Source organism: Thermogemmata fonticola (assembly GCF_013694095.1).
In the GTDB taxonomy this organism is placed as follows: domain Bacteria; phylum Planctomycetota; class Planctomycetia; order Gemmatales; family Gemmataceae; genus Thermogemmata; species Thermogemmata fonticola.
In genome coordinates this window covers 115343-162881 of sequence record NZ_JACEFB010000010.1, presented here as the reverse complement: position 1 = coordinate 162881, position 47539 = coordinate 115343, and the positions used below count along the sequence as shown (strand labels likewise).

The window sequence follows — 47539 nt, the reverse complement described above, 5'->3', positions numbered from 1 at the left end:
ACCCTTGCCGAGGACATAGAACGGGTGCTCCGCCCTCGTACCGATGGTCTGACCGCCCACCTCCAACTCATAAACCAGTCGCACCCGCTCAAATGTCTCCGCGACTTGCTTCCACACCAGCGGCTCGCTCGGATCATGCTCATCCCGTGACAATTTTTTGTCACCGGTCGTGATCTCGTCTATCCGCTGCCACCTCCCACCCCATGATCCTCATGCCGAACGAAATATCTAAAAACCAGTGCCTGGCACCCCAAGCAAGGTCGCTCTGACTAACAAGGAAGAAAAAGGATCGATACTATGCCATACCTCAGGCTGAATTAGTTGTCCCCAGGCACCACAACCGGTGGACCAGCAGATACACCGATGGGCCGGTGTTGTGGTTTTCCTCAGTATGATGGTGCACGTTAGTGACTGTTTACTTGTGGAATGCAGCGACTACTCGCTCCAGAATTTCCCTCGAAGGCGACGTTACCAAAGCATGCTCATGAGGGTGCGGCAAATAGAACCGCAGAACAATACCAACCTCACGATAGACACGGGCCTTAGACTTTGGCTTAAGTGCGTCAAGGAACAAACTAGGAGGTAACGGTCTGTCTGCTTGCACCAAGTCCACACCTTGATCTAGGAACAAATGCAAGAGATGAAGGAACTCGGCTGTGGGTAGACTCACGTCCATCTCTAGGTACTTGACGGTCACGGACTCTACTCGACGGCTTGGGTCAAACAACGGCGGCAGGTGCCGTTCAATCCAGCGACAAGCTTCGGGAGATCGAAACCCGACCAGCGTAATCCAGGGCACGCTCGGGTCGAGTATCTTCGTTAGAATGGAGGCCGTACATACCGGAAGTAAAACCCCGAAGAAATGGTCGGAAACTTCCTTGATGACCAAGGTACCATCGGTCTGAATATTGATAGGATTGTGCATGGTTTTCTCCACCGCGCGACCATGCGGACGGCAGCGAAACTATCTCCAATAATAGCTAACAAGTCCCGGCCAGCCGCCATGCTCGTAGAACAAATGGAATTCGACATTAGTGCTATAGTCCCAAACATTCACATGGGGCCGCGGATCAAATGGATGGCCGAACTAGTCGTCTCTCCAACCTCGGCTTCCATCGGCAGACCACCTTCCAATTGTCCGGTTTGAGTTACTTAACCGCCTGGGCAATCCATGGAACTCCTGTTGAGAGATCCGCTGTGCTCGTGGGCCTAGATCGCCGGCGATTTCCGATGCAGCTTGACGTGCGGCTCTTCGCGTTGGGAAAAGAAATCGGCCTTCTCCGATCTCCACACCTCCGTGTCTTGCAGCGGCAGCCCTGGCCTGCTCAATGGTGCACGCATTATGCGCCCAGACGCTGAAGCCCCATGCCGCATCGCCGACGAAGTAGGTGTGGAACTCCGCGACGCGGCAGTTGTAGACCACCTCCTCCCGGCCGGTGTTACGCACCCCCGCAACCGCCAGCCACTGCCCATCATGCGAACGCAACCGATCGCCGGCTTGCAGATCCCTCGCCGCTGCCCAGCCCTTACCTCTTGCATCTGCTCCATCGTTACGGCTTGGCCTCCAGCCGGCTCACACCGGGCGGGTAGTTGCCCCGAGCTGTGTGCTTGATTGCGAGTCCGACGGCTGAAGAACTGGGGTGTGAGCTGTAGAGATGAGGTACTTTCGCAGCTGACACTTAGGCTACAACTTCTTCACCAACAGCACGCAGTACTGCAGCAAGCCAAACTAGGCCATATGCTAGAGGTTCCGTATCTCCCCTCAACAAACGCCGTAACTCATTCATGTCCTCCGTAAGCTGCCCGAGGGTAAGTGAAGTTGGCTGTTGGTACGGGTCGAATGCCGCCTCTTTAGGCACGCTCCAATAGTAGTCATGTGACAAGGAAACTTGTTGGTAACCTTCCCGAACCAGATAGTCAAGCAACAGATTTGCTGCTGCTCGAAGTTCTTCGATGCTGATGTCCATATTCTCTCACCCCCCACCAAGAATCCGGTCGATCTGCCTCTGGAAAGCATCAATTTCGTTTTGTAAATGCCGGATACGTCCATCGATGATACGCTGCCTAATCTCAGGAGTGGGAGCATTCCTCAACAACCCTTGATTGTCAAATGCGTCAGGGTTCCTGATATAATCAGCGAGTTTTTGCTGATGTTCAGCGATGCGACGATGGATTGATCGCACAGCCCGTTCTTGCGACGCAGTGAGCGGGGGCGTCCACCGTTTGGAGCATTGTACGAATTATGCGCCCAGACGCTGAAGTCTCAATGCGCATCGCCGACGAAGTAGGTGTGGTAGTCCGCAACACGGAGATTGTAGTGCTTCTCCTGCCGACCGGTCAGTCGCAGCGCTGTGACCGCCACGCTCTCATGGAGGTCTAAGCCTACGATTCGGTCGCCCGGCTTCAGCTCCCCCGCCGCTCCGGCAGCCGCTTTCAGCCATCGGTATCCCGGTGTGTCAGCTTGTCCTTAGAAAAATCCTCGGCCACCGGTCACTTCCCGTCCGGACTGAACGCCAGTTGGGCGGAGCCTTATTTGTGTTTGATTTCCATTCCGGTGAGAATTACCGAAGTGTTGAAACGCGAGGCTGGAAAGGGATCCAAGTGCGAGTCATGGGATCATAGATTTCGTTTGGTTGGAAGCGGGCCTTGTATTCGAGAGAAGGGCAGCCCGCGACATAGTAGCCAAGGTAGACGTAGGGGAGTTGGACTTTTTGGGCCTCGGCAATGAGAGAGAGAATGTGGAAAGTGCCTAGGGAATGAGAGCGGTAAGCGGGATCGTAGAAGAAGTAGATGGCGGAAAGGCCGGAGGGAAGTCGATCGACGTAGCCGACTCCCACCAAATTCTGCTGGTGGTAGTAGCACCACTCTTCGGTGGGAAAAGGATTGCGTAGGAAAGAAGTCATGTAGTCTTCCGGGTCGATTTGGCCATCGTTGGGCCAGTGTTTGTGGCGATGTTGAAAGTCGTGATACCGGCGGTAGAGCAGAAGCTTGTCCAAGGAGAGTTGGAGATGGGTAGTGACATGGCGAGTCATTTGGCTGACGTTAGCTTTCCAGCAGCGGCGTTGGCTTCGGTTGGGCCGGAAGGCGGCCACGGGAATGCGCAGGGACAAACAAGCCTGGCAATGGGGGCAGCGAGGCCGAAATAGGGCGTGGCCGAAGCGACGCCAGCCGCGATCGAGTCGCCCTTGGTATTCCTCTGGCGTCATGGATTGAACGATTTGGTACAGAAGCGACCATTGGCGGTCGGGCAAATAGCTACAAGGTGCAGGTTCCGTCTGGAAGGTCGTCAAAGAGATCATAGTTGGATGAACTGAAGGAGTTATCCTCAGGTGACAAACTCCACAGGGGGCGGTGCAGGGAAAATCCGGGCCTTCGCAGCTTCATCGAGGAGGCGTTGGATGGCAGCTCGTCCCTGGGGACCGTAGTCCAGCGTCCAGTCGTTGACATACATGGCCACGAAGCGATCGGCGAGGCTCACGTCCATATCCCGTGCATAGTGCAGGGCGTAGGCCAGGGCTTCCTCACGGTGGGTGAGTCCATAACGGATACTTTCCTGAACTAGATGATTGATCTGGCGCATAAGGTCCAGTCCTAGGTCTTTGCGGACCACGTTGCCACCGAGGGGCAAAGGCAGGCCGGTCCGCTCCTGCCACCAGACACCTAAGTCGATGATGAGGTTCAGGCCCAAGTTACGGAAGGTCAGTTGTCCCTCGTGGATGATCAGGCCGGCGTCACATCGTCCTTTAGCCACGGCTTCGAGAATTTGGTCGAAGGGCATCACCTGATAACGTAGCCGCGAGCGTGCGTGCAAGGATTCGAAAAGCAACTGAAGAACAAGGAAGGCGGTGGTGAGCGTACCGGGTACAGCGATGGAAGCATTCGGCAGATCGCGCAGACTCCAACGGCGGCGGGATACGAGGATCGGACCGTATTTGTCGCCCATACTACAGCCGCAGGAGAGCAGGGCGTAACGGTCAGCTAGATAGGCATAGGCATGGATGCTCACGGCGGAGACTTCCAGTTCCCCCTGCAAGGCCCGGCGGTTGAGTGTCTCGATGTCCTGCAACTCATGGACGAAGCGCAAGGAGCCGGTCGGGATTTTGTCTTGTGCCAGCGCGTAGAACATGAAGGCGTCGTCGGGATCCGGACTATGACCGACGCGGATCACTCGAGGTGCCTCCTCTGTTGCGGCGATCATCGGAGCAGTCATTCGTCGTCAACCTCCGCCATGAGCCGTTTCCGCCCCTGGCTGTCTATCTACTCCTCCACGCTCTGCTCTCCGAAGTCCAAAATGAAGAGGGATAAGGCCAGGGGATAGCATCAGGATACCAACCGCAGCGGCGGGAGAAAGATCACTTACAGGAGAACAACGAACAACGTTGCAGGGCTGACCCTGGGATTTCCGTCATGTGGTGGTGATGCCGAGAAAGGAAGCCGCGGGACCGTGAGGGTCTAAAGCCTCAGCGGTCGGTCCAGAGTAGATGATCCGTCCTTTGTCCAGAACGTGAATGCGGTCGGCGATGCGGCGCAGGGCGGCTACATCGTGACTGACGATCACCATGGCCACTTGCAGGTCGGGATCGTCGGCTAGATCGTCGATGACTTGCATGACTTCGGCGGCCATCCGGGGATCCAAGGCGCTGGTCGGTTCGTCAAAGAGCAAAGCCTGGGGTTGGACCGCCAGAGCGCGAGCGATGGCCACCCGTTGCTGCTGCCCGCCGGATAACTGGGCGGGATAAGCCCGGAGTTTGTCCTTCAAACCGACGCGTTCTAGCCAGCAGCAGGCCACCGCCTCGGCTTGATCCCGTTTGTGACCCAGGACATGAACCGGCCCCGCCATGACGTTTTCTAACGCGTTCATATGCGGAAACAGATGGAATTGCTGAAACACCATGCCCACCGCACGCCGTAACTGCAGGAGCGTCTCCCGCGAGGCAGGCACTCCACCGCACAACTTCCAGGTCGACTGAACACAGACTTCCCCTTCCTGAAAGACTTCCAGACCGTTGATGCACCGCAGCAGAGTGCTCTTCCCGCTTCCGGAGGGGCCGACAATTCCCGCCACTTCCCCCTTCGTAAACGTGACGCTGATACCATCGAGAATGCGCTGCTTGCCGTGATACTTGACCAGTTGCTGAACCTGAATGATGCTCATGGGAATACCTGTACACACGGATAGAGCCGATGGATGGGCCTCAGGGGGTGGAGATCATGCGGTGTGCCATTCCTTGGAAATACCAAGAGCTTGGCTCTACAGTGCTTCTCCATATGGCACGCATTCTCAAAGCTGCCGTAGCCAAGGGGGCCTCGCGATCCCCTCGCAGGGGTTCCAAAACGGATCGCTGGCGTCCTAACGGGTAGTGTGGGCCGTTCCCCAACGTTTTTCCAGCCTCCGAGCCAGCAGAGCCAAGGGGTAGCTCATCATCAGGTATAAACCCGCCGTTACGATAGCCAATTCCACGACCAAGTCGCGATTGAAATTGTACAGCTCATTATAACGGCGTGTCAGTTCTGTGATGAGGATCACCGAACAGACCGAGGTATCCTTGAACAAAGCGATGAAGTCGTTCGTTACAGGCGGGATCACGAGGCGTAAAGCCTGGGGGACAACGACAGTCCGAATTGCGGTCAGCGGAGTCATCCCTAAAGCCAGAGCGGCTTCCATCTGGCCTTTGGGAATGGCCAGCAGACCCGCTCGATAGTTTTCGGCCTCATAGGCCGCATAGTTGAGAGCCAAGCCGAGAATGCCCGTGTAGATGGGGTCCAAGGCAAAGAGGGGGTGGATTTTGGGGAACATGAAGAAGAGGAAGTAAAGCTGAAGGAGCAAGGGGGTTCCCCGAATGACTTCGACGTAAACAGTTAGGGGGGCCGCGAGCCAGTGGGGACCGTAGACCCGGCCCAAAGCGATGAGCAATCCCAGGATCATGGCGAGGGGAAAGGAGGCGACGGAGAGGAAGACAGTCATACCGGCGGCTTGAAGCAGTTTGGGGATCAGGGGCCAAAGAGAGCCGCCGCTGCTACTTCCCAGAGCTTCGACGGGAGTATCGTCATCGGCGGGAAACTGGCCGGTCAGTTCCTTAGCTAGCCATTCTTGATCCGCATTCCACAGGCCATATTTGCTGTAGATGCGGCGAAAGGTGCCATCCCGGAAACCCTCGCGGATGGCCTCGTCCAACCGCTCCTTGAGTTGGCGATCTTCCTTGCGTAGATAGATGACATAGTAACTGGGCTGGCGGGCCGGTTCGATCATTTTGAATTGGCCGCGATAGGTCGGATCAAAGTGAACGAACCAGATAGCGGCGGGATTGTCCTGGACTGTCGCATCGACTCGTCCTCGCCGTTTGACTTCCTCGAACATCACCGCCACGTCCTTGTTGGGTAGGACCTGCCCCGGATACCGCTGCTGGCAGTAGTCAAAGGCAACGGACCCCTCCAGCACACCGATCCGCTTCCCGGCCCGCAGGTCCGACCACTGCTGGATGGAATCATCCTGAGCATGGACCACCAAGGCCAGGCGATAGACGTAGTAAGGCACGGTGGCGGCATACTGCTGCTGAAGGTCCTCCCGCAATTCGTAGCCGTTCAATACGATATCGATCCCTTTTTCTCCTCCGCGGGGCTTGTCCAATAGTTCCGGCAGGGTACTCCATTCCCCCTCCACAGCGACGGGGAGCCGTCCTAGCTTTTGGGCCATATATGCGGCCAATTCGACCTCGAAGCCAATGTAGGGACCATTCGGATCCACCTTGAAGATGTAGGGAGCGCCGCCGGTCGGATCGGTCCCGAAACGCAACTCGCGTTCGGCGTTTGGAGTCTGAGCGTAGGAAACCGCCGCCCACGCCCAAGTGCAGGACAGAACAAGCAGCATGAGGTGGTGGATGCGCCGGGAATACATGAGAGTAACCCTGACAAAACGAACATAGGAACACGGCAGTCTCCCACCATCCTAGAAGGCGGGCAGCCGCCGGGTGAGAGGGAAGATACTGGGCAAGTCCGGCCAAGGGGGGAGCGGGAGGAATGAGCTAGCGCGAAGCCTCCTGCTGCTGGCGGAGGAGTTGTTGCATTTGCCGGAGGATGTCAGCGTAGGCGGGGTCCTTAGCGAAGTTTTTGCTTTCCGCTGGGTCTTTTTCGTAGTCGAGGAGTTGCATACCCCGTTGGCCGCGGTCCCACTCGGTATAGCGATAGCGTTCGGTACGGATGGAGTAGCCGAAGAATTGCTGGTCCTTTGTCCCGCGGGTAACTTGAGTCAGAGCGGGGCGATCCCAGGCAGCCGCGGGGTTATCGAGGAGAGGGCGGAGACTGCGCCCGTCGGTTTTCGGAGCAGGCAGGCCCGCCAGGTCCGCCAGAGTGGCGTGGAGGTCCGTCAACTCCACCGTTCGGGGGCAGGCTTGGCCGTTCCCTTTAGCTCGCGGGTCATAGATGATCAGGGGAACCCGCGCCGAGTTTTCAAAGAGGCTCATTTTCTGCCATAAGCCGTGTTCTCCCAAGTGGTAACCGTGGTCGCTCAGGAAGACCACAATGGTTTTCTTGTGGAGCTGAAGGCGCTCCAGAGCCTCCAAAACTCGTCCGGCTTGAGCGTCCATGAAAGTCGTAGCGGCGAAGTAGGCTTGCAAGGCTTCCCGGCGCTGGGCATCGGTCATCGCGTCTTGGATTTTTTGAGCACTGGCAAAAGCCGGGGCGGGGTGCACCATCCGCAGGTCAGGGGGAATGACAGGCAGGGTAAATTTGTCGGGCGGAAAGAGAGTGAAGTACTTTTTCGGCGCAACATAGGGTGTGTGGGGCCGGAAAAAACCGCAGGCGAGGAAGAAGGGGCGGTCCTTGTTCGCCTCCAGCAGGCGGATGATTTCCGTAGCGATTTTGCCGTCGGTTTGCTCTTCATCGGAGCCATCCGAAGCATGCCAACTCAGGATGCCTCCATAACGGGCAGAACCTTTGAGCTTGGGATTGAGAGTGAATATGAGGTTGTTGTCCTCATCATCCTTGTCTCGTCCGCGGGGATTGATCACCTTTTCCCAACTGGGGGGATCATCCAAACCGTCAGTGCCGATCTGTCCCGGCACGCCATAGTGGTAGATTTTGCCCACACGAGCCACGAAATAGCCCGCCTTGCGGAAGGTTTGCGGCAAGGTCTGCACATCGGGAATGTTCTTGCGGAAGTGAACGGCATTATCGTGGACCCGAGTATGGTCTGGTCGCAGGCCCGTCATGAAACTGGCCCGGCTGGGATTGCACAACGGGAATTGACAGTAGGCGCGGTCAAAGCGGACGCCGCGCGAGGCCAAACGGTCAATGTGGGGAGTGCGTCCCAAACGGCTGCCATAGCACCCCAAAGCGTTGTTGGTCAGGTCGTCTGAAACGATCAACAGGACATTCATTTTCTCATCGGCAGCGGTCGCAATTCCTCCTCCGCCCAGCAGCAGACCGCTAGCCATTAGCCACAACAAGCAGGAGCGACGCATGACCTATCCTCCAGAGAAACGATGAGGAATTGCTATTTCTTCACCTTCACTATGAGGTTTCCATACAGGGGTTTCCCTTGCATGAGCAGGGACGGTAAGTGACAGAGGGGCCAACCGAAGTCGACTTTCCCTTTGTCGGGTTGATCCTTCAGGCAATGGGGATGACCAACCCTGGTCTATAACCTGCGGATGGCATCAATCTTTGGGAACAATCCAGATGTTGCGATAGACGACAGGGTCGCCGTGGTCTTGCAGGTGAAGCGGACCTGGGGTAGGCCCTTCCTTCTGGCCGCCGGGAGTCTCGCGCGGAAACTCTATGTTTTCGTGGATGATCACGCCATTGTGGCGGATGGTGGCACGAGCATTCTTGACCTTCTTGCCCGTGTCATCAAACACCGCGGGGGTGAAGTCGATATCGTAAGTTTGCCAGACCATGGGCGGAAAACACATGTTGACGCGTGGTTTATGCTGGGTATAGATGCCACCGCATTCGTTGTTTTCCCCTTTCAAGCCGAAACTGTCCAGCACCTGGCACTCGTAACGATCTTGGAGATACACGCCACTGTTGCTCCGGGCCTGACCCGTGCTATTGGGCATCCAGGCGAGGCGGAACTCCAGATGGAGGGTGAAGGCGTTAAACTTCTGCTTGCTGCGAATATTCCCTGTCTTGGAGACCGTCAGGAATTTACCGTCCGACAATTCCAAAAGTTTTCCCTTGTCCCAGTGGTTTTTCTCGTCGCCTTCCTGTGCAAAGAGGATGACAGCTTGAGCCGGAGGTCGCGCACCGAGGGTCGGCGATTGGCGCTCGATTTTCTCCAGAGTGGTCTGCTGAAACTGGAACTTGCCGCCTTGCAGGGTGCCCGATGCCTTCGGACTTTGCAATGTCACACTGCCATTTTCTTGCCGGGCCGCCTTGAAACGACGGGCGGTGGTCATATCCGCTCCAGCACCCGGCAATCCGCCTTGATAAACCACCACCTCGAACTCTCCTAAGCCTCGGGCGATGACTTGAGCGCCCAGTTTTTGTTCGCCACTACCACCGACATACTCCCCTTGTACGGCGAAGTCCGGGTCTTTAGCAGCTTCCGCCGGGTCGGCCACCGCGATGCGAACTCGCTTCTTGGGAGTCTTCTCCTGAATAGCAGCAGGTGCGCTCAGGGCGGCTGTTGCAGATACCACCACCAACCACAACCAAGGCAGCCAGCGTCTCATGGATAGCACCTCAACACACGGAGGAAAGGGAGCAGGGGGAGATACCTACCTTCGGGCCTATCCTAATTTTTTCCCAGGACAGGCGGAATCGCCAGCATGCCTATTTTGTCTCCTGGGATGATCGCGTCAATGGGGTAACGAAAAAAACACAACTCCCCCTTCTTGCGAAACCAGACCAGAACGAACCCAAAACTGTGAGGGCTTGAGTTTTTTCCTGACTCACCTCTCGAAATGCAGCGGAATACTCCACTGTCAGTTCCCCGTCGCTGACAATCGACGATCCTTTTGCAATGATGAACACTCTTCTCTTATCCTCATCACCACTTCGAGTGCGACGTAGTTCCCCGCCCTTCTCCCTCACCCCTCCGACAGGCCGCGGCGCAGACGGCGGGCCAGCCAGCGGAAGACGACCGCCAAGGTCAGCAACACCCCCGCGGCCACCAACAACCACACATACACCGGCGTCCGCCTCTCCCACACCACCCCCACCGGCTCCGGCAAACCAAACGCCGATAAGCTAAACTCCCGCTCCGGCGGATCTATGCTCGGATCAACCTGAAATTCGTATGCAATGTTGCTTTCCACGCTCCTATCATCCACTCGGTATACCCGTCGTATCATCGATCGTAGAGGAACCGGCAACCCATTCACAACCTGATACTCATTCGTAATAGTCAACGTTACGTCAATCTTATTATCGATTCGAACCTCTGCGGTTGCCGAACGAACCGTATGATGCTCGTCCGCGTTCAAATGCAGAGTCAAAGATCGAAAAGCTCAGGGTCTCCGGTGCAGAGTCGTCCGATATTCCTTGGCCAAAGATACAACAGTTCTGTCATGCCCTGGTATTGAAGATGGTCGGCCATATGCACTAGAGATTCCCCCTCGATTGCCGCTCGGATGTACACATCCGCCAGAGAACTTGATAACCGATCCCGAATTGTTGGGATTCTTTCCTCCACAGGAGCATCATTCGCCAGAATCAGCTCGTGCAATATCCAGTTGTTGTTCGACCGATTGAGTTGAAAAGCGTATTGACTATTTTCACAAAACACCCGATGGGGAAGTTGGTATTCTTTGTTGCGGCTAGCCAGTCTTTCGGTCGCGAACTCTTCTACTCGTCGGCCGTGACTCCCAAAGGGAAAGACACAGTAGCTGTCACCGTGGAGATTTCCTTTCCATCCCGCTTGGTCCTGACGGATCGGATGGTTCCGGTGGCATGACGGAGTCGTTGCGTGTATGCCTGCCAGCCCTGTAGCACATCGGGAGGGACCGCTGGCAGAACCGGAGTAACGGACGCCAGGAAAACCCCCAAAGATACCAGCCCTGTCATTCGCATCGCCCGCGGCATAGGTCAGCTCTCTCCTCATTCCCGAAGGGCGATAGACTGTCAATCATTGTAGGGGTTACATTCGCATGCTGGGACAGCAGGAATAAACTTGCAACAGTACACTTCACAAGCGGGAATAGGGGCATCGCAGGAGCCGGTGCCGCATTGAGGACGTGAACAGGAACCCAGAGGCTAATGTATGGCGCCGGCGATTCATAGAGCCAATAGCCGATATCAGCGATTCGTGGAGCGGCTGACAAGGAACGGTGATGGCTCATGAGTGACTGATCGATAACAATGACGGTAATGGTGAACAGAGACTGGTCTTGACAATCCATTGTGCTACCTGTCCTGCCTGTCCACCCTGAGCATCCCGGATAGTAACGGTAATAGCCCAGCCGGTAATGTCGTTGTGGGATGTAGCGCGACGAGCAGGTCGGGACGGCCAATCAGGCGGGTAGTGTGCCGGACGTAACGATGCAAGTGGCTTGTGGAGATTGCTATAACAAGCGGCATACTGAAGCGGGAGAAACTATGTTGTCAGCCAGTGCTTGATCAGGATCGTGGGGAACCTGCGATCGGGTCAAGCATGTGTCATGAGAATGCGGTCTATGGGTTGAAGTAGAAGTCAGGGTCGCAGGAACTGACTTTAGGACTCGTGAGAGGGGTGTGTTATGGAGATATTCGCTGGGCTGATCGTGGGACTGGTGCTGGGGGCATTTCTAGCGGTGGTCATGTTCTCCCTCCGCGCCGGTGGGCCGGCTCGCCTGCTGGAGGCACTGCAACTGGCGGCTCGGATGCATCGTGATCCTGCCCTGGCGGAACGCATCCACCGGGCATTGGAGTCGCCTGAGCCTGTATCCCCATCAGGGGTTTCTCCTATTGCCTTGCGGATGCTGGCATTGTTGCAGGAAAATGCCCGATTGGTGGATTTCCTTTTGGAGGACATCAGCGCCGCTACAGATGCTCAGATCGGCCAGGCTGTACGGGAGATACACCGGCAGGCCCAGCAAGTGCTCAAGGAACACGTGGTACTGGAGCCGATTTTGTCTGCCCAAGAGGGAGAGACTGTGACGGTGGAAGCGGGATATGACCCTTCCGCGATTCGCGTGATTGGTCATGTGGCAGGGGCGCCGCCGTATAGGGGTCAAGTGGAGCATCCGGGTTGGCGGGCGCGTGAAGTCAAGCTGCCGGATGTTCCTCAGGGGGCCGATCCCCGCGTGGTCCAACCCGCTGTCGTTCATATCCCCGAACCCAAGGCATAAGGGTCGCCGGGCACCGACCTCGGAGCGGAGGTGTCCTTTTCAGTTCTGCAATTTCTGGCGGGCTTGTGTCGCCGCTTGAAGGACTGCCTTCGCCTGTTCGGGTGGCAAGGGGCAATTGTTGGAGGCCAAGCGGATAGCCGCGTCGTAATTTTCGATGGCCTTGGAGCGCTCACCGAGGGCGGCTTGCGCGTGGGCCAAGTACAGGTACATCCGCGGATCGGTGGGATAACGACGAATAGCGGCCTCGAAAATGGAGCGCATCTCCGGGTAAAGATCACTGCGTTGCAGCTTACTGTAGATGACACCGATAGTATCCAAAAACTCGGCGGGCAGACGTTCGGGGGCAACAGGGGGCAGACCGGACCGGCCCTTCCAGATGTCCTGGACAATTGCTAGAGCCTGGGCTGGCTGTTGCATTTTTTCTGCGAGAATCCAGGCCAGGTTATTACCGGCAACGAAGTGGCGCGGACGCAGCTTGAGGATCGTGTTGTAGGTGCTGAGAGCTTCATCCCATTGCTGCCGGGCGAGGGCGATTTCCCCGAGAAGCAACAGGGCGCCGAGGTGATTCGAATCGAGAGAAAGAACCTCTCGCGCACGGCGTGCTGCCTCCTCGAAATCCTGCGCTTTGTGGAAGGCGCTGGCAGTAGCCAGCAAAATCGCTATCCGGACGGCCTGGAGCCGCTGTTCTCGCTCTTGAGGTGAAGGAGGCGGTTGTTGCCCTTCGATCTGTTTTTGCAATGCTGCCAATTGGCGCTTGAGGAATTCATCCGCTGTGGTCAGAGCCTCCGGCTTGGCTCCTTGTAGGACAAGCAAGCGGAGAAGGGTGGTCAGAGCGTTCACGTTATCTGGCATGCGAGTAAACCATTGTCGGGCCTCGGTTAGGGCTTGATCTTTCTGGCCGGCATCTTCCAAGGTCTTGACTAGCAGGGAGCGCGGCAGGGCTTCATCCGGTTGCTCTTGGATGAGTCGGCGATATATGGCGATGGCTGCGTTGCGGTCGCCCGTAGCTTCCGCAACACGGGCTTGGATGTAGGGGAGTCGCGGGTCATTGGAGGCATGTTTCTGAGCTGCCGCTAGGTATTCCTGGGCGCGAGTCAGATCGGCAGGGGAGAGCAAGGCGAGTTCCGTCAGGAGAAGCAAGGTAGGACCGTGCGTGGGGTTTTGCGCCAGACTATTGAGAGCCTCTCGGCGGGCACGATCCGGATAGCCAGCCAGCAGATGGGCCCGCGCCTTGGTCAGTAGGATGTCAGCACGGGGAGTGCCTTGCTGGAGGGCGACCTCTTCCCATTTGTTCAAGGCAGCGTACATGGTCTTGTTAGCTTCCCAGCGGTCGGAGGGGTCGCCGACATCCTCCGCAAGCAAGGCCGCATCGGCCACCACCAGGTACAAAGTGGGGAAGTTGCCTATTTCGTTCAGGTATTGCAAGGCCAAGTCGCGGGCTTTGTCTGGCTGAGCTTGCAAGTAGGCGACGAAGGCTATGAGCATACCATTGCGAGCCGCCGAGCGCACATCGCTAAATTCGATGGCGCTGGCAAAGCCGCGGATGGCTTCGGGAAACTTACCTTCTTGCAAGCGGAGCATCGCCTCGTACACCCGGAAGCGCCCCTGGTTTTCGTAACGCTTCATGGCTTCCTGCAACTGTTTTTCCCCGGCTTCACGGGTGGCCGCCGTCTGAATCAAGAGCAAATCCAAATTCGGGTCATTGGGGAGAGCACTGAGGATATTCTGAGCCTGTTCGCGCTGGCCGGCCCGCAGATAGGCGATGCCGAGGAGACGTTGAGCGAGCGGATCGCTGGGCGGGAACTGGGCAGTATCCTTGAGATACTCGATGGCCCGGTCAGTCCGCTGGGTTTGCAGAAGCCATTCGGCGTAGAAGAGCTTTGCGGTCCGGTCGGTCGGATAATCCTTGAGAAAACGGCGGATCAAAGTATCGGCAGCGGCGACACCATTGGGGTCCAGAGTGCGGCTATCCGGCTCTTTCGGCAAGGCAAGGAAACGGCAACGGGCACGCAGCACATCCACGCTGTCCGGGTAATCCGCGGCAAGAGCAGACAGTAGCTTTTCTGCTTGTTCCCTCTGGTTGACGCGAAGATAGAATTCGGCGAGCAACAGGCGGGCGGTGCGATCGGCAGGGGAGGGCGGTTTTAACTTTTTTTGATAGTCCTGAGCAGCTTGGAGGTAGCCTTCGATAAGGCTGGCCGGGACGGGTTGTTTAGGGTTGTCCCGTTGATGCTTCTGAGCGGCTTGCAAAGCGGCGGCCAGGTTGGCTTGCACAAGGGCGGCCAGGATCATGTCCCGGCCCCCGGTCAACTCTTCGAGCCAGGCACGATCCAGCGCCGGTAGCTCATCGAGCGTTTGGAACACCGGTTCGATTTCCCGCAAATAGGCCACGGCGGCCAATGGCTCGTTTAAGGCCAGGCTCAGGTTGGCGAGCAGCATTTTCGCACGCAGAGCCAAATGGGGATCCGTTTTGTTACTGGCGATCGGTTCCAGGTTTTGGCGGGCACGCTCCAGTTTCCCTTCCCGTTCTGCCAGCACGGCTTCGAGGAACTGGCCGCGCTGTTTGAGGCGGGGGTTATTGGAGGCTTGCAGGCGACTCAGGTGAGTGGCTAGCTCCTCGCGTTTTGCTCCGCTCTTGAGTTTCAGGTCCGCCAAATCGTAGTGAAATTCATCAAGCTGCACATCCGGTAATTTGGCAGCTTCGGCGTCGCGCAGGCCTTCTTCGAGCAGTTTCTGGGCTTGCTGAAGAAGTTCGCGGAAGCGGGCCATGTCTTGATTGCGCAGAGCGATGACAGCGTCGTTGACGCGCAACTGGGCGAGCTGACGCTTCGCTTGAGGGGGTGAAACCGTTCCCGCTGGAGCTTGGGCGAGCATCTGCTCAACCGCCGAGCTAAATTGCTTCCAGGTCGCCGGGTCCGTGCGGCTGAGCACCGGTTGGGTTAGGACAGCCAGTTCAGCCAGCAGTGACAGAGCGTTGGGGAGGAAGGGGCGCAGATTGGCTTCCGCCTGCATCTTCTCGGCGACTTTTTGGGCCGCACGAGCGACCGCCGACACCCGGCGGGCATCGCCCATAGGACGGCGTGCCTCCTCCAGGGCATATTCCATCGCGATCCGCAACGTGCGCAGCACTCCCTGGCCGTCAGCATTGCCGAAGTACTCAAACTTTTGGCCGCGCTCTGCCAAGGCGATTGCCCCCTCCGGCTCAGCAAAGAGCAACTCCTCCAGTTGCCGGCGGGCTGCTGCTTGGGCTTCGGGTTTGAGGCGGCGTGCTTCAGCGGTGCGGATCGTCCAGTTCAGAATCTCCGCTTCCAGGCCGAGGATACGCCAGTATTGCACCGGTTTTTTCTTGGCTTGTGCCAGGTGTTCGCGGGCCAGTTGGACACGTTCCCCCGACTTGCGCCGATCCTCGGTGGGAGTGACCCCATCTTCCAGCGGCTGGTCAAACTCGTAACGGGCCAAGAAGTAGTGAGCGCGGTAATCGTTTGGGTCGCGTTTGAGGGCTTCCCGCAACAAAGGTTCCGCATGTTTCCACAGAATCGGGGTAAGGGTGATTTCCAAGCGGATCCCTTCCTTGAGCACTTCAGGCTCCTCACTTTTGAGCATGGCCCCAGCAATCCGCACTGCCGCGATAGCTTCCGCTCGGTCCTCAGGTTCGGGAATCAGAGGGAAGGGGCGGAAGGTTTCTTGAAGCGGGGCGTCGAAAGGCTCGAGCAGGGGTTTGTCTTCAGCCGCGGCACGAGCGTAGTGGTAGTCCCGGATCGCACGGGCCTTGATCCAATTCAATTGTCCTAACAAGGTCTTGTATTCACTTTCGCCGATTTTGCGATCTTCTGCCAGTTTTTGGAGGGCATCGAGACCTTTCTGAGCCAGGAGGCGGGCTTCATCGTAGCGCTGCTGGGCCAGGTCCCAGTTTTTGTCCGCCTCGGCGGCCTGACCGCGTTGATAGGCCAGTTCTGCCGCACGGGCCAACCGTGCTGGGGAGCTACCGCCCCAGAAAGTCAGATAGGCGATGTACCCTGCTGCTCCCATGCACAGCAAGGTGAGTATCCAGAGGGCGACTCGATAAGCTGTTGAGTTGCGCAGGCTCATGGCAATTTTCCTTCCGAAAGTGAAGCGTGATCAGAGCGTGACTGCCGGCCTCTCCCATCCTGCTTTTGCTTCCCGGTGGATGTTCGGGACGATCCTGCCAAAACAAATTCTAATCCATCCCCTGAGTATCTTCCGTCTGCGGTTTCTATGCCTGGTTCTGGTATGATGCTGCTGGCGACTCGTGGCGTGCCAACCTCAGCGGGCCAAGCCGATCGGGATGCGATCGCAACCGCAGCGGCTGCCGGCCGGTAATATCTGGTGTTCCATGACAGCGTGCAGGGCAGGCAGGAGCGTTTTCTCCACCGCCGCTAGATGGTTAGGATTTTCTCCACTCGTACTGACCTGAACGGTGACACTCGGCGGAGATATACCCACCCGCTGATGCAATCGTTGTAAACGGGACTGACCCTCCAGTGCCACAGGTTCGAGCGTATAGTGCCAATAATAAACGACCAGCGAGCGATTGGCACCGGTCCAGAAGCGGAAGCGTTGGGCTTCGGCTGAACCAGCAGCGTTAAGTGGGACTCGCTGGCGGAAGGCCACATCCTCCGGGGCGCCGCTCACATCGCGGATGCAGATTTCCGGATGATGCTTGCGGTCTTCCCCCGCGCGGGAGTGGACCATGTACACGCGGACCCAGTCTCCCTCTTCTGTCCGGTAGATGCGCATCAGCAGGTCGTCGGCAAAAGACAGTCGCTGCCGCAGATGGGCTTCCTGGTCCGTTAGGACCTGTCCCTTCCAGAGAGCCTGGTCTGCGTTCCCGTTGGGAATACTCAGCGGAACCTCCGCGAGCGAGGCTTGCAGGTTGGGATAACTCCACTCTCCCGCCTCTTGCAAATGGGCTTGCAGCAGCCAGAGTCCGGCTCCTCCTACGAGCAGCCAAGCGATCACCCATTGCAAGCCCCGCTGCGGGGGAATCGAGCCGGGAGAAGGAGCAAGGACCGGCTCTGATGAGGCAGTTGGCGAGGGCCATGTGCTCAGCCAGTGGTCGAGCAGTAAAAACAGGAGTATGCCCACCGGCAGGCTGAACAGCGCCGGCATGTCGTGGAGCGTGCCGCTAAGCCAACTCGTCCCAAACCAGATGGCCCCCGCATGCATGAGCAGTACCCGCAGCGTGTTCGCCACAATCGCCGTAGGAACTGCCAGCAGCACCAGCAGGAGACGGTGCCACCAGCTCCGTTGCAGCAGATGACCCAACAGGACCGCAAAGGCGGCAAAGGCGATGATCTGCCCCAGCCCGCTGCACTCTTCCGCGATGACCAGTGAGCGATCCACCCCCGCAATCCGCAGGGAATGCCCCACCCGGTGGCACACGACAAACAGGGACAGCACCGTCTCGCTGACACGAGCCACAATGTCTTGCAGCCAGAGGGACAGGTAACTGGTCCAGGTCACCGGCAAGGGGAACATGAAAAACAGAAAGAGGAGGGGGAAGTTGAAGGCATCCGCCCAGCGTCGGCCCCCAGCGGCCACTAGCGTCCCCCGCAGGATACAAATCAGGGCGAGATAGCTCAGCGGCGGCCAGCGTACTACCACCGCTGCACCCTGCAACACCAACCCAATCAGCAGATTGAGCGAAGCGAACAGCCACTCTCCGCCTTGGGGGGGACCCACCCGCCGGGAAATCCGCCACCCCAGCCACAAGCTGATGGGAACGACCGCGTAGCCGTGCGAGTAGTTATCATCCCGCTCCCAGAGTTGCACGAGCAGGCGGAGGGTGGGATAAAACAGGGCCGCGGTTAGCAACCACGTTCCTGCCAGCCAATACAAGGTCTGGCGGCTCCATCCGATCGAGGGTGGGGGCGAGGCCACACTCATGATGCTCTTTCAGGCTTACGAGGGAGGGAAACTCACAACGGGCAGGAAGGCCTCCTGCCCGTTGCTTGGGATTACACCTGAGGGAAGTGTAGAAGACAATTCCCTGTCACGCAACTTCGCCCTTTCGCAATCGGCGCCGCAAAGCCAGGCCGCCGACCACGCCGATCAGCCCCAGCGTCGCCAACGTCCCCGGCTCGGGAACATCCTGGAATATCCGCACCGGTTGATCGCCGCCGGCCAGAATAATGTCGTATCCGTTGCGATTGGGATTCGATCCAGAATAGTTGAATGAGAAAGAGATATCCGTGATATTATTTATTCCTGAAGTTAGAACAAAGTTTGCAAAGTGAATTGGATCGCCAACGTTGATTGTTGGTACTGTCTGTACTATTGTTTGTGTGCTACTTCCAACGATTGTAAGCTTTATGTCAGCCTTACGATCATGGAACTGAACAGGGAGCTGTATGTTTGCGCCACTCGGAAGGGAGAATGGAGTAAAACCAGTGTATGCTAATGTCATCTCTACTATGTGCGAGCTATTCGAGTTTAGATCCAAATTCCCCGTAGTACCACCTCCTATAGAGAAGACTGAAAGGCCACTTGATGCTGATATCACATTTAGAGTAACTGTACGTGTCGCATTTAGATCCCCAACACCACTATTTGTCACCGTTTGACTTGAATTGAAATTGAAGGTGTTTGCGGGATTGGGGACCGAAAAATCGTCCAAGGTAATCGGGGCGGCGGTGACGGTGGAGGACCAGCCCAAGCTCAAGCAGGTAGTGGCGAGCACGGCGAGGAACATCATGCGGCATTTCATGGCACACCTCCGGACGGGTGAGGCGGGGCGACTTTGGGGCGACGATTCGGTGCAAGGGCCGTCCTTGTACCTTTGGTGATCCAACAAGGGGTAAACTCTGCCTGTTGGATTGCCCGCAAGGCCTACTCCCGCAATCGCGGTTTCGAGATTTCTTGCCACAATGCCAAGTTTACCGCCTCGCGGAAACTTCACAAGGGGAAAATGCCGAAAATTTTCCATTTTTTGGGAATTACGCTGATGCATGAATTGCATGCAATTTACGCTAGCAACAAAATTTTCTCTAAATGCGATTCCGTAGGGATGTTAGATGGCGGCGAGACGAATCGCCGGAGGAAGTGCAGCAGGGAGGGAGACCCCCAAAGCGCTGACAGTTCAGGGCGCGGAAGCTGGACTCTCGGCCTGGGGAGGGGACAAGCGAGCCAGAGCGGCTTGGGCGAGACGGAGGCTGGGATCGAGCTGCAATGCCGTGCGGTAGTGCTGCAACGCCTGCTCTCGGTGCCCCTGAGCCGCTAGAACAAAGGCCAGGTTGCAATGGGCTTGCGCGGGCGAAACGGCCTGCTGGAAGGCCTGGAGGCTTTCCTCCACCTTGCCCTGTTGAGCGCGGGCCAAACCGAGGTTAATCCAGGCTTTTTTGTGCTGCGGCTGGAGTTGCACCGCTTGAGTGAGATAGTGTTCAGAAGTGGACCACTGTCCACGACAGTAATGGCTGTAGCCGAGGTCGTTGAGGAGATCGGCATCCTTGGGATGGGCCTGAAGCAGTAGGGCATATTCGGCGTCCGCCTTGGGGAAGTCGCCGGTGAGGTCGTAGAGGACGGCGAGGCGGCGGGCGGCATGGAGACGCATAGCGGGATCATGGCTACGGGCTTTTTCGTAGAACTGGATGGCTTCCGGGATGCGGCCGTTTTTCTCGAATTCCTGAGCCGTGCGGAAGGCTAAGCGGGCGGCTTCGGGTGCGGGCAATTCCGGCGGTGGGGGGGCTTGGGCTGCCGCTTCGGGACCGATGAGCAGCGCAGGCGGGTCGCTCTGCCACAGGCGGGCACTGCTGAGGAGGCCGCTGCCGGAGTGGATCGTCCCCGTTGTCCCTTGGCAGCCCGCGACCAGAGGGAGCAGGAAACTTGCCAGACCAACGGCAGGGAAGAAGCGGGTCATGTTCGGTTCCTCTGGCGGAAAAGGCGGAAGCGGTGCAGAAGGAGGACTTTCTGGCGGAATCAACGGAAGCCGAAGAAGCCTCCAAATCCTCCAAATCCTCCAAAGCCGCCAAATCCTCCGAAGCCGTAGAAGCCGCCGAAGCCCCCGAAGGCGTTGAAGCCCAGACCGCCGAAGCCCAAAAACCCCAAACCGCCGCCGTAGAAGGCGAAGGGGTTGAGCGCCCCAATGATCAGGCGCGGGTAGAGGAAGTCTGCCTCATCCCCCAGGAGCGGTTCCGCCGGCGAACCCGCGAGCACGACGCGCCGGGCAGCATCCGGCACCCCCGCAGCCGTAAGGGCCTCGATCATGGCCTTGTGCCGCCGAGCATTCAAGGCCGGTTTGTCCGGCTCCGGCTGAATGATGATCTGGAAGGGGACATATGGCAGGCGGGGGATGACGCGATCCAAATGTTCGCCGCCGTAGGGTCCAAGCACGGCCTGATCATCGAGCCACTCATTGTAGTAGAAGACAAAGTCGTCCGCTTCGGCTTTGCCCGCCTGGCGTGCTTGCCATTCCGTGGTGAAGGTGCCGATGGGTGCCGGGATCGCCCCCTTGGGAATATCCGCGCAGTTGTCGATATGGGCGTTGTACCAGCACTGGTGGCATTTTTCCTTCTTGCTGAGGGCGGCTTCCTCCTTGACGGCGTGATGACAGCCGAGCACCACGACCGCCACTCCCAGCACCGCGATGGCTCGCACGAGCAGCCATTGGGCGTAGCGCATTGCCCGTTCCATATCCTGGTCCCTCTCCTTGGGTCAGGGGTAGCGGACGGTGGCCCGCTCACCTGCGCCATCCCTGACGATGGCTTCGATCACGTATTCTTAAGTTCACAATTACAATTTCGTACACATATATGATGAAGTTCACTATGAGGATTCCTACTTCCGCTGCTGTCGTCATGGGGCGCTCACCGTCGGTGGGGATCAGTCCGCACAGGCAGCGTCGCCGGTTGGGCAGTGAGCGGCGGTGGAGAACTGGGAGCTGCCCGGCTGCCGCTGTTGTTGTTCGGCGGGGTTGATGGACTTTGCGGGGTAGTAGAACCCGCGGGGGGTGCTGTGCCGTTGGCATCGCCGGAAGCGGGCGGCTGGTAGATGAGCAGGGCGGCTTCCGGTTCCTCCGTATGGCCGCTCGGTCCGAGAATGTACTGCCGCTCGCAGCGACGATAGCTGAGCATGCGGTGGATGTCTGTCATGACCGGGCTGCGATAGTCATACGCCCGACGGCTTTCCAGACGCCCCAGGAGATAGAACTCCAGGTCCCCCGGCTCGAAGACATCCGCTCCTGGCAGCTTGGGTAGCTCATGCGGTTCCAGCGGATGGACCAATTCTGGGGTGACGAGAATAACCAACTCCTGTTCCCCGGCGCTGGCTCGCTGGAAGGAAGCCAGGCGGCCTACGAAGGGCAGATCGCCGAAGAACGGCACCCGTTCAGCCTGAGCACCGCTGTTGGTTTGGATCAAACCGGCCACAGCCATGGTTTGTCCCTCGCGCAACTCCACCGTGGTCGAAAAGGTGCGGGTGTTCAGTCCCGGTACCAAGGCGCCGGCGATAGTGGTCGCAGCGGCGTTGTCTCGCGTGCTGACCGTCGCTGTTACGGTTAGGCGGATGCGATCCCGATCGGTGATCACCGGGGTGAAGAATAGTTGCACGCCGAAGGGGACGAATTGCACGCCCTGCAAGCCGCCGCCGAACTGGCCGAAGGCGCCCAGACCCGTGATCACAGGGACTGGGAATTGCCCGCCGGCCAAAAAGAACGCGGTGGCGCCGTTCCGGGCCGTCAACGTCGGTTCCGCCAGCGACTTGGCATAGTTGAGTGTGCGCAGCGCCTGGATGGCGATCGGAATCTGACCGTTGTCCAAGTTGACCGGCAGGTTGACCAGTCCGGCGGCGTTTCCCGCACCGGGCTGGGTTAGGCCGGAGATCAGATTTCCCGTGTGCTGCCCGAAGACCAGCGTGCCTTGATTATTGATGATGCTGAAGTTGACTCCGATGCTTCGGGCGGCGGCACGATTGACCTCCGCTACCATGACCCGCAGCATGACTTGCTGCTCCCCCGGTACTCGCAGGTTATTGATGACGTTGGGGCCGCCTGCGGTCAGGAACTCTTCCAGGCCCGGAGTCTGGCCGGGGCGGAGCGGATCGAAAGGGTTGCCGGTCGGGGTCAGGGCAGAGGTCGGCACGTTCGGCCGCTGTTGCTGCCCTTGTTGCTGCTGCTGTTGCCCCGGTGCATTCGCGCCGACGATCCGAATGATCTGGAACGCCTCGATGATGTCGTGCGCCTGGCCAGAGACCATGATCTTGTCACCGATCAGGGTCAACCGGACGCGGCTGCGGGGATAAGCCCGATTGATCTCCTGCTCCAAAGCCTTGTAGACCGCTTCGAGCCGCTCCTTGGCCTCCGGATCGGGAAAGACGCGGACGAGATAGCTCAGAATCACGTCCTTGTCCTTCTGCTTGGGATCGGTGAACCAGAGGTTGAGTACGGTAATGCCGGCCTTGAGGCCGATGATGGTCATTTGCTTGCCATCCGGTTCCAGGATGCGGAAATTGGCCACCGACTCATCGACGATTTGGGTTCGTTTGGGCGTCTCTTTGAGGAGGATGACGCGGGCGCGACCTTCGATGAGGTCCAGGGTATTGCGGGGATCTATTACACCCTCGATAAATTGGCGGAACTGTTCCAGGTCCTTCTCGGTGGGAACCGGTGTGGTTCCGAGGATGCCACTCCCAGCGAGGCGGGGAAGGCGTAGCTTCTCTTCGCCAAACGGCAATTGCGGGAAGGGCCGCGGTTGTGGGAGCGTTCCTGGCGGCGGGCCCATTCCTCCTCCGCCCGGTTGACCGGCGGGCGGCTGCGCCGCTCCGGGTGCCCCTCCTCCTGGAGGTTGAGCGCCTTGGGGGAGAACCACCGGGGTCAGCTTACCATCGGGACTGAGAAGCAGCGGCGGGAGTGTGGCCAGCGCCGGCCCAGGCATCTGCCCTGCCGGTAGCACACTTTCGCCGGGAGGTAAAGTGCCACTGATTACCCTCGGCATGGCGCCGGTGTTCAGAGTCGGGCCGCCACCACTTCCTGGCCCCCCGCTCGGATTCTGAGCCGAGGCACTCACCACTCCCAGGCACAGCAGACATCCCACCGCAAACCCCAGAGTCCGGCAAGAACCATTCGGCGATCGGGACTCGAATTGGCTCGGTGATCTGGACTCGGACTGACTTGGCCGCTCCCTCTGCATGGTCTGCACCTCCCCTGACGGGATTTGATGCCGCTGTCCCCGAAAGGTCCGCTCCCTCTATCCGCCCAAAAGCCTCCGCTTCGCGTACCTCGCCAAGGGAAGCGGTGAGCTAGCGCCGCCCATGTGTACCTCCCCCGCATGGGCAGAATGGATCGGACCTTGTGCCCTTAGCATCGGCAGATACATCACTCAGCATAAAACAATTCCATTTTGCTCAACCGGAATATCCGGTGTTGCCAAACCAAGTGTCCAAAACGTCAAGACAAGATAATTAGCTAAAATCGACAAATTGCACAGGACTGCCCAGATGAGCCATCCGCACTATAGAGCCTGAGGTGATCTCAGGTGATTTCCATTGCTCCGAAGGAAGGCGAGAAACTGGCGGTGGAGGCAGTGTACATATTGCCAAAAAACGATGTTCCTGAAGGGACGGATACTGACAATAGGTTGTCACAAACCGAAAAAATTAGGAGGACAGGGGCGCTGGCTGCCTGGACGTTCTGATTATACTTATAGCAAAAACACGACGCAACCTGTTGCTACAAGGGATGTTGCACCAGGGCCATTAATCAAACAACAATCAGAATCATCTCCCGAAATTCAGGCGAGACAAAAAATTCCATTTTTTGGCATTTTTCCTCTTGCGGAGATTTTGCGACCCGTTTACACTACGGGTGTCGGTTGGGCAAAATTCGGCGTCGGGAACGAAAACAACGGTCAGTCCAACGAGGGTAGTGGGAGGACTGACGAAGCATCGAACCCGATGAAGTATCCACCGACAGGGTTGGCGCGGCTAATCCTCCCAAGATGGACAAGGATAGCAGGCCAAACCCGCCATCGCCCAGGTCACCTCACGATGGGGTGACGGGCACACGACACGGACGAGCAACACGGAGCCGCTGCGAGTTCGGAGTAGCCCGGATGCACCCTCCACTCGCCTAAACCCCGAAGGATACCCAAGACTAGATCACGAACGGCCCGCTGTCAAACAAAAAAATGGAATTTTTTCCGCGGGCCGCCCGAATACTCACGGTTCCCGATGGTCGCCCGATCGGTTGAGCCGTGCCCAAAACACTCCCGGTTCTGCTGCATGGGAACGGGAGGAAGATCGGGGCGGGCGGGGTCTTCGCCCATCGGTCCAGACCGGCGTGTGGCCGGTCAGGGCGGAATGATCCCAACCCCCCACTGCATGGGAGGTTCATGCATGTTCGCCAAACTGTGGAAGGACGAGGCTGGTGTCATCTCCGTCGAGTACCTGTTCCTCGTCACGATCGTCGGTCTGGGCTTGGTGGTCGGCTTCGCCAATCTGGAAGGGGCGATCAACGTCGAGTACACCGAGCTGTCCAATGCCATCCTCGCCTTGAGCCAGGATTATCATGTTGTCACGCAGAGCGGCTGCAAGGCCAGCAAGCAGGGTTCGGATGCGGATGACACTGCTGGTCGTGCTGCATTCGGACAAACCAGTGTGGAAACCACTCCTCCGGGTAACAATGACATCAACCAGGCCTTCTGCGGCGTGTGATCGTAGCTTGAGCTGACACCGAACGGAATCGGGCTTCGGGAGCCGCCCCTCCCGAGGCCCATTCTGCTTAGAGGGACCAGCAGTTGCGACTGCGGCATGAATTTCGATCCTAACGGATATGCCGAGAAAAGAAGTCTAGGAGGCGCCCCGTGGAGAGAACCTTTTTCCCGAACGTATGGTTTGCCTGGGTCTTTCTCGGGGTGCTGTTTGGACTGACCGGCATCGCTGCGTGGACAGACACCAAGCGGGCCAAGATTCCGAATGTGCTGACCGTGGCGATGCTGGTGCTGGGGCTGATCGCCAATGCCGTGCGCGGGGGATGGCAGGGTGCTATGGGCCGGCCGTTGTGGGTGTGGGAAACGGGGACGGTCTGGCTCGGTATCCTGGATGGTCTGACGCTGGCGTTGGTGGGGGCAACCGTGGCCTTCGTGCTGATGTTCATCCTTTGGGTGATGGGCACCTGCGGCGGAGGTGACGTGAAACTCATGACGGCGATTGGTGCCTGGCTGGGACTGAGCGGCTTTCTGTTCGTCTGGCTGGCGACGGCGATCGTGCTTTTGGTTTGGGTCTTCTTCCGCGTCGTGGGAAGCGGTTTATCCCCCCGGCGGATCAAGGCCACAATGGCGAAACTCGATGCCGATCGCCGGGCCATGAATGAAGGGAAAGCCCTTCCGGCGTCCCGGCCGATGCGGATGACCTACTCGCTGCCGCTTTTGATCAGTCTCGTGGCCGTTTTGCTGTACGTCTATCGTTGGGAATTGCAGATAGTGAATCCCCGCGGGGTCTCACCCGCCACTCCTCAAACCGGATGGGTCGCCCATGACGAGATCGAGCGCAAGGTGGGATGAGTTTGGAGCGCGGCGTCAGGTTCGGCGGGGTTCCACAGCCGTGGAAACTTTGCTGGTCCTGCCGCTGCTGTTGGCTGTGGCCGCGGGCCTGGTGGGTCTGGCCGATCTCCTGGTGGCCGAGCAGCTAGTCGGGGAAGCCAGCGTGCGAGCGGCGCGAGTCGCGGCCTTAGGCGGGGATGAAACTGAGGTGCGGCAAGTGGTCGCTGCTGTGCTGGGTCCTACCCGTGCCGCCCGCGCTCAGGTGATCATCGGCCGCCCCGATGGGCAACCCAGCCCCATCGCACCGGGAGAGCCGCTGGAAGTGCGGGTCGAAATCAGCGTGCGCGATGCCACGATGACCTGGCTGGTGCCGGCCCCCCCCAGTGAGCTACTCATCGGCCGGTCCATCATGCTGAAAGAGTGAGACCAGGAAAACCTCGGATAAGACGAACCTTGCCAGGAGATCAAGGAGGCAGGAGCCGGAGCCGTACAGGGAAGATTCCTCAACCCCGTTGAACACCCCATGAGGGAGCGCCCATGAGAGCAAGCACCGTATTCGCCTTGGCCTTAGCGTTACTGATCGGCTTAGGGGCCGTCGCGGTCGCCAAGTATGCCGGTCTATTTGACCGCAAGGTGGCTCAGGAACCGCCGCCACCCCCGCCGCTCAAGGTGCTGGTGGCCAAGCAGAACATGTTCGAGGGAACGACCGTCATGGCCGATCAGGTCATGGTCCGGGAACTGGATCCGAGCGAGGCGGAGGTACTCAAAGCTCGATTGGGGGAAAACTGGCGGTCGAAGCTACTGCCGCCGATGCCTGCTGCTGCCGCCTTGCGTGTGCTCAAGCGGAACGTTCTGGCTGATCAGGTCTTGCTGCAAGATTACTTTGAGGAACTCGCCCTGCCGGAGGAGATCAGCCGGCGCTTGGAACCCGGCACCCGGGCCGTCAACGTGCAGGTTCCTAAGAGCCGAGCGGTAGGCGGGCAGTTGCGCGTCGGTGAATATGTGGACGTGTTCCTGACCACCGAGGTCACCATCGGGGATCAGCAGGAGTTGCGGACGGCCTGCATCGCTCGCAGTTGCAAGATCGTCATGAAGCGGAACACTCCCTGGACAGTGCTGATGATGGACCCGGACGACAAGCCGCTGAACTTCACGCTGCAGACAAACCCCTATCGCGCAGCTTTGATCGAATACGCCAGCACACGGGGCCAGTTGAGCTTGCTGCCCGCTTCTCCTCCGCCGAAGCTGCCGCCCGGAGTCTTCTCCGATCCTTCCAGTCCGGAATATGCCCAGGAGGACCAGCGGGTCGAGAAGATCGTCAAGGGAACAATGGCGGTCAGCGACGCTGATCTGATGCGGATATTCAACATCCAGCCGCCGCCCCCTCGCGGGCTGCCCCCAGGAGCGACGGTGATCCACCATCTGACGGGTGTCAAGGACGCGGGTTACACCATCATTCCTCACGGTGGGGCTTACCACCCCGCGACTCTGCCCGGTGCCGTGCCGCCCAATCCGAACGGCAACTACAATCGCGATGCCGTTCCTCCGCCCTACACTCCGGTCTATCCAGCGGGCGGCAGCCGCGATAGCATGGGCCGGGTTAGCAGCCTCCCCGCCGCGGCGGCCTCTGCACCGATCTCCTTCCGTTTGCCCAGTGCCACTGGCGAAAAGTGCAAGACGTGCGAGGAGGCTCGGCGCGCTGCCCAAGCTCGGCAATGATCTAGAGGAGCAAAGGGTCGTCAGCCTCCGGTTTCCTCTGTTCCCCCCCGGTGGTAATCCCTGGGGAGCAGAGAACACCGGCAGACGCGGGGAAAGCCCGTGTCGTGATCCTCCGAGTTACCGCCAGGAAAGCTAGCGTGTCCCCATGCCAGGAGGTGCGTGAAGCTCGTGTGCATAGCAGCTCGCCCGGCCTGAATCTTTCCGAAGGGAGACTCGCATGTTCGCCCAGCCTCGGTGTCGGTGTTGGCGTGGCCGTGCCGGTGCCTCCGGCGTTAGCGTGCTCATCGCCCTGCCTGTTCTCCTCCTGTTAATCGGCTTTGTGGTGTATGTCGGCCTGCTACGCGATGTGCGCTACGAGGCGCAAGGGGGAGCCGATGCGGCGGCTTTAGCCGGTGCCCGCTTGCTGGCGGACGACAGTCTCCTGCTGCGGAGTCATTATCAAACCCCGATGCAAAACCGGGTCCGCCAAGCCCGCCAGATGGCTCAGACTATCGGCCAGCTCAACTTGGCCGGCGATGAACGCCTGACGTTGGACCTCAACGAGAGTAACGACCCGGATGGCGACATTGTCATCGGCCATTTGGACCGCCCCCTGGGAGGAACATTAACCCCCTTGCCAGCGGATGCGAACAGTTGGGACAATGCGTCGATCAATGCGGTGCGTGTCGCGGTACGGCGCTCGGCGCTGCCGGGATTGTGGGGCGGCCGGCCTCCCCAGCAGGCGATTATGGCACGGGCCACCGCCTTCCTGGATTGGCGCGTTGTCGGTTATCGCCCTAGCCATGATCGTCCCATCCCTCTGATCCCGATCGCCTTATATTCGGACCCCAGCAGGACCGACATGCGGAGCTGGGAAGCCCAATGGCACGAGGGTTTGGTCGATTCCTGGAGTTACGACGGTGTCAATCGGCGCTGGCAAGTCGGTGCGGATGGCTTGCCGGAAATCCTTCAGCCGTTGGGGGGGAGTACTCCGGCAGCCGGCTCGGCGCTGTTTCTTCAGATCGGGGTGGAAGATTTCGCCGGGACCATTCAGCAGATCCAGGAGGGAATCCGCCGACCGGAACTGGAACGGCAATTTGGAGCTGGCGGTTTTGTGCTCCGAGGGGATAATAAGGTGAATGTACCGGGTGCGGCGGGCTTGCCGCCCGTTGGCAGTCCGGCGCGTGGGATGCTGCTGGAAGCTTTACAGAATGTGGCCAGTACGGGAGCAGCGCGGCTCTGGCCACTCTATAGTGAATATGATACGCTCCAGGGACAGGTTCGCGTCAGCGGTTGGACGGCAGCCCGGATTGTGGAAATCCAGACGCAAGGGTCGAATCTGGTGCTAATCCTGCAACCTTGCGTTCTGCCTCACGCCGCTGTGGTGACTGAGCCGCGGGAACCGCCCCCTGCGTTTTGGGAAAATAATCGCATGGTCTGTCGCGTCCGACTTGCCGAGTAAACCGCATGCCACTCTGGTGAGGGGACGCCGCCATGCTTGAATCCCGCTTCGAGGAATCCTCTGGCGTTATGCGCGTACTGCTAGCAGCAGAGCGACAGCACGAACGGGAACACGGTCGCCGGGCCGCTTTGCACTTAGGATTGGACTGCGCCGCTAGCGATTGCGTGCCGCTCAGTGACCTGCGGGTCCGTTTGGTACGCCAACCCCCCGGCGATCTGGTCTTGGTTTTCCTGGATGGAGACACGGCAACCGCCTTGCGAGCGGTGCGCCAAGCGGCTGAGCAAACGCAACAGCCGGTGTATGCTATCACGCGGTATCAGCAGGATGCGGAAGTGGTGGAAGCCGCCCGTGCAGCCGGAGCTGCGGATGTTTGGCCTTACGATGCCGTCCGCGATCGGTTGCTGGAGGCCATCGAGGAGCTGCGCCGGAGTGGGCGGGTTCCCGAAATCCGCGGGCGCATCGTCAGTGTAACCGCGGCTGTAGGCGGAGCCGGTTGCACAACCGTGGCGACGGGCCTGGCCTTTACTCTGGCAGAACGGGAGCAGAATGTGGTCTTGGCCGAGTTGGGTACTCGCGTCCCCCAATTGGCCCTGAACTTGGACCTCCAGCCCAAGCACTCCCTGGCCGAGTTGATCCAGGCCGGCGAGCGCATGGACGGCAGTATGGTCCGCAGCACGGCCGTACAACATCCGGACAAGGTTGATGTGCTCGCGTATTTTCCGGAAACCCTGGCGGCGGAAGAGTTGACACCCGACAACGTCCGCGACTTCCAGGTCATCCTGCGCAATCTTTACCGCTGGATTGTCTTGGATGCCGGACCACAACATGGCCTGGAGGCAGAGGCAATCCTGCGTGCTGCCGATTTGGTCGTGGTGCTAACGCGGCTGGACCCGCCGGGTCTGCGCCTCACTCGGAAATATGTCCGTACTCTGGTCGATAACGGGGTTTCCGCCCAGGACATCGTCATCGTGGCGAACCGTTACGGTCAATCCGGACAAGTTCCCTGGCAGAAGGCGGAAGAGGCTTTGCAGCGGAAGATCGAAGCCTGGTTGCCGGACGACCCGCGGGCGGTGAACAATGCTCTGATCCTCGGACGGTCCGTAACCCAGACGGCCCGCTGGTCGCGTTTGAGCCGGGAATTACGCCGCCTGGCCTCTGCTTTGCTGGCGCGCCTGACATCGGCAAACAGTTAGCCCAATCCGCAAGGGCAAGCCGAGATCGGTTCCGCCAAACGTGCGCTTTGTGGACTCGCATCCACCTCCAAAAGGGTGGAACATCAGGACTGGGTCTGCCAAGGAGGCACAGGCCCTCCAGGCCGGAGCGGCAAAAACGAGTATGTTTCACAGACCGCCTGCCGGGCGGTCATGATCAGGATCGACATCATGGGTCAAACACGTCCTACCAGCGATACGTTCCATACCCGCTACCACCGTTTGAAGACGGAAATCCATAAGCGGATCGTGGAAACGATCGACCTGTCGAAGCTCAATCGGTGGGAACCCCAGCGCCTCCGGCGGGAGGTGCGGCATTTGGCCACCCAGCTTTGTGCCAACGCCCCGGAACTGCTCAACGAGCTGGAACGGGAGCAACTGGTCGAGGAGGTCATGTCCGAGGTGTTCGGCTTGGGACCCCTCGACCCGCTCATGAGCGATCCTGCAATCACGGATATTCTGGTGAACGGCCCCCATACAGTGTATGTGGAGCGTCACGGCCGCTTGGAGCTGACGGATGTCCGTTTTTACGACAACGCTCATCTGCTTCAGATCATTCAGCGGGTAGCGGCCCGCGTAGGCCGGCGCGCAGATGAAATGTCTCCCATGCTGGATGCCCGCTTGGAAGACGGTTCCCGCGTAAACGCTATCTTGCCGCCGTTGGCACTAAACGGACCAGTGCTTTCGATCCGCCGTTTCGGTGTCCGCCTCAGTGGAGAGGACCTGATTGACAACCGCACCATGCCGGAGGAGTTCCTCCGGCTGCTTCAGGCCGCCGTAGAAGCCCGCGTGAGCATCCTGATCTCCGGCGGGACGGGCAGCGGGAAAACCACGTTGCTCAATGCCTTGTCCCAATTCATTCCTCCGGAAGAACGTTTGATCACAATCGAAGATGCGGCGGAGTTGAAGTTGCGCCAACCGCACGTGGTCAGCCTGGAAACCAAAACTGCCAACGTGGAAGGAACGGGGGAAATCCGCCAGCGCGAACTCGTCCGCAACGCCTTGCGCATGCGTCCGGATCGGATCATCGTGGGCGAAGTCCGCGGCGGCGAAGCCCTGGACATGCTCCAAGCCATGAATACCGGCCATGAAGGTTCCCTCACCACCATCCACGCCAACGATACCGACGACGCACTAACCCGTTTAGAAATGATGGTGATGCTCGCGGGTTTTGAGTTGCCTGTGCCGGTGATCCGTCATTACATCGCTACCGCCATTACCCTTGTGGTACAACTGGCGCGACTCAAAGGGGGAATGCGGAAAGTGGTGCGGATTTCCGAACTTTTGGGGACAGACCCGCCGCCGTATCATGTAAAGGACATTTACGGCTATCGCCAACTTGGGGTCCGCGATGGCCGGGCCTTCGGAGAGTTTTACGCCACGGGCTATCGGCCCCGCGTCCTGGAAAAGTTCCAGGCCATGGGGATCGAATTACCCGATGACATGTTCCGCGAGCGGGTTTGGAAGGACGAGTAGTCATCCCTGTCAGGTTACGACGGGCCATTCCCTTCAAGGATGAAGTGTACCTTCGCGGTAACTCATTATCCCGCCTACGGCTGGCTAGGTTGAGCCACGTAAGGCAGGGCGAGGACGCAGGCGTATGCAGGAAGCGGGACTTTGCGTTTTGCGGCACCACTTGCTGGGGAGGACCGACACGTGGAATCGCTGGGACCGCTGGGACTGTTCGGCATCGGCATTACCGTGCTCTGCCTCCTGGCTGCCATATTGGTGGTTTCTCGTTCGTTGGCCGAACGGCGTCGCCTCGCGGAACGCCGCCTGACTAGCCCTCCCGATAGCGGCGTGGGTTTGACCAAAATCGCTCCTGAGCCAGAACCGGACCTGCGAACCCGCTTCGACACCTGGTTCGAGACCGCTGTGCGGCACTCCGGTCTGGATGCCTCTCCCCTGGGAGTGTTAGCTGTCATGATCTTTCTGGCCACACTCTTTGGAGGCGGCGTGTGGCTCTGGAAAGAAAACCTGGGGTTGACCGTGCTGGGGATCCTCTTGGGGTTGGGAATTCCTTTGGGAGTGGTAGCCATAGCCAGCCGGCGGTACCGCCGTCAGTTGCAGGATCAATTGCCGGATGCCTTCCGCATGATCGCCGGTTCCGTGCGTGCAGGCTTGCCGATTGAAGAAGCCATCCGCTTTTACGCGGAACAGGGCACCCCCCCGCTCGCGGATGAGTTGAAGCACACCGTCGGTCTGATGAAACTGGGTCTGAGTCCCACTGCCGCCCTGCAATCCACGGCTCGCCGGATTCGTCTCATGGATTTTGATCTGCTCGTTTCTACCGTCGGCCTCTACACCCAAACTGGCGGCAATCTGGTGCTGCTCCTGGAACGGCTAGCCGATAGCGTTCGCGATCGCAATCAGTACCGTGGTCAATTCCTTGCCGCCACAGCCCAAGGACGGATCGTGGCCATTGCCATCGGACTAGCTGCACCACTGCTCCTACTCGCTTACGTCCTGGCCGAACCGGAATATGTCCAGAGTTTCATGCAAAGCCCCGGCGGCTGGAGTATCATACTCATGTGCGCGATTATGCAAGCCATAGGAATCGTCTGGCTCCTCCAGATTCTCAAAGTCGATTATTGACAGCCTCAGAAAACAACTGAAAGGAATAAAATATATTTATTTTAGAAAATGTGTAAAAAAGCTAACATTGTGATATAGCAACCTCAGAGCTTCCTTGTTTGCACTAGACGGGTGAGGAAACTTTGATTCGACGAGACAGGAACAGTTCGTGTAACAGAAATAGGGTGTAAATACAAAAGATTGCCGCTACTACTACTGAGCCTGGGGAACCAAATTATTCCATATACCTGCTTGTAGTAATTGAGGTGATGCCATGACGATAGAGTGGATATGGTATCTAGTAGTCGGCGGTAGTGTGACACTGGCCTTCTTTTTGCTCTTTTTGCTTCTCTTTCGCCGCTCGACGGTGACGGCCGTCCGCATGCCGTTGGAGACCAGTAGTGGTGATTCCCAAGCGGAATTGATCCTCGGCGATATGACCGAGGTCTTGGCTAGCGGTGTGCCTGGCGAAGCCCGCGACCGGGAAGAGATTCTTCCGGAGCTAATCCGAGCGGGATACTACAGCCCCCGTGCTCTCGCTGAGTATCGAGCTATCCGAACGGTGCTTGTCTTTGCGCCGTTGTTCGCCGCGGTGGGAGCAGCCCTGCTGGTAGAACCACCCTACATCCCTTACGTCGCCTTGGGTGGGGTGGTCCTGGCGGCACTCGGCTTCTCCCTGCCGCGCCTGTATGTGTTCCTCAAGGCTCGTGCCCGCAGCCGAGAGATTGAGCGGGGACTGCCGGTCTTTGCGGATATGCTCTCCATCGCCTTGCTGGCGGGTCAAGGACTGCTCGGCGCCTTACGACGCGTCACCGACCAACTCCGTCTCCCCTTCCCGAACATGGCCCAGGAACTGGACATTGTTGTGCGGCAGGCGGAATTGCTCAACCTCAACGTCGCCTTTGAACAATGGGCGAATCGTTCCCAGATGGAAGAGGTGCGCAACCTATCTCTGATGCTCAACCAATGCCAGAAACTGGGGAACGATGTGACCGATGCTTTGATGGAGTATGCCACCCACCTGCGGCAGACTTCCCGGCAGCGGGCCGATGCTCGCGCTCAGCGGGCCAGCTTCTGGATGCTCTTCCCGACCATTCTGTTCCTGTGGATCCCCGCCGCCATCCTCATCGTCGCTCCGATTGGTTTCGAGTTTCAGGCGCGACGGCAGAAAGCCCGCGAAGTGATGCCTAAACTCAATACGGATGATCCGAACATCCAACGCCACTTCCAGAATGGTGAGTTGAAGAATCTGGTGAAATAGAAGGGGCATAGTGGGGGGAAACTTTCGGCGTAGGAAAGCATGAATTCACCCCGGCGAAAGCGAAATGCGGAATGCTCTCCGCCCCTGGCTTCACTTCTTACTCGGATGGATGATCTTGGGCCAATAAGTTAGCAAGTCGAAGTGCGGGTCGTTATCAGCATCGTGGCAATTCATACACATATTGGAGACGGCGGCTAAAGCACGCTGGTGGGCGGTGGAGAGTGGGACCTTGCTCCTTTCTTGGGGAGTCAAGGAGGCGAGCCGTTGTATCACGGCGAGATCAGGGAGCCGGTCGGCAGGATCGGTTCGCCAAGGTGATTGCAAACTCAGGTAAAGAGAATTCTTTGGATCCGCAACGTGGGCGCTCCCCGGCCCGTGACAGCTTTCGCACCCCACGTGCTTGAGATGAGGTGTGGATTGCTCATTGCGAAAACCTGTCCTGTAACCTAGACCGACTGTGTGGCAGACGGCACATTCCCCATCATATTGGCGTCCGGCAGGCCGGCGGGCGTGGTGCTCCAGCGTCTCGTAAGCATGGCTGTGGCGGGATTGTTTCCAGACTTCATATTCCGCAGCATGACAGGAGCGGCAGGCCTCGGAACCGGTGAAAGCTGGCTTTTGCTTAGGGTCTTTGGCTGTCACAGGATGCACATGTTCCGGGAACTGAGCCAAGTAGTTGCGCCGCCGCACCTGCTCCGAGTAAGTGTCCAACAGGCGGAGGATGGGATTGGCTTGCCGGGCCGCTTCCTCGGAACCCGGTGTGTTCCAGCGCTCCGTGAGCGGAACGCGTTGGTAACGAAAATCCCACCCGCCTGTTTTCCGAGCGAAAGCTGCCAGGACGCCGACATATTGTCCTTTCCAACCGGTATGGATGATGAAAGTCCTGCTGCCATCGGGGTGAGTGATTTCTCGCGGTTTTTCCGGCGGAAGCACGTCGGTGGAGCGGCACAGAATGATTGGGAATTGCGGCCACTGCCGGGCGACAGCCTGGGCTTCTTCTTCTGTCCCTTGGTACAACAGGACATTGAAGGCTGGCGGTGTCTGCTGCTTTTTCAGCTCCACAACGGCTTCGGCCAAAGCCTCCTTTTCCGGAGCGAAGCCAATCAAGGTCCGAGCATTCGAGGAGGTGATCTCTTTTTGCACCGAAGGTCCGACGACTCCAGCAATCCCGATTGTCAGTGAACCGACGCGGGGCAATTCCAGCAAGCCCACCATCGGGCGAGAGCCAGGACCCGGAAACGCCTCCGTGCGCGGAGTGAGTTGTGCTCCTAGCTTACCCAGAACATTGCCGGCTAACAGAAAAGGCGGGCGTTCCTGGATGGCTGCGTACTGGTCGAGCAGAGCATACAAACCTTGCGTGAACTCAGCCTTTCCCGCTCCGATGGCGACATATCCCATCTCTCGGAGGGCTTGCATGGCAATGGCGTACTTCCACAACTGTTGTTCGCGGACGACTCCCGCCACAGGGGGCAGGTCTCCCACATCCACCCCAATGACCGGCCAGCCTTTATTTCGCAAATAGGCCACAAATTGTGCCCGCCGTTCCAACCCCCCTAGCTGCGGGCGACTGCAACCACAGGGTTGCAAGTACCCATACATCTGACCGCTCAAGACCAGAACGGCAGCAGGTGGGGTTTCCGGCCAGCCCGTGAACAGAGGAGGGTCTCCTGCATCCGGAGCGCCCTTGTGCGAAGACTGAGGAGGGGCTGCTTCAGCCGGGGTGTAATTTCCAAAAGGGAGGTTGATGCCCCCTCCTATCAGCAGGGCAATACCACAAATCCCCCCGCACCATCGCTGGCCAGTCCGATCCATAGCAGAGGCACCTTTCACTTGGCAGGAACGAGTCATTCGGGTTCCTTGTTTCCCTCAAACTTCTGCCGCATTATAGCTCAGACTGGCCCTTTTCGCTCCCCAACTTGGAAATTGGACCGGGGTTTCACAAAGGACTGTCTGAAGTGGTCCAGTTTTGAATGGACGTAAATGGCTGCCTCTGGGATACGATCGGTGCACACTTCATGCACCCGTAGCAACTTCAGGGATCGAGTGTTGGCGGAAAAAGTGCCAGATCATGTCTGTGGCGTTGAGATGGGTATGATGAGGACCGGCGATCCGGGCTGACCAGCCGCCGCGACCCCCTGGCCAGTGGTGGCCCAGCCCTTTGACAATGAGCACCTCAAACGTCACCGTTCCAGGGTAGATTTCCCGACGGTAGAGGGGTGTGTCCTCAATCAGTCGGGGGATGGGTGAACATCCAAGCCAGGTAGCCCAGCGTTCCAGGGATTCGGCGACAGGGGGCCGACGGACAAGTCGGCCTTCCCACGGACTGGGAACTTGACCGCCATGCAGGGGCACAAGGGGGTCGGCATCCCCTATCAGGTAGAGAGTGGGCACGGGATGGGTCGAGGGTGGTAGTGTGCCGCGGCAATACCCTGCTACAGGGGCGATGGCTGCCAGGCGGTGGCTCCGGCGAGCTGCGTACTGGAAAGTCATGGCAGCACCGTTGGAAAAACCGGTCACATAAACGCGACGGCGGTCGACCAATCCCTGCTGTAACATTTGGTCCATAACGGTGTCCAGAAATGCGACATCGTTGATTTCCTGGCTACCTTCCTGGCTATCTTCCTGTTCTGCTTTGGAGGTTGGTAGAGAGGGTGAAACTGTCGAGTGTAGCACCTTTCCTCTTCCAGTAGGGGGAGAAAGAGAAGGGAACCGTGGATCGGCTTCATCTCTCCAGCGCTGAGGATTATCCCGGAAATGGGGAGGCAGCAGGGGGTTTTGGGGCAAAGCCTCAGGTAGAGCCAAAGCGAACCGATGGTTTTGGGCGGCCTGAGACCAGCCCGTCTCCGTATCGGCCCAGGGAGCGGAGGCTCCTGTTCCGTGAAGGAACATCACGAGCGGCACATCCCTTGCATTCGATGGAACCCACCGCCAATAGCAGCGCTCAACGCCGTCAATAACCAACGGGATCCGATCAAGCATGTTATAACCGTTGCGGGGATTTTACACGGGCAGAAATCGGCAAGAAATTGGAGGAAACAGACACCTTGGGACCTCGGAGCGGGTATAATGGAGCGTCAGCCGTGCGGTCGCGGGGGGATGACCGTTCGGTCGTCTGTCCGCTTCCGGTGGTGTTTGCGTATGGTTCAGTAGTGAACGTTCTACAGCTTGAAGGAGTGAACGGCCTCCGGATACCCTCGACATTTTTCTTCGGGTTGTTCCTGAGCTGAGTGATGGATCGCCCGGTATCTTGAAGCCGGCATCTTAGGAGCACAGGTGTCGAGATGAGGCTATCCTCCCAGCAAGCTAAGGACGGATTCGCCTACTGAACCTTCCGGATTTCGCCCAAGCCGGAGACGCAAATGATGAGTCGCCCAAGCTCCAATGATACCGTCTCACAGGCCGAGTGTGCGGCCACCCCAACTCCAAGTGGGAATGGCGGCAAAAATACGGAGCTTACCAAAGCACCACTGCCCCTTCCTCAAGAGTGTGAACTGGATTGGAACGACACCGTGGAACCAGACATCGACGAACTCCGGGACGAGGAACTGGAAGATACCATCCTCGACGAGGATAATGCCCAAGAAGTCGAGGAAGAAAGCGGTGCCGATGATACGCTCGGCGTCTATCTGCGGCAGATGGGGTCTATCCCCCTCTTGACCCGCGAGGAAGAGTTAGAACTGGCTCAGCGTCTGGAGTATTACCGCAATCGATTCCGCAACGCAGCTTTACTTTGCCCTCTGATGTTACTCCGCGTGCGCGAAATGTTCGAGCGCATCGCGGCGGGGAGCCTGCCGATCGACCCTCACATCGATGTTTACTCGTCGGAAGAATTGCGACTATCCCGCAGTCAGATTCTGAGCCGTCTGAAACCCAATCTTTCCACCTTGTGTCATCTTTTGGACCAGGAACATGCGGTTTTCGCCGCCGGAATTCGCGACGAGTTCCGGGGAGACCAGGAACAATGGCGGCGTGATCGCTGGTACCGCTTACGCAAGTGCCGGCGCTTGGCCCAGGAGCTGTCTCCGCGGACCGAAATCCTAGAACGGTGGATGGATGAACTGGCCGACGTAGCCGATGAAGTCAGCCACCTTCTGTTAGCCCGCGCTATTGCCACGTCTCCTACTGAACGTGCCCAACACGAAAAAACGTTGCGGGAGGTGATGCTGCGTGCTCTGATGACCCCCGCCGAATTGTTCGCCAGTCTGAAAATCCTCCGCAAACGGCGCCACCAGTACCAAGCGGTGCGCCAAAAGTTGGCTGAAGCTAATCTGCGCCTAGTCGTATCGATCGCCAAAAAGTACCGCAATCGTGGGCTGCTCTTCTCCGACCTGATTCAAGAGGGAAATCGAGGACTGATGCGGGCAGTCGATAAGTATGAATGGCGGTTGAAATTCAAGTTTGGAACCTACGCGACCTGGTGGATTCGCCAAGGGATCACTCGTGCTCTGCACGACCATGCCCGCACCGTGCGAGTCCCATGCCATCAAATCTCGGTACTCGCTCGCCTGGAGCGTAAGCGGAGTGAATTGTCCGCAGCCACCGGACGGGATCCAAGTAATGAAGAACTCGCCGCCGCGACTGGTTTGAAAATGGATGAGATGCGCTCCCTGCGGATTGTGGGTCGCCAACCGGTCAGCCTGAACGATTCCCTTGGGGGGGACGGAGATCATGCCTTGGAAGATTTTCTCCGGGATGATCATGATCCTTTTCCGGGAGAAAATGCTGACCGCCGTCTGTTACAGGAGCGGGTCCGGGAAGTGTTGCGGAGCTTGCCTCCCCGGGAACGCGAGGTCATCGAGTTACGCTACGGCTTGAAGGATGGCAAGTGCCGGACCCTGGATGTGGTCGCTCGGCAGTTCGGTATCACGCGCGAACGCATCCGTCAAATCGAAGCGCGTGCCTTGCTCAAGTTGCGTCGGCCTCCTCGTGTCCTGCGCCTTGCGGAATTTGTCGAAAAAGGTTGACTCCAGCCTCCGAATTGACTCAGACTCTAACCGTCCCTTTCTATTCCTTTCCCGAAACTATTCCCGACGGCGTGAGCATTGCGGTAGGACTTCGTGACCCCGGAAACTTTGGGCCTTTTCCCTCCGCCGGCACGGGCAGTTTATGGAAGAGGCTGATTGTCGATAGTCAGAGAGGAGCCAGTTCTTAGGTCAACGGAGGGGACCACGGATGCGGGATATTTCCGCTGTGCGTGGAGGGTCCGGCAGGTGGCGGCGATCGGCTTCCAGTTCGCTTTTCAGCTTGGCGACGGCGGCGTAAGGATTATCTGGCAAGACATCGTCGGCAGCCACTAGATTCATCGGTGGGGTGGGGCGTGGAGCCGGCACAGTGACAGGGGATGGCGGTGACGAGGCCTGGGATGACGGGATAGACCAGCGGGCGGCGAATGGACCCACAGGGCGGACGTGAGTACATCCCGCGCCTAACCAGATGATCGCTAGCATCAATAGTAAATGCCATCGCCAAACTGACATCATGGTTTCACCTCCCGGACACGGACCTCGGCAGTGGCCGGCATGGAGGGAGATGGTGGGGACAGACGCCGAGCTGCTGCGCGTATTTGTTCCTCTTGGTCCAGTCGTGGGGTGTTATTGTGAGCCAACTTGTCTTGGGAACGGGGAAGTTGAATGCCCAGGCGTCCGACACGGAGACGGTATAAGGCTTCTGCCTCGCGCTCCAGCTCGTCGGCCTGGCGGTAGAGGGTCTCATCACCGCGTTCCACCGCGACCCTGCGGAGTTCGGTACACACAGCCACCCGCCGCAAGTAGGCTTCCTGCTCAGCCCGCAAAGCCTCGGCCTGGACTTCGGGAGGCAGCGGAGAAATGACGATCGGTCCCCGCGCTCCTGCCGTTCTGCGGTCCGTGGGACTCCACGTGTTGCTGGGGCGACTACTCCAAAGTTTGTCCCAGAGCGACATGCGAGGCGGCCGTGGAGATTCGGCCCACGCCGTGGGCACCCAACTGCACAGGACTAAACCCACGAGCCATGCTTTCCCGGTGCGCCGATGTAGAACCATTTCCCCCTCCCTCTGAGATCCCATTGCCGAGAGGACGAACGCCCTGTCCGCTCCCCCCAGCTTTTGGCGTCACAGTCGGCTCTTGGATTTGCAACCCCCTTACGTTCTCCACTCCCGCGGACAACGGAGGACGGGATGCTCAGAGCCTCATAGGTGGAGCTTCCCTGTACGTTCTGCCACCTGTTTTGTTATCGTCTCGCCTGTTTGACCCCCGGTCGTTTCTTTCCCCAAGGCGATCTGCTATATGCCAGGCTCCGATTGTCAGGTAAAGAGCGCTTTGCACCGGTTGCTCCCCTCAGACGCACCAGATTGGCATCAGAACGAATGGGGAAGAAAAGCTGTGGTAAAGCTAGACGATGATCACGGTGGGCCTCTATCTCGGTTTTTGAACCAATGGGATGATCCAGATCCCGAAGAAGAATGACCAAAATATCCCGACCGAATGTCAAAATAGAGAAGAAGATTCCGGAAGGGCGGCGAGAAGGAGCGATGTCTTGTCCGTTGAAAGAAGGATTCCTAGATTGATTATTCCGTACCCGCGGGAGAAAGGACGAGGGAGATTTTGCCGCCTGCTATGGCGTCCTGCTGGGGATCGGTTGGGTGTCCCGGTGGGGGAATCAGGTGACTGGGAATTCGGTGTTCCCTAGCCAAGGTGGATTGGAAAGCGACAATGGGTGTTAGCCCATCCAACGATTCCGGCGATTTTGACGGTGGGATGGGGTGATCGGTGGCACCAGAGTGAAACAATGATCATCGCAAGCCTATTGATGCTGTTCGCGCAGGAAGGAGAGGAAGCGGCAGCCGGTGCGCCGGGGGGGAATGCTCTGACCCCCCTATTCATCGTAGCTCTGTTCATGCTCTTTCTGATGCTGGTGGTGTTTCCCGCGCAAAGCCGGCGGCAACGACGGGAACAGGAAAAGCTGATGGCCTCGCTCAAGCGTGGCAGCAAGGTATTGACCAACGCGGGGATTGTCGGCATCGTGGTGTCAATCCGGGACGGAGATGATGAAATCGTCATCCGCTCGGAGGACTCTCGGTTGCGAATCAAGAAAAGTGTAGTTGTGCAGATTCTGGGATCGGACGAAGCAGAAGCGAGTAAGAAAGACTGAAACCCGTGTGATCTTTGCGAGCACCGACCTACTGGTCCTTGGGGATGGGGTAACCACCCCGGAAGCGAGCGTGCAACGGATACTGCTATGCAACGGAACTTTCTACGTGGCTTTCTGATCTGCCTGGTTCCCTGTTTGTTGGCCGCGTTCTACGCCTTCCGCTTTGATAAGTACAAACTGGGTATTGATTTGGCAGGAGGAACCATCTTAGTCTACGAGATCAACTTGGAGCGGACCAAGCTCCGCAAGGAGGCATTGGGGGAGCAACAGTCGGGAACGAGCGGTGCCAGCGAAGGGTTGACCCAGGAAGAGGTTAATCAACTGGCGGCTCAGATCAAGCGGCGGATCGACCCTACGGATATCAAAAATGTCACTGTTCGGCCTATAGGGACGACACGGATCGAGATCATTTTGCCCGTGGGAGGAGGTTCGGCTCGTGGGAGGGAAAATCTGACGGCGGAAGAGATCGAAGAGATCAAACGCCTCATCTCGCAGATGGGAGTCCTGGAATTTCGCATCCTAGCCAATGGCCACGATGACGCCGAAGGGATTGCAGCTGCACGGGATACCCTCGAACGGAAAGACGCCGCAGAGCTGGAGGCTCGTGCTCGCAAGGGTTTGCCGCCGGAAGGACCTGAGGGTGAGTTTGAAGTCGTCATTGGTGAAACGCGGGCCTCTGTGCGTTACCAATGGGCCGAGCTAGCTCCGGAGGAGCGCGAGACGCTCGGTTTGTCCAATCGTTTCGAGGGGAGCGGCGGCTTGTGGGCTGAGGCAGCACGGGCACGGCAAGAACGCAAAGTCCTCTTCGTCGGCCGTGATCGCAACCCTGTCTTTGATATCTCCCAAGCGGCGATGGTGCTGTATAGCCGGGAATGTCTCGACGAAGACCAACTTGCTCGCGAAGAGGCCGAGAAACAGCGGTTGATCCGGGAAGGGAAATCCGAAGCCGAGGCGGAGAAACTGGTCGATCGCAAGAAGTACGAGTACTTCCTGCTGACACGGGTCTCACCCGAAGATGCCCTCCGAGTTGGAGGCGACATCACGCTGACAGCAAACGTCGGTGTGGACCGGGCTTACAACCCCGCGGTGGACTTCATCTTCAACAGTGCGGGTGCTCGCCAGTTCGGACGGATCACTCGGCGGAACAAGCCAAGCTCCGGCATCGAACGTCACCTGGCCATTCTCCTGGATGGGCGGATTGTCTCCGCACCGACCTTGCAACAGGAGATTACCAGTCACGGTCAGATTCACGGGCGATTCGACCGCAAGACTGTGGAACGCCTGGTGCACATCCTGCGCAGCGGAGCTTTGTCTGCCGAATTACGAGAAAAGCCGGTGAGTGAAAATACCATCGGTCCCACCTTGGGGGCTGACACGATTCGCCGGGGAACGTTTTCCATCGCTGCGGCCTTCGTGACAATTCTCCTGTTCATGCTCATTTACTACCGTTTTGCGGGTTTGGTCGCGTGTATAGCGCTTCTGGCCAATCTGTTGCTCACAGTGGGCTTTATGGTGGCGGTCAATGCTGCCTTTACTCTGCCCGGCTTGGCGGGATTGGTTCTGACGCTTGGCATGGCCGTTGATGCCAACATCCTTATTTACGAACGGATCCGCGAGGAACGGAACAAGGGGGCCAGTCTGGCCTTGGCCCTCCGCAATGGCTACTCCCGCGTCTTGCCCACCATCCTGGACACACACCTGACGAGTATCTTCACGGCTATCGTACTCTATGTCTTTGGCAACGATCAGCTCAAAGGGTTCGCCATTGCCTTGACTTTAGGCCTGGTGATCAGCCTTTTCACGGCGCTGTACATGACGCGGCTCATTTTTGACTACGGCATGGTCCGTCGCTGGATCACCCAGCTCCGCATGCTCCGCTTGTTTGATCGCCCCAACTTCAATCCTATGAAGTATCGCCTCTACTTTTTCACAGTGACGACCATCCTGACGTTGCTAGGCTTGGGGTTATTCCTCTATCGTGGTGAGGATGGCTTGAACGTGGACTTCCGCGGCGGAACGGTGTTTGCCGGCCGCCTCAAGGAGGGAGAGGAACGGGCCTTAACCCGTACCCCCGATGGCAAAGCGGGATTCCGCGATCTTCTCGGTGAAGAGAATCAGCAACGCTGGCTCAATGCTATCGATGCCCGCTGGATCAATCAGACCGAGGGAGGAACCGCGGCGGCCAACGTCTTTATCTATCAGATCACCTATCAGAATCCGGATGGCAGCACGTCCCAGGCTTTGGTCACACTGAGCCAGAAGCCAGGACGGGCAGGAGAGATAGACATCGAAGAGATGAAGCAGAACGTCCTGGCCCGCGCGCGGACCTTGCCCGATGTGTCTGTCGAACAGATGTATCTTTCGGGGGAAAGTTACCCCGATGGAAAGAGCCGTTACTTCACAATTCGCACCACAGAACGCGAAGACGACCTGGTACGCGTTAGCTTGCAGCGTCTCCTGCGTGATGACAACGGCCGGTCCATCCTCGATGGAGCCACTCTGGATTACACCGTCGAGGGTGGCGTTGTCCATCTGACATTTTCCCGCCCCACCTCACGTTCCTACGTCGAAAAGCTCTTGGAGCGGGAATTTTACGTAGTTCTCCAGCATGATCCGCGGGGTGTATTTACCCTGACGGGGGCAGGAGATGCTGTCGAAGGGCGCTATACCCAGATGCGCCTGGACGTTAGCCGTTCGCCAGAGTTTTCCCAACTCGCGGCAGCTAAACCTGATCCAGAACAGCAGAAGCTTCAACGGGAGACCCTGGACCGCGTGCTGCGTTCAGCCCAGCAAACTTTCAATAACGCTCCGGAACCGGAACGGTTAGAAGTCTTCGATAGCCAATTGGCAGCGGACACCCGCCAGCAAGCGCTCTTCGCCATCCTTGCGAGCTGGGTAGCGATGCTCCTGTACCTGTGGTTCCGCTTCGGGAACTGGACCTTCGGTCTGGCAGCAGTGCTCTGCCTGATTCACGACCTCTGCTTTACCTTGGGAGCGATCGCCGTCTGCCATTATTTGCATGTCATTCCGGGCATGAACATGCTGGGCATCCAGGATTTCAAGATCGACCTGGCGGCGGTGGCGGCCCTCCTAACCTTGGTGGGCTACTCCGTCAATGACACCATCGTCGTGTTCGATCGCATCCGTGAAGTCCGTGGTAAAGATCCGCGATTGACGCCGCAAATGATCAACGACAGCGTCAATCAGACCCTGGGGCGCACCGTGTTAGCCAGTTTGACCGTTTTCCTCGTCGCATTCGTACTCTACGCCTTTGGCGGGGAAGGAGTCCACCTCTTCTCGTTCATCATGCTCATCGGTGTGATCGTGGGTACTTACAGCTCCATCTTTGTGGCTAGTCCCTTGCTCCTGTTCTTTGGGGAGGGTCAGCAGGAACGAGTGGAAGTCACTGCACTGGAAGCTGCGGCCACTGTGGCCTCGGAGGAGGTGGTCGAAGGCTAATTGCTGGGCCCCTTGCCCACCGTCTCATCTATTCTGGCTCGCCCACCTTTCCGATCCCCCTTTGCGGCTGGCCGGACCAGACCAAGGAAATGTTACAGGACTGGCAGAAGGGGTTATTCCTCTATCCTCCCCTTTTGTGGCTGAGGGTGGGAAGAGGATTATTGTTGCTAATCCTGGAGTGATGCTCATAATGACTGCCACACCAGGGTGGGAATATACCTTTTACACCCTTGGACTCCGGCAAATGTTGGCAACCACGTGGATAAAGAGGGGGAATAACAGATGGCCAGCTACAAGAGAGCCTTTGGATTGGTGGGATGTTTGGCGGTCGTGGTCGGTATGGGAGTGCCATCAGGCGATGGGAGAGGAATACAAGCGGGTGGCGCATCAGAAGGCTTGAAGGTTTCGCGGGGTCAGCCGTCCTCGTCAAGTCATTCTCCTGGAGGGGAACCCACCACGCACTTGCTCTTTCGCCAAGTGACCATATACGACGGTAGCGGACGGCCTGCGGAGGTCGGTTCGGTTTACATTCGGGGGTCTAGAATCATCGCTGTGGGTGATATCCAGCCCGAATCGGGGGCGGAGGTAATTGATGGAAAGGGATTGTGGCTCTGTCCCGGTTTCATCGATTTGCACACCCATTGCGATTCTGGATTACTCAATAAAGGCGGGCGAGCAAACAAAAATTATGTGATGCAGGGTTGTACCACGGTCGTGACAGGCAATTGCGGTTCCGGCCCCACCGATGTGGCGAAGTACTTCCGAACACTCCAGGAACAAGGAATCGGAACCAACGTGATTCATTTAGCTCCCCATAACAGCATTCGTGCCGCCGTGATGGGGAATGCCAATCGTCCTCCTACGGCGGAGGAATTGCAGAAGATGCAGCAGATGGTGCAGCGAGCGATGGAAGATGGAGCGTGGGGGCTTTCCACCGGTTTGATCTACAATCCTGGAACCTACGCGGCGACCGAGGAGATTGTGGCTTTAGCCCAAGTGGCAGGTCGCTATGGCGGCCTTTATGCCAGCCACATCCGCAACGAAGGAACCGGCCTGCTCGCGGCATTGGAGGAGGCATTCCGAATTGGCCGGGAGAGCGGTTGCCGCGTGCATATCTCGCATATCAAGGCTTCCGGTAAAGAAGCATGGGGTTTATCAGCCCAAGCGGTCCGCCTGATCGAAGCTCAGCGGAAAGAGGGTTTAGTTGTGACAGCGGACCAATATCCTTACACGGCGAGCAGTACCTCGTTACGAGCAACCGTAGTGCCGCCGCGCTACCGTGAGGGGACGCCCCAAGACTTTCTGAAACGCCTGGACGATCCGAAAATCGGCCCGCAGTTGCGAGCCGATGTGGTCCGGCTCTTAGGGGGTTGGGAGGGTGCCCGCCGCCTACAAATTGCTCATTTCGCCGCTCGCCCTCAATGGAACGGCAAAACAATCGCTGCGATTGCTGAGGCAGAAAAACGGGAGCCTCTGGATATTGTGCTGGAAATCGAGCGGCGGGGCGGAGCGCAAATTGTCCACTTCGGGATGAATGAAGAAGACGTGCGGGTATACATGCGTCAGCCTTGGGTGGCTACAGCCAGCGATGGAGGCGTCCAGAACCCCGGCCCGACAGTGCCGCATCCCCGCAGTTATGGCACATTCCCGCGGAAAATTGGTTACTATGCGATACAGGAAAAATTGCTTCCGGTACCCGCAGCCATCCGGAGTGCCACGGGGCTGCCGGCCGACATCTTGCAACTCCGGGATCGCGGCTACATCAAGGCAGGCTATTACGCTGATCTGGTCGTATTCGATCCCAACACCTTCCGAGATACCGCCACCTTCGATCAACCTCATCAATACCCCACCGGTGTACGCTGGGTTCTGATCAACGGCCATGTCGCTGTGCGGGATGGAAAATATCAAGATGGGGTTCTCGGCGGCCAAGTTCTCCGGTGGCGCAAGCCATGAAAACTCATGAGCCTCGGCTTCCTCCAACATGTTCTCCAAGAAAACCACACCTCCACCTCGCTCGCCGAACATTAAGTCAGCAGGAGATGCTCGTGTTCCGGAGTTTCCTGCCCATCAGAGAAACTTCCTTCTCCCGCGGCGAAAGTTGGGTGTAACTAGATTCTCTGGGGGTGGGGGCTGAACCCGCGAGATGTTTCCCCAGACTAGCAGAGCTGCCCGGCAGGGAACCCCCAGAAAATCTGGTTGCACCCCCCGAAAGTTCCCGGCACTAAACCTCTCTTGCGGGAAATGTCGATAAGAGTGATATGGCGGATTCTCGGAAACGTGCCGGAGTGAGGGGTGGCGCGGCCATGGTGCGGGGATGTTATGCTGCGATGTGGATGCTATTCGGAGCCGTGTCGGTTTACGGACAGGTAGCATCCGGTAGTGCAGACGGCGCAGCTCTCTCTGGAGTGGGAAAAAATGCGAACCGCAGCGTTCTAGGAGAAATAGAGGGCAATACTGCAAAACCGTCGACTTCGCAGGAGAAAGGAGCGGCGCTAGCTCCCGATTATGCTCTAGGTCCGGGCGGAGCGTGGCGTGTCCCTACAGATGCCAGTTTTTCTGGCAGTCTCTTTGCAACTCCCCTTCCGCCAGCGCCCCAGCAAGTGGCTCTTCCTGCTGGTCCGTTGGCTGCTCCTCTAGTTCTTCCCGCAGCTACACCTCAAGCGCAGCCGTTGGGTCAGCAGTTTGTGATGGACATCCCTGGGGGGCGAGGCAGTCCCTTTGACCCTGCGGCGTATCCAGCACCGGAACAGTTTATGCTAGCGGAATCCACGGGTCCGCGACGAATGTGGAGCTGGGGCAATGTGGAATTGCTGCTGGGAGCGACGAGCGGCGTGGATGTGCCGCCTCTCATCACGAGTGGACCGATAACGGCCGGTTCCCAGGCCGGTGCCATCGGCGTTCCTACGACCACCTTCGTCTTCGGTGAACGCAAAATGCTGGACAATTGGCGTCCTGGACTGCGAGCCGAAGTAGGGGTGTGGTTCGGC

Annotated in this window: 35 protein-coding genes and 1 pseudogene (1 of these 36 only partly in view); 15 read left to right on the top strand and 21 right to left on the bottom strand. The window is 58.3% G+C overall.

Features of this window, described 5'->3' with window-relative positions; all coding sequences use genetic code 11:
• Positions 1-415 precede the first annotated feature (415 nt).
• The 11 genes and pseudogenes from H0921_RS13275 to H0921_RS13225 form a co-directional block, all read right to left on the bottom strand.
• Complete coding sequence (locus H0921_RS13275) at positions 416-925, bottom strand: hypothetical protein (RefSeq protein WP_194538912.1); 510 nt, start codon at positions 923-925, stop codon at positions 416-418.
• A 162-nt stretch (positions 926-1087) separates the two neighbouring features.
• Positions 1088-1513, bottom strand: a pseudogene (locus H0921_RS18550) (polymorphic toxin-type HINT domain-containing protein); the annotation flags it as partial.
• A 166-nt stretch (positions 1514-1679) separates the two neighbouring features.
• Positions 1680-1967, bottom strand: a complete 288-nt coding sequence (locus H0921_RS13265) for a hypothetical protein (protein WP_194538910.1) — start codon at positions 1965-1967, stop codon at positions 1680-1682.
• Between the two features lie 296 nt (positions 1968-2263).
• Positions 2264-2407, bottom strand: a complete 144-nt coding sequence (locus H0921_RS13260; protein ID WP_228499667.1) for an HINT domain-containing protein — start codon at positions 2405-2407, stop codon at positions 2264-2266.
• A gap of 154 nt (positions 2408-2561) precedes the next feature.
• Positions 2562-3299: an arginyltransferase gene (locus H0921_RS13255; RefSeq protein WP_194538909.1), complete on the bottom strand. Its 738-nt coding sequence runs from the start codon at positions 3297-3299 to the stop codon at positions 2562-2564.
• 26 nt (positions 3300-3325) lie between these two features.
• A complete protein-coding gene (locus H0921_RS13250) occupies positions 3326-4210 on the bottom strand; it encodes a menaquinone biosynthesis family protein (RefSeq protein ID WP_194538908.1) in 885 nt (294 codons plus the stop codon).
• 195 nt (positions 4211-4405) lie between these two features.
• Entirely contained in the window at positions 4406-5155 is a 750-nt protein-coding gene (locus tag H0921_RS13245) for an amino acid ABC transporter ATP-binding protein (RefSeq protein ID WP_194538907.1), read from the bottom strand.
• 195 nt (positions 5156-5350) lie between these two features.
• Complete coding sequence (locus H0921_RS13240) at positions 5351-6895, bottom strand: ABC transporter substrate-binding protein/permease (protein ID WP_228499635.1); 1545 nt, start codon at positions 6893-6895, stop codon at positions 5351-5353.
• A 127-nt stretch (positions 6896-7022) separates the two neighbouring features.
• Positions 7023-8459 carry a sulfatase gene (locus H0921_RS13235; protein WP_228499632.1) on the bottom strand — a complete coding sequence of 479 codons (1437 nt, stop codon included), beginning with the start codon at positions 8457-8459 and terminating at the stop codon, positions 7023-7025.
• A gap of 195 nt (positions 8460-8654) precedes the next feature.
• Complete coding sequence (locus tag H0921_RS13230) at positions 8655-9671, bottom strand: 3-keto-disaccharide hydrolase (RefSeq protein ID WP_194538906.1); 1017 nt, start codon at positions 9669-9671, stop codon at positions 8655-8657.
• 357 nt (positions 9672-10028) lie between these two features.
• Positions 10029-10256: a hypothetical protein gene (locus H0921_RS13225; protein WP_194538904.1), complete on the bottom strand. Its 228-nt coding sequence runs from the start codon at positions 10254-10256 to the stop codon at positions 10029-10031.
• A 1419-nt stretch (positions 10257-11675) separates the two neighbouring features.
• On the opposite strand from H0921_RS13225, the gene H0921_RS13220 reads away from it, so the two are divergent.
• Positions 11676-12266, top strand: coding sequence for a DUF2760 domain-containing protein (locus H0921_RS13220; RefSeq protein ID WP_194538902.1), 591 nt, complete (start codon positions 11676-11678; stop codon positions 12264-12266).
• 39 nt (positions 12267-12305) lie between these two features.
• Here the strand turns inward: H0921_RS13220 and H0921_RS13215 are convergent, their stop codons facing one another.
• The 6 genes from H0921_RS13215 to H0921_RS13190 all read right to left on the bottom strand — a co-directional run bounded on the left by H0921_RS13215 (position 12306) and on the right by H0921_RS13190 (position 23311).
• Complete coding sequence (locus H0921_RS13215; protein WP_194538900.1) at positions 12306-16355, bottom strand: tetratricopeptide repeat protein; 4050 nt, start codon at positions 16353-16355, stop codon at positions 12306-12308.
• Positions 16356-16550: 195 nt separating this feature from the next.
• Positions 16551-18173, bottom strand: a complete 1623-nt coding sequence (locus tag H0921_RS13210) for an exosortase/archaeosortase family protein (protein WP_194538898.1) — start codon at positions 18171-18173, stop codon at positions 16551-16553.
• Positions 18174-18279: 106 nt separating this feature from the next.
• The gene (locus H0921_RS13205) at positions 18280-18993 is read right to left on the bottom strand and encodes a PEP-CTERM sorting domain-containing protein (RefSeq protein ID WP_194538896.1); all 714 of its coding nucleotides are present in this window, start codon (positions 18991-18993) and stop codon (positions 18280-18282) included.
• Between the two features lie 372 nt (positions 18994-19365).
• On the bottom strand, positions 19366-20142 hold the full coding sequence (locus tag H0921_RS13200; RefSeq protein WP_194538895.1) for a tetratricopeptide repeat protein: 777 nt from the start codon (positions 20140-20142) through the stop codon (positions 19366-19368).
• 59 nt (positions 20143-20201) lie between these two features.
• On the bottom strand, positions 20202-20915 hold the full coding sequence (locus H0921_RS13195) for a hypothetical protein (protein ID WP_194538893.1): 714 nt from the start codon (positions 20913-20915) through the stop codon (positions 20202-20204).
• A gap of 173 nt (positions 20916-21088) precedes the next feature.
• Positions 21089-23311, bottom strand: a complete 2223-nt coding sequence (locus H0921_RS13190; RefSeq protein ID WP_194538891.1) for a type II and III secretion system protein family protein — start codon at positions 23309-23311, stop codon at positions 21089-21091.
• A 1300-nt stretch (positions 23312-24611) separates the two neighbouring features.
• Here H0921_RS13190 and H0921_RS13185 point away from each other — a divergent pair.
• The 9 genes from H0921_RS13185 (at position 24612) to H0921_RS13145 (ending at position 33962) form a co-directional block, all read left to right on the top strand.
• Positions 24612-24929, top strand: a complete 318-nt coding sequence (locus H0921_RS13185) for a Flp family type IVb pilin (protein ID WP_194538889.1) — start codon at positions 24612-24614, stop codon at positions 24927-24929.
• A 149-nt stretch (positions 24930-25078) separates the two neighbouring features.
• Positions 25079-25777, top strand: a complete 699-nt coding sequence (locus H0921_RS13180) for an A24 family peptidase (RefSeq protein ID WP_194538887.1) — start codon at positions 25079-25081, stop codon at positions 25775-25777.
• On the top strand, positions 25749-26180 hold the full coding sequence (locus tag H0921_RS13175; protein ID WP_194538885.1) for a TadE/TadG family type IV pilus assembly protein: 432 nt from the start codon (positions 25749-25751) through the stop codon (positions 26178-26180). Before H0921_RS13180 ends, H0921_RS13175 begins: the two co-directional genes overlap by 29 nt.
• A gap of 113 nt (positions 26181-26293) precedes the next feature.
• Positions 26294-27475, top strand: a complete 1182-nt coding sequence (locus H0921_RS13170) for an RcpC/CpaB family pilus assembly protein (RefSeq protein WP_194538884.1) — start codon at positions 26294-26296, stop codon at positions 27473-27475.
• 217 nt (positions 27476-27692) lie between these two features.
• A complete protein-coding gene (locus tag H0921_RS13165; protein ID WP_194538882.1) occupies positions 27693-28916 on the top strand; it encodes a pilus assembly protein TadG-related protein in 1224 nt (407 codons plus the stop codon).
• Positions 28917-28948: 32 nt separating this feature from the next.
• The gene (locus H0921_RS13160; RefSeq protein WP_194538880.1) at positions 28949-30109 is read left to right on the top strand and encodes an AAA family ATPase; all 1161 of its coding nucleotides are present in this window, start codon (positions 28949-28951) and stop codon (positions 30107-30109) included.
• Between the two features lie 189 nt (positions 30110-30298).
• Positions 30299-31603, top strand: coding sequence for a CpaF family protein (locus H0921_RS13155; protein ID WP_194538878.1), 1305 nt, complete (start codon positions 30299-30301; stop codon positions 31601-31603).
• A gap of 180 nt (positions 31604-31783) precedes the next feature.
• Entirely contained in the window at positions 31784-32722 is a 939-nt protein-coding gene (locus tag H0921_RS13150) for a type II secretion system F family protein (RefSeq protein WP_194538874.1), read from the top strand.
• Positions 32723-32975: 253 nt separating this feature from the next.
• On the top strand, positions 32976-33962 hold the full coding sequence (locus tag H0921_RS13145) for a type II secretion system F family protein (protein ID WP_194538862.1): 987 nt from the start codon (positions 32976-32978) through the stop codon (positions 33960-33962).
• A gap of 90 nt (positions 33963-34052) precedes the next feature.
• Here H0921_RS13145 and H0921_RS13140 read toward each other — a convergent pair whose 3' ends face one another.
• Complete coding sequence (locus H0921_RS13140; RefSeq protein ID WP_194538861.1) at positions 34053-35774, bottom strand: multiheme c-type cytochrome; 1722 nt, start codon at positions 35772-35774, stop codon at positions 34053-34055.
• 201 nt (positions 35775-35975) lie between these two features.
• Entirely contained in the window at positions 35976-36635 is a 660-nt protein-coding gene (locus tag H0921_RS13135) for an alpha/beta hydrolase family esterase (RefSeq protein WP_194538860.1), read from the bottom strand.
• 686 nt (positions 36636-37321) lie between these two features.
• Here H0921_RS13135 and H0921_RS13130 point away from each other — a divergent pair.
• Positions 37322-38926, top strand: coding sequence for a sigma-70 family RNA polymerase sigma factor (locus H0921_RS13130; protein ID WP_228499629.1), 1605 nt, complete (start codon positions 37322-37324; stop codon positions 38924-38926).
• Positions 38927-39115: 189 nt separating this feature from the next.
• Here the strand turns inward: H0921_RS13130 and H0921_RS13125 are convergent, their stop codons facing one another.
• Together H0921_RS13125 and H0921_RS13120 are read right to left on the bottom strand one after the other, a co-directional pair.
• Positions 39116-39442 carry a hypothetical protein gene (locus H0921_RS13125; protein WP_194538858.1) on the bottom strand — a complete coding sequence of 109 codons (327 nt, stop codon included), beginning with the start codon at positions 39440-39442 and terminating at the stop codon, positions 39116-39118.
• Entirely contained in the window at positions 39439-39981 is a 543-nt protein-coding gene (locus H0921_RS13120) for a hypothetical protein (protein WP_194538856.1), read from the bottom strand. Before H0921_RS13120 ends, H0921_RS13125 begins: the two co-directional genes overlap by 4 nt.
• A gap of 746 nt (positions 39982-40727) precedes the next feature.
• On the opposite strand from H0921_RS13120, the gene yajC reads away from it, so the two are divergent.
• The 4 genes from yajC to H0921_RS13100 all read left to right on the top strand — a co-directional run.
• Positions 40728-41090: a preprotein translocase subunit YajC gene (yajC, locus tag H0921_RS13115; RefSeq protein ID WP_194538854.1), complete on the top strand. Its 363-nt coding sequence runs from the start codon at positions 40728-40730 to the stop codon at positions 41088-41090.
• A gap of 87 nt (positions 41091-41177) precedes the next feature.
• Positions 41178-44549, top strand: coding sequence for a protein translocase subunit SecD (gene secD, locus H0921_RS13110; RefSeq protein WP_194538853.1), 3372 nt, complete (start codon positions 41178-41180; stop codon positions 44547-44549).
• 282 nt (positions 44550-44831) lie between these two features.
• On the top strand, positions 44832-46505 hold the full coding sequence (locus H0921_RS13105; RefSeq protein ID WP_194538852.1) for an N-acyl-D-amino-acid deacylase family protein: 1674 nt from the start codon (positions 44832-44834) through the stop codon (positions 46503-46505).
• A 734-nt stretch (positions 46506-47239) separates the two neighbouring features.
• Positions 47240-47539, top strand: partial view of a BBP7 family outer membrane beta-barrel protein gene (locus H0921_RS13100; protein WP_194538851.1) — the beginning only. 855 nt of this gene lie beyond the right edge of the window; only the first 300 of its 1155 coding nucleotides appear in the window; it begins with the start codon at positions 47240-47242; its stop codon lies off the right edge, out of view.

Coding starts and splice junctions, on each gene's coding strand:
- H0921_RS13275 (WP_194538912.1), bottom strand. CDS start 925: ATGCACAATCCTATCAATATTCAGACCGATGGTACCTTGGTCATCAAG.
- H0921_RS13105 (WP_194538852.1), top strand. CDS start 44,832: ATGGCCAGCTACAAGAGAGCCTTTGGATTGGTGGGATGTTTGGCGGTC.
- H0921_RS13205 (WP_194538896.1), bottom strand. CDS start 18,993: ATGAAATGCCGCATGATGTTCCTCGCCGTGCTCGCCACTACCTGCTTG.
- H0921_RS13195 (WP_194538893.1), bottom strand. CDS start 20,915: ATGGAACGGGCAATGCGCTACGCCCAATGGCTGCTCGTGCGAGCCATC.
- H0921_RS13250 (WP_194538908.1), bottom strand. CDS start 4,210: ATGACTGCTCCGATGATCGCCGCAACAGAGGAGGCACCTCGAGTGATC.
- H0921_RS13170 (WP_194538884.1), top strand. CDS start 26,294: ATGAGAGCAAGCACCGTATTCGCCTTGGCCTTAGCGTTACTGATCGGC.
- H0921_RS13185 (WP_194538889.1), top strand. CDS start 24,612: ATGTTCGCCAAACTGTGGAAGGACGAGGCTGGTGTCATCTCCGTCGAG.
- H0921_RS13145 (WP_194538862.1), top strand. CDS start 32,976: ATGACGATAGAGTGGATATGGTATCTAGTAGTCGGCGGTAGTGTGACA.
- H0921_RS13165 (WP_194538882.1), top strand. CDS start 27,693: ATGTTCGCCCAGCCTCGGTGTCGGTGTTGGCGTGGCCGTGCCGGTGCC.
- H0921_RS13265 (WP_194538910.1), bottom strand. CDS start 1,967: ATGGACATCAGCATCGAAGAACTTCGAGCAGCAGCAAATCTGTTGCTT.
- H0921_RS13155 (WP_194538878.1), top strand. CDS start 30,299: ATGGGTCAAACACGTCCTACCAGCGATACGTTCCATACCCGCTACCAC.
- H0921_RS13130 (WP_228499629.1), top strand. CDS start 37,322: ATGATGAGTCGCCCAAGCTCCAATGATACCGTCTCACAGGCCGAGTGT.
- H0921_RS13230 (WP_194538906.1), bottom strand. CDS start 9,671: ATGAGACGCTGGCTGCCTTGGTTGTGGTTGGTGGTGGTATCTGCAACA.
- H0921_RS13140 (WP_194538861.1), bottom strand. CDS start 35,774: ATGGATCGGACTGGCCAGCGATGGTGCGGGGGGATTTGTGGTATTGCC.
- H0921_RS13210 (WP_194538898.1), bottom strand. CDS start 18,173: ATGAGTGTGGCCTCGCCCCCACCCTCGATCGGATGGAGCCGCCAGACC.
- H0921_RS13120 (WP_194538856.1), bottom strand. CDS start 39,981: ATGGTTCTACATCGGCGCACCGGGAAAGCATGGCTCGTGGGTTTAGTC.
- H0921_RS13220 (WP_194538902.1), top strand. CDS start 11,676: ATGGAGATATTCGCTGGGCTGATCGTGGGACTGGTGCTGGGGGCATTT.
- H0921_RS13235 (WP_228499632.1), bottom strand. CDS start 8,459: ATGCGTCGCTCCTGCTTGTTGTGGCTAATGGCTAGCGGTCTGCTGCTG.
- yajC (WP_194538854.1), top strand. CDS start 40,728: ATGATCATCGCAAGCCTATTGATGCTGTTCGCGCAGGAAGGAGAGGAA.
- H0921_RS13160 (WP_194538880.1), top strand. CDS start 28,949: ATGCTTGAATCCCGCTTCGAGGAATCCTCTGGCGTTATGCGCGTACTG.
- H0921_RS13215 (WP_194538900.1), bottom strand. CDS start 16,355: ATGAGCCTGCGCAACTCAACAGCTTATCGAGTCGCCCTCTGGATACTC.
- H0921_RS13175 (WP_194538885.1), top strand. CDS start 25,749: ATGACGAGATCGAGCGCAAGGTGGGATGAGTTTGGAGCGCGGCGTCAG.
- H0921_RS13240 (WP_228499635.1), bottom strand. CDS start 6,895: ATGTATTCCCGGCGCATCCACCACCTCATGCTGCTTGTTCTGTCCTGC.
- H0921_RS13200 (WP_194538895.1), bottom strand. CDS start 20,142: ATGACCCGCTTCTTCCCTGCCGTTGGTCTGGCAAGTTTCCTGCTCCCT.
- H0921_RS13255 (WP_194538909.1), bottom strand. CDS start 3,299: ATGATCTCTTTGACGACCTTCCAGACGGAACCTGCACCTTGTAGCTAT.
- H0921_RS13245 (WP_194538907.1), bottom strand. CDS start 5,155: ATGAGCATCATTCAGGTTCAGCAACTGGTCAAGTATCACGGCAAGCAG.
- secD (WP_194538853.1), top strand. CDS start 41,178: ATGCAACGGAACTTTCTACGTGGCTTTCTGATCTGCCTGGTTCCCTGT.
- H0921_RS13125 (WP_194538858.1), bottom strand. CDS start 39,442: ATGATGTCAGTTTGGCGATGGCATTTACTATTGATGCTAGCGATCATC.